Origin of the sequence: Enterobacter sp. CCUG 70166 (assembly GCF_020224095.1) — a bacterium.
GTDB classification, from domain to species: domain Bacteria; phylum Pseudomonadota; class Gammaproteobacteria; order Enterobacterales; family Enterobacteriaceae; genus Enterobacter; species Enterobacter intestinihominis.
Window position 1 is genome coordinate 1 of the sequence record NZ_NRIQ01000033.1, and the last position, 57222, is coordinate 57222.

At 55.0% G+C, this 57222-nt stretch carries 53 protein-coding genes and 2 pseudogenes (1 of these 55 only partly in view); 23 read left to right on the forward strand and 32 right to left on the reverse strand.

Annotated elements, in window-relative coordinates; genetic code table 11:
• From CKK19_RS13525 to CKK19_RS13555, 7 genes are all read left to right on the forward strand, one after another.
• A partial coding sequence (locus CKK19_RS13525) for a host specificity protein J (protein ID WP_225455155.1) occupies positions 1 to 3112 on the forward strand: 3112 nt, incomplete at its 5' end.
• 41 nt (positions 3113 to 3153) lie between these two features.
• Entirely contained in the window at positions 3154 to 3468 is a 315-nt protein-coding gene (locus CKK19_RS13530; RefSeq protein WP_017382568.1) for a hypothetical protein, read from the forward strand.
• Positions 3469 to 4140: a hypothetical protein gene (locus CKK19_RS13535; RefSeq protein WP_225455156.1), complete on the forward strand. Its 672-nt coding sequence runs from the start codon at positions 3469 to 3471 to the stop codon at positions 4138 to 4140.
• A 107-nt stretch (positions 4141 to 4247) separates the two neighbouring features.
• Positions 4248 to 4481: a hypothetical protein gene (locus CKK19_RS13540; RefSeq protein WP_017382566.1), complete on the forward strand. Its 234-nt coding sequence runs from the start codon at positions 4248 to 4250 to the stop codon at positions 4479 to 4481.
• Positions 4482 to 4539: 58 nt separating this feature from the next.
• On the forward strand, positions 4540 to 5853 hold the full coding sequence (locus CKK19_RS13545) for a phage tail protein (RefSeq protein WP_225455157.1): 1314 nt from the start codon (positions 4540 to 4542) through the stop codon (positions 5851 to 5853).
• Between the two features lie 76 nt (positions 5854 to 5929).
• On the forward strand, positions 5930 to 6169 hold the full coding sequence (locus CKK19_RS13550; protein ID WP_063854111.1) for a hypothetical protein: 240 nt from the start codon (positions 5930 to 5932) through the stop codon (positions 6167 to 6169).
• The gene (locus tag CKK19_RS13555; protein WP_045911179.1) at positions 6169 to 6486 is read left to right on the forward strand and encodes a hypothetical protein; all 318 of its coding nucleotides are present in this window, start codon (positions 6169 to 6171) and stop codon (positions 6484 to 6486) included. The genes CKK19_RS13550 and CKK19_RS13555 overlap by 1 nt, the downstream gene beginning before the upstream one ends.
• A 139-nt stretch (positions 6487 to 6625) precedes the next feature.
• Here CKK19_RS13555 and CKK19_RS13560 read toward each other — a convergent pair.
• Positions 6626 to 6820: pseudogene (locus CKK19_RS13560) on the reverse strand (PTS sugar transporter subunit IIBC); the annotation flags it as partial.
• Between the two features lie 179 nt (positions 6821 to 6999).
• On the opposite strand from CKK19_RS13560, the gene CKK19_RS13565 reads away from it, so the two are divergent.
• Positions 7000 to 8028 carry a Mal regulon transcriptional regulator MalI gene (locus CKK19_RS13565; protein ID WP_022647925.1) on the forward strand — a complete coding sequence of 343 codons (1029 nt, stop codon included), beginning with the start codon at positions 7000 to 7002 and terminating at the stop codon, positions 8026 to 8028.
• A gap of 56 nt (positions 8029 to 8084) precedes the next feature.
• On the opposite strand, the gene CKK19_RS13570 is transcribed toward CKK19_RS13565, so the two are convergent.
• Positions 8085 to 9611, reverse strand: coding sequence for a YdgA family protein (locus CKK19_RS13570; protein WP_022647926.1), 1527 nt, complete (start codon positions 9609 to 9611; stop codon positions 8085 to 8087).
• Between the two features lie 99 nt (positions 9612 to 9710).
• Positions 9711 to 10886, reverse strand: a complete 1176-nt coding sequence (manA, locus tag CKK19_RS13575) for a mannose-6-phosphate isomerase (RefSeq protein WP_048966442.1) — start codon at positions 10884 to 10886, stop codon at positions 9711 to 9713.
• A gap of 199 nt (positions 10887 to 11085) precedes the next feature.
• Here manA and fumA point away from each other — a divergent pair, with 199 nt between their 5' ends.
• Both fumA and fumC read left to right on the forward strand, forming a co-directional pair.
• Positions 11086 to 12732 carry a class I fumarate hydratase FumA gene (fumA, locus tag CKK19_RS13580; RefSeq protein WP_022647928.1) on the forward strand — a complete coding sequence of 549 codons (1647 nt, stop codon included), beginning with the start codon at positions 11086 to 11088 and terminating at the stop codon, positions 12730 to 12732.
• A gap of 182 nt (positions 12733 to 12914) precedes the next feature.
• Entirely contained in the window at positions 12915 to 14309 is a 1395-nt protein-coding gene (gene fumC, locus CKK19_RS13585; RefSeq protein ID WP_038415960.1) for a class II fumarate hydratase, read from the forward strand.
• On the opposite strand, the gene tus is transcribed toward fumC, so the two are convergent.
• The 4 genes from tus to rstA form a co-directional block, all read right to left on the reverse strand.
• Positions 14310 to 15239, reverse strand: a complete 930-nt coding sequence (gene tus, locus CKK19_RS13590; RefSeq protein ID WP_063854108.1) for a DNA replication terminus site-binding protein — start codon at positions 15237 to 15239, stop codon at positions 14310 to 14312.
• A gap of 74 nt (positions 15240 to 15313) precedes the next feature.
• On the reverse strand, positions 15314 to 16612 hold the full coding sequence (rstB, locus tag CKK19_RS13595; protein WP_038415962.1) for a two-component system sensor histidine kinase RstB: 1299 nt from the start codon (positions 16610 to 16612) through the stop codon (positions 15314 to 15316).
• A gap of 325 nt (positions 16613 to 16937) precedes the next feature.
• Positions 16938 to 17357: an anti-adapter protein IraM gene (gene iraM / locus CKK19_RS13600; RefSeq protein WP_048966459.1), complete on the reverse strand. Its 420-nt coding sequence runs from the start codon at positions 17355 to 17357 to the stop codon at positions 16938 to 16940.
• A 389-nt stretch (positions 17358 to 17746) separates the two neighbouring features.
• The gene (rstA, locus tag CKK19_RS13605) at positions 17747 to 18463 is read right to left on the reverse strand and encodes a two-component system response regulator RstA (protein WP_032671147.1); all 717 of its coding nucleotides are present in this window, start codon (positions 18461 to 18463) and stop codon (positions 17747 to 17749) included.
• A gap of 127 nt (positions 18464 to 18590) precedes the next feature.
• Here rstA and CKK19_RS13610 point away from each other — a divergent pair, with 127 nt between their 5' ends.
• Positions 18591 to 18926: a GlpM family protein gene (locus CKK19_RS13610; protein WP_022647934.1), complete on the forward strand. Its 336-nt coding sequence runs from the start codon at positions 18591 to 18593 to the stop codon at positions 18924 to 18926.
• Here CKK19_RS13610 and folM read toward each other — a convergent pair.
• The 3 genes from folM to ydgH all read right to left on the reverse strand — a co-directional run bounded on the left by folM (position 18923) and on the right by ydgH (position 22197).
• Complete coding sequence (gene folM, locus CKK19_RS13615) at positions 18923 to 19645, reverse strand: dihydromonapterin reductase (protein ID WP_023306085.1); 723 nt, start codon at positions 19643 to 19645, stop codon at positions 18923 to 18925. The two genes, CKK19_RS13610 and folM, sit on opposite strands and share 4 nt — an antisense overlap.
• 39 nt (positions 19646 to 19684) lie before the next feature.
• On the reverse strand, positions 19685 to 21067 hold the full coding sequence (locus CKK19_RS13620) for an amino acid permease (RefSeq protein WP_063150615.1): 1383 nt from the start codon (positions 21065 to 21067) through the stop codon (positions 19685 to 19687).
• A 185-nt stretch (positions 21068 to 21252) separates the two neighbouring features.
• On the reverse strand, positions 21253 to 22197 hold the full coding sequence (ydgH, locus tag CKK19_RS13625) for a DUF1471 family protein YdgH (protein WP_022647937.1): 945 nt from the start codon (positions 22195 to 22197) through the stop codon (positions 21253 to 21255).
• Between the two features lie 534 nt (positions 22198 to 22731).
• Here ydgH and pntA point away from each other — a divergent pair.
• The 3 genes from pntA (at position 22732) to CKK19_RS13640 (ending at position 26880) form a co-directional block, all read left to right on the forward strand.
• The gene (gene pntA / locus CKK19_RS13630) at positions 22732 to 24261 is read left to right on the forward strand and encodes a Re/Si-specific NAD(P)(+) transhydrogenase subunit alpha (RefSeq protein WP_017384575.1); all 1530 of its coding nucleotides are present in this window, start codon (positions 22732 to 22734) and stop codon (positions 24259 to 24261) included.
• Positions 24262 to 24271: 10 nt separating this feature from the next.
• Positions 24272 to 25660, forward strand: coding sequence for a Re/Si-specific NAD(P)(+) transhydrogenase subunit beta (gene pntB / locus CKK19_RS13635; RefSeq protein WP_022647939.1), 1389 nt, complete (start codon positions 24272 to 24274; stop codon positions 25658 to 25660).
• 107 nt (positions 25661 to 25767) lie between these two features.
• Positions 25768 to 26880 (forward strand): mechanosensitive ion channel family protein, encoded by a 1113-nt coding sequence (locus CKK19_RS13640; protein ID WP_045308488.1) that lies wholly within the window; start codon positions 25768 to 25770, stop codon positions 26878 to 26880.
• A gap of 38 nt (positions 26881 to 26918) precedes the next feature.
• Here the strand turns inward: CKK19_RS13640 and uspE are convergent, their stop codons facing one another.
• The 6 genes from uspE to CKK19_RS13670 form a co-directional block, all read right to left on the reverse strand.
• On the reverse strand, positions 26919 to 27869 hold the full coding sequence (uspE, locus tag CKK19_RS13645; protein ID WP_003857535.1) for a universal stress protein UspE: 951 nt from the start codon (positions 27867 to 27869) through the stop codon (positions 26919 to 26921).
• Positions 27870 to 28006: 137 nt separating this feature from the next.
• Positions 28007 to 28759: a fumarate/nitrate reduction transcriptional regulator Fnr gene (gene fnr, locus CKK19_RS13650; protein ID WP_000611906.1), complete on the reverse strand. Its 753-nt coding sequence runs from the start codon at positions 28757 to 28759 to the stop codon at positions 28007 to 28009.
• Between the two features lie 183 nt (positions 28760 to 28942).
• Positions 28943 to 29458 carry a methylated-DNA--[protein]-cysteine S-methyltransferase gene (gene ogt, locus CKK19_RS13655; RefSeq protein ID WP_063854107.1) on the reverse strand — a complete coding sequence of 172 codons (516 nt, stop codon included), beginning with the start codon at positions 29456 to 29458 and terminating at the stop codon, positions 28943 to 28945.
• Positions 29459 to 29467: 9 nt separating this feature from the next.
• Positions 29468 to 30994 (reverse strand): p-aminobenzoyl-glutamate transporter, encoded by a 1527-nt coding sequence (abgT, locus tag CKK19_RS13660; RefSeq protein WP_045622841.1) that lies wholly within the window; start codon positions 30992 to 30994, stop codon positions 29468 to 29470.
• Between the two features lie 46 nt (positions 30995 to 31040).
• Entirely contained in the window at positions 31041 to 32486 is a 1446-nt protein-coding gene (locus tag CKK19_RS13665; RefSeq protein ID WP_063854106.1) for a M20 family metallopeptidase, read from the reverse strand.
• Entirely contained in the window at positions 32486 to 33796 is a 1311-nt protein-coding gene (locus CKK19_RS13670; RefSeq protein ID WP_225455158.1) for a M20 family metallo-hydrolase, read from the reverse strand. Before CKK19_RS13670 ends, CKK19_RS13665 begins: the two co-directional genes overlap by 1 nt.
• Before the next feature lie 175 nt (positions 33797 to 33971).
• On the opposite strand from CKK19_RS13670, the pseudogene CKK19_RS13675 reads away from it, so the two are divergent.
• Positions 33972 to 34882, forward strand: a pseudogene (locus tag CKK19_RS13675) (LysR family transcriptional regulator).
• Positions 34883 to 35232: 350 nt separating this feature from the next.
• Complete coding sequence (gene smrA, locus CKK19_RS13680; RefSeq protein WP_022647946.1) at positions 35233 to 35796, forward strand: DNA endonuclease SmrA; 564 nt, start codon at positions 35233 to 35235, stop codon at positions 35794 to 35796.
• Between the two features lie 9 nt (positions 35797 to 35805).
• Here smrA and tcp read toward each other — a convergent pair whose 3' ends face one another.
• The gene (tcp, locus tag CKK19_RS13685; RefSeq protein WP_023299980.1) at positions 35806 to 37464 is read right to left on the reverse strand and encodes a methyl-accepting chemotaxis citrate transducer; all 1659 of its coding nucleotides are present in this window, start codon (positions 37462 to 37464) and stop codon (positions 35806 to 35808) included.
• A gap of 144 nt (positions 37465 to 37608) precedes the next feature.
• On the opposite strand from tcp, the gene CKK19_RS13690 reads away from it, so the two are divergent.
• Positions 37609 to 38475 carry an aldo/keto reductase family oxidoreductase gene (locus tag CKK19_RS13690; RefSeq protein ID WP_023299981.1) on the forward strand — a complete coding sequence of 289 codons (867 nt, stop codon included), beginning with the start codon at positions 37609 to 37611 and terminating at the stop codon, positions 38473 to 38475.
• A 46-nt stretch (positions 38476 to 38521) separates the two neighbouring features.
• Here CKK19_RS13690 and CKK19_RS13695 read toward each other — a convergent pair whose 3' ends face one another.
• Positions 38522 to 38722, reverse strand: coding sequence for a hypothetical protein (locus CKK19_RS13695; protein WP_225455159.1), 201 nt, complete (start codon positions 38720 to 38722; stop codon positions 38522 to 38524).
• Positions 38723 to 39356: 634 nt separating this feature from the next.
• On the opposite strand from CKK19_RS13695, the gene CKK19_RS13700 reads away from it, so the two are divergent.
• A complete protein-coding gene (locus tag CKK19_RS13700) occupies positions 39357 to 41786 on the forward strand; it encodes a glucose/quinate/shikimate family membrane-bound PQQ-dependent dehydrogenase (RefSeq protein WP_063854102.1) in 2430 nt (809 codons plus the stop codon).
• An 86-nt stretch (positions 41787 to 41872) separates the two neighbouring features.
• Here CKK19_RS13700 and pqqF read toward each other — a convergent pair whose 3' ends face one another.
• The 7 genes from pqqF to CKK19_RS13735 form a co-directional block, all read right to left on the reverse strand.
• Positions 41873 to 44149: a pyrroloquinoline quinone biosynthesis protein PqqF gene (pqqF, locus tag CKK19_RS13705; RefSeq protein WP_225455160.1), complete on the reverse strand. Its 2277-nt coding sequence runs from the start codon at positions 44147 to 44149 to the stop codon at positions 41873 to 41875.
• A gap of 5 nt (positions 44150 to 44154) precedes the next feature.
• Positions 44155 to 45297, reverse strand: a complete 1143-nt coding sequence (pqqE, locus tag CKK19_RS13710; protein WP_022647952.1) for a pyrroloquinoline quinone biosynthesis protein PqqE — start codon at positions 45295 to 45297, stop codon at positions 44155 to 44157.
• Positions 45284 to 45562: a pyrroloquinoline quinone biosynthesis peptide chaperone PqqD gene (pqqD, locus tag CKK19_RS13715; RefSeq protein ID WP_003857508.1), complete on the reverse strand. Its 279-nt coding sequence runs from the start codon at positions 45560 to 45562 to the stop codon at positions 45284 to 45286. The genes pqqE and pqqD overlap by 14 nt, the downstream gene beginning before the upstream one ends.
• A gap of 2 nt (positions 45563 to 45564) precedes the next feature.
• On the reverse strand, positions 45565 to 46320 hold the full coding sequence (pqqC, locus tag CKK19_RS13720; protein ID WP_023306095.1) for a pyrroloquinoline-quinone synthase PqqC: 756 nt from the start codon (positions 46318 to 46320) through the stop codon (positions 45565 to 45567).
• A 2-nt stretch (positions 46321 to 46322) separates the two neighbouring features.
• Positions 46323 to 47240 (reverse strand): pyrroloquinoline quinone biosynthesis protein PqqB, encoded by a 918-nt coding sequence (pqqB, locus tag CKK19_RS13725; RefSeq protein ID WP_023306096.1) that lies wholly within the window; start codon positions 47238 to 47240, stop codon positions 46323 to 46325.
• 55 nt (positions 47241 to 47295) lie between these two features.
• Positions 47296 to 47367: a pyrroloquinoline quinone precursor peptide PqqA gene (gene pqqA / locus CKK19_RS13730; RefSeq protein ID WP_002905689.1), complete on the reverse strand. Its 72-nt coding sequence runs from the start codon at positions 47365 to 47367 to the stop codon at positions 47296 to 47298.
• A gap of 138 nt (positions 47368 to 47505) precedes the next feature.
• Entirely contained in the window at positions 47506 to 48525 is a 1020-nt protein-coding gene (locus tag CKK19_RS13735) for a dipeptidase (RefSeq protein WP_048966594.1), read from the reverse strand.
• A 255-nt stretch (positions 48526 to 48780) separates the two neighbouring features.
• Between CKK19_RS13735 and CKK19_RS13740 the strand changes: the two genes are divergently transcribed.
• Positions 48781 to 49227: a hypothetical protein gene (locus CKK19_RS13740; RefSeq protein WP_032624342.1), complete on the forward strand. Its 447-nt coding sequence runs from the start codon at positions 48781 to 48783 to the stop codon at positions 49225 to 49227.
• 67 nt (positions 49228 to 49294) lie between these two features.
• On the opposite strand, the gene yajD is transcribed toward CKK19_RS13740, so the two are convergent.
• A complete protein-coding gene (gene yajD, locus CKK19_RS13745) occupies positions 49295 to 49642 on the reverse strand; it encodes an HNH nuclease YajD (RefSeq protein ID WP_006808895.1) in 348 nt (115 codons plus the stop codon).
• Positions 49643 to 49850: 208 nt separating this feature from the next.
• On the opposite strand from yajD, the gene CKK19_RS13750 reads away from it, so the two are divergent.
• Positions 49851 to 50885, forward strand: coding sequence for an LLM class flavin-dependent oxidoreductase (locus CKK19_RS13750; protein ID WP_063854100.1), 1035 nt, complete (start codon positions 49851 to 49853; stop codon positions 50883 to 50885).
• The gene (locus tag CKK19_RS13755) at positions 50878 to 51825 is read left to right on the forward strand and encodes a zinc-dependent alcohol dehydrogenase family protein (protein ID WP_063854099.1); all 948 of its coding nucleotides are present in this window, start codon (positions 50878 to 50880) and stop codon (positions 51823 to 51825) included. Before CKK19_RS13750 ends, CKK19_RS13755 begins: the two co-directional genes overlap by 8 nt.
• On the opposite strand, the gene CKK19_RS13760 is transcribed toward CKK19_RS13755, so the two are convergent.
• A complete protein-coding gene (locus tag CKK19_RS13760) occupies positions 51822 to 52862 on the reverse strand; it encodes an AI-2E family transporter (protein ID WP_003857467.1) in 1041 nt (346 codons plus the stop codon). The two genes, CKK19_RS13755 and CKK19_RS13760, sit on opposite strands and share 4 nt — an antisense overlap.
• 421 nt (positions 52863 to 53283) lie before the next feature.
• Here CKK19_RS13760 and mdtJ point away from each other — a divergent pair, with 421 nt between their 5' ends.
• On the forward strand, positions 53284 to 53646 hold the full coding sequence (mdtJ, locus tag CKK19_RS13765) for a multidrug/spermidine efflux SMR transporter subunit MdtJ (protein ID WP_032624865.1): 363 nt from the start codon (positions 53284 to 53286) through the stop codon (positions 53644 to 53646).
• Positions 53633 to 53962, forward strand: coding sequence for a multidrug/spermidine efflux SMR transporter subunit MdtI (gene mdtI, locus CKK19_RS13770; protein WP_022647960.1), 330 nt, complete (start codon positions 53633 to 53635; stop codon positions 53960 to 53962). The genes mdtJ and mdtI overlap by 14 nt, the downstream gene beginning before the upstream one ends.
• A gap of 5 nt (positions 53963 to 53967) precedes the next feature.
• On the opposite strand, the gene CKK19_RS13775 is transcribed toward mdtI, so the two are convergent.
• The 5 genes from CKK19_RS13775 to CKK19_RS13790 form a co-directional block, all read right to left on the reverse strand.
• Positions 53968 to 54789: a trypsin-like serine peptidase gene (locus CKK19_RS13775; protein ID WP_063854098.1), complete on the reverse strand. Its 822-nt coding sequence runs from the start codon at positions 54787 to 54789 to the stop codon at positions 53968 to 53970.
• A 102-nt stretch (positions 54790 to 54891) separates the two neighbouring features.
• Positions 54892 to 54975: a hypothetical protein gene (locus CKK19_RS25420; RefSeq protein ID WP_057979992.1), complete on the reverse strand. Its 84-nt coding sequence runs from the start codon at positions 54973 to 54975 to the stop codon at positions 54892 to 54894.
• 92 nt (positions 54976 to 55067) lie between these two features.
• Positions 55068 to 55373: an acid resistance repetitive basic protein Asr gene (asr, locus tag CKK19_RS13780; RefSeq protein WP_022647962.1), complete on the reverse strand. Its 306-nt coding sequence runs from the start codon at positions 55371 to 55373 to the stop codon at positions 55068 to 55070.
• 148 nt (positions 55374 to 55521) lie between these two features.
• The gene (locus CKK19_RS13785; RefSeq protein ID WP_063854097.1) at positions 55522 to 57006 is read right to left on the reverse strand and encodes a carboxypeptidase M32; all 1485 of its coding nucleotides are present in this window, start codon (positions 57004 to 57006) and stop codon (positions 55522 to 55524) included.
• Between the two features lie 74 nt (positions 57007 to 57080).
• Positions 57081 to 57222, reverse strand: the 3' portion of a protein-coding gene (locus tag CKK19_RS13790) for an MFS transporter (RefSeq protein ID WP_063854096.1). The gene runs 1112 nt beyond the window's last position; only the last 142 of its 1254 coding nucleotides appear in the window; its start codon lies beyond the right edge, outside the window; its stop codon occupies positions 57081 to 57083.

The following is a 57222-nucleotide window of genomic DNA, read 5'->3' on the forward strand; positions in this document are numbered from 1 at the left end:
AGTTTTAGTTGACCACAACACTCTGGTGTTGGAGAGCAGAACTGGCGCTTCAGGCTGGGTTATTGAAAAGACCGTGACCATCACCGGGAAGATATCAGGCGAATATCTTGAGGCCCATCTTATTGATGCTCCGGATATCAAGCCGTTTGATATTCGCGTTCGCCGCATTACACCGGACAGCAGCAGCGATTTGCTGTCCAACGGCACTACCTGGAATAGCTACAGTGAAATCACCGACGACAATCTGAGCTATCCATTTTCAGCCATCGCTGGCGCTGTTATCGACCGTGACCAGTACACTGACACTCCAAGCCGTACTTACCATCTCCGCGGGCTGATTGTGTCTGTACCAGACAACTATGACCCGATAACCCGTACTTACTCCGGTTTATGGCTGGGTGGATTTAAGCAGGCTTGGACCAATAACCCGGCATGGTTGTTCAGAGAGCTGGCGAAGAATACCCGTTTCGGACTGGCTAAACGTGCCGGCTACATCGATGTTGATGACGGTGCACTCTATGTTCTGTCTCAATATTGCGATCAGCTTGTTGATGATGGGTACGGCGGAAAAGAACCACGCATGACGCTAAACGCCTACATCACAGAGCAGGCTAGTGCGAGAGACATTCTCGACAAGATAGCGAGCATGTTCCGTGGAATTGCGCTGTGGGACGGCCTGCGCCTTTCTGTCATGCTGGATGCGCCACAAGATCCGATTGCGACAATCACGAACGCCAACGTTGTGAATGGCGAGTTCAAACGAAGCTCTGTAAAGCGTTCAGAGAAATACAATGCAGTTGTTGTGTCATGGACTGACCCGGATAACGGCTGGGAGCAGGTGAAAGAGTACGTTTCCGATGATGAGATGATTGCCAAAGGAAACTACAACGAGACCACTCTGGAGGCGTTTGGCTGTACCTCACGTGGTCAGGCATGGCGGGCTGGTAAATGGCTACTTGAAACAGCGAAACGTGAAAGCAGCAGGCTGTCCTTTCAGATGGCGCGTGACGCCATCCACTTCACCCCAGGAGACATCGTTGAAGTGATGGACAATGACTACGCCGGAACGCGACTCGGTGGGCGAATAATGTCTTACTCCGGGAGGTCCATAGTCGTTGATGCGGTCGACTCATCGGTGGTTACTGATGGATCCACCATGTCGATCATGGGGAGAGATGGTAAGTTTGTACGCTACGAAATTGATGGTGTTGCAGGGAATAGTGTTACCCTAAAAACAACCCCGGACTGGGTCAGGGCAGGCACCGTATTTGCCATTTCCACCGCGAGCGTGGCGATCCGCCTTTTCAGGATTCTGAGCGTTGCCGAAACAGAAAATAACTCTGTCTACAGCGTTAGCGCCTCCCAGCACGATCCAAATAAGCAGGCCATTGTTGATGAGGGGGCTGTTTTTGACATTCCCAGCGATACCCTTAATGGCTACCGTGTGCCAAACATTGAAAATCTGCGCATCATTAACACAAATTCTGAGACCATTCAGGTCACAGCAACCTGGGAAACAGCTACAACCACTAAAAAGCTGATGTTTGAACTGTACGTTTACAGTGCTGATGGGAAATTAGTTGCGCAGTATGAGACCGATCAGTTCCGATATGAGTTTTACGGCCTGAATGCAGGAAGTTACACGCTTGGGGTTCGTGGTCGAAACGAAAATGGAATGAAAGGCGCTGAGACTCAGGTAAGCCTGATTATCGGAGCGCCTAAGCCCCCGAACTCGGTTCAGTGGATACCTGGCCCACTTCAGGCCACTTTAGTTCCGGTCATGTCTGTTACTGCCACATCTGATACTTCTTTTGAATTTTGGTACGCAGGTGAGACTCCGATTCCATTGTCCGACGACATTGAGAATAAAGCTCAATTCCTTGGCCGTGGCAATCAGTGGACCATCCAAAAACTTAAGTTTGACCATGTTTATTACGTTTATGTTCGAACTCGTAATGCATTTGGCGTTTCAGGATTTGTAGAGGCTTCTGGAAAACCAACGGACGATTTCAGTGATATCACTGGTGCAATCCTGGAGGACATGAAAGGCTCCGATACGTTCAAAGACCTGATCGAGAACGCGGTAGACAGCAATGAAAAAATTGCTGGCATGGCTGACGACATCAAACAGGCCAACGACGAACTGGCGCAACAGGCGCAGGAAATCGCCAAAAACGCCCAGGATATCGGGAAGGTTCAGACCAGCGTTACAAACCTGTCGATCACGGTCGGAGATGTGTCTTCTTCTCTGAGCGAGCTTGAGCAGACCGTTGCGACCGCTGATACCGCGCTGGGCCAGCGAATCGATAACATCAGCGTGTCTGTGGACGGCATGGCGGGAGGAGTGAAGAACTCCGCCATCGCGATTATTCAGGGCAACCTGGCGCAGGTGGCTGCGCGCAAAACGCTGTCTGCATCGGTCGCCGGTAACAGCGCGCAGCTGGACCGCATTGATGAGGTGATCGTCAACGAGAAGGAGGCAACGGCGCGTTCGCTGCTGAGTTTGCAGACTGACGTGAACGGCAACAAGGCATCCATCAACAGCCTGAACCAGACCTTCTCCGATTACCAGCAGGCCACGGCCACGCAGATAAACGGCATCACGGCGACCATCAACGGGCATACTTCAGCGATCACCACCAACGCGCAGGCCATTGCGAACGTCAACGGCGACCTGAAGGCGATGTACAGCATCAAGGTCGGGTTATCCAGCAACGGTCAGTATTACGCGGCTGGGATGGGGATCGGCGTTGAGAATACGCCTTCTGGTATGCAGTCGCAGGTTATCTTCCTGGCTGACCGCTTCGCCGTAACGCACCAGGCCGGAGCTACGGTGACCCTTCCGTTCGTTATCCAGAATGGGCAGGTGTTCATCAGAGACGCGCTTATAGGTGATGGCACCATCAGCAACGCCAAGATCGGCAACTACATCCAGTCCAATAACTATGTCGCTGGCTCAGTCGGGTGGAGGCTGGATAAGGGCGGTACGTTTGAGAACTACGGTTCGACAGCTGGTGAGGGGGCCATGAAACAGACAAACCAGACAATCAGCGTGCGGGATTCCAACAATGTGTTGAGGGTGCAGATCGGGAGAATCACGGGAACATGGTAACGGGAGGCCTCTTACGGGGCCTCTTTTTTCAGGAGAAATGAATGGCGGAATATGGTGTTCAGACATGGGACGCATCAGGCAAGGTAAACAACTATGGCGTTAAGCCTGTCAGCGTTTGTGGCTATCTCCAGCTGGCCCAGAACCAGAAAACAGGCTCTTACACCGTAGCGCTTCCACCGGGTTGCAGGCTGACCTATTTTCAGAGCATGAACGGCGATCAGTTTGGTACGAGTCGGAGGAAGATCACCATTTCGGGGGGAACAGCAACAGTGTCAGCAGCAGGTGATACCGACTACTCAGCAGGGACTGAGCCTGCGGCAGCGGCTTATCTCATTTTCCAGATCGAGAGGGCATAAATGGCGGAGTATGGCGTTTTACTGACGACCACGAGCGGGGAAGTATGGGTGACCGCGAACAGCTCGCCAATCGCTCTTCAGGCGCGAAAGACAGCGGCACTTCAGGGAACATCGGGGTTCAATACCAAAGTGACGCACACATTCCCCGCAGGTCAGCCTGTTGTCGCCTTCGTTCATTGCACGGTTGAGGTCGAAATAACTCAGACGATAAGCGGGAACACCATCACGATTGATTTTCTCAGACCGAATGCAACCGGCACAGCGTACGTTTATTTTTTCTCTATTTTCCCGCAGACAAAGCCAGACTACGGGCTGGCTGTGTGGGATGCATCAGGGACGCTGATTTTAACAAACGAAACGCGCACGCTGAGTGATGTAGTCACCCTCGGTACCGCCGGGGTGGATGCCAGCTCAGGATACAACATCAATACAACTCTGGCGGGGAAGTGGGCCTGTATGCCTGCCATGCTGGGGCTAATTACCGGGGTTATATCGGCTGGCGGTCAGCAGCAGCCATACATGGCAATATATAAAAGCATGGCAAAACTTGAGGGAAGCAATACGCGGATATTCGCCAGGCCGCAGACAACCCCTGGCGGCAACCTTCAAAACGTCGCGTATTCAAATCTGAGGAACGTGATTATGGCCATCAACTGCGCCAACTATGATTGATCGTTTTGAACGATCAATTTTGAATAATTGATCTACCAAATCAATTATATCCCGTTGATTCATATTGTTATTGTGTAGCTTCATGAATGCCCTGGGATATAACCACTATGAAAAATATGATTCTTTGCCTGGCGGTAGCGGTATTGCTCTCCGGTTGCGCTGGCGTTATTGAGAAGCAGCAACCCGTATGCACCGGAACAGCCCTGGTCGGCGGACAGGAAAGCAGCGTCCAGATCTACGGAGTCCGCAAGCAAAACAATCAGACGCAGTACCGCGCCGGTTATCCCTTTAACTGGTCATGGGTGAGCGCCAACACGTTCACCAGCACCACCTGCCACTAACCCATTCAGTTTTGAACAAACCCCGCTCCGGCGGGGTTTTTTATTGCCTGGAGAAAATATGCTTTATAACACTGGCACCATCGACATTAACGGAAATACAGCCACCGGCACCGGTACGAACTGGACGGCACCCGCCAGCCAGATCCGGGTTGGCCAGACGTTGTTTGTTCTTTCTAACCCGGTACAGATGTTTCAGATCACCGCCATCAACAGTGCGACGTCACTGACGGTTACGCCTGCCGCGTCTCCGGCGTTGAGCGGCCAGAAGTACGGCATTCTTGTTACTGATAGTCTCTCGGTCGACGGCCTGGCGCAGAGCATGTCTCAGCTCATCAACGAGTACGACGAGAACATCGGCGCGTGGGAGACGTTCGCCACCACCTCAGCAAACCAGAACATCACCGTTACCATCAACGGCGCTCGTGTAACCATTCCGGCGATCGGCAAAATGGTCCAGAAAGGGAGCAATGGGGCGGTTGAAGTTTCTGACGGTGGGACCGGAGCAACGAATGCCGCTGACGCTCGCACAAACCTCGGTTTGGGAACATCTGCAACAAAGAACACGGGCGAAGGGGATAACGATGTATTGGCACCAGGTTCATTTGGTGTCGGTTCAAAAAATCTTCCTGTAATTTCAGACATCTGGGACAAAAGCCAGGGAACCCGCTTTTGCAATGTTAATCCCGCGACCTCTGGCGGTCCTGGAATGTATGGTTCTGGCATCCGGTTATCAGACCGTGATATTGGGAGTGGAAGCACTCCGGCAGCGCAACAATCATTTGCTGCGCTGATTCTTAGCGGGAAAATTATTCAGTTCATGAGTATGGCGGATGGCAATGATTCTGGCTGGATGCAGATTTACCACACCGGAAATACGACCCGTGCATCTGACGGTACGTTAAAAGCCGCTTCTCCGATTGTGCAGTTGTTCGGTGATGGTTCGTGTCAGCTTAACGATGAATCTGAAGGATGCACTGTAACCCGCCAGGCTATCGGTGAGTATCTGATTGAGGGGTGTATGGGGCTGAACGCTGACGCTGCATGGGGTGGGATAGATGGCGGGTTTGATATACCTAAAGATCGCAATGGGCAAGCCCTTGTCTGGCTGGATTATGAGGTAAATGCAGACGGATCGGTGCTGGTAAAAACATTCCACCGGGAATACCCTACAGCGCCGTCATTTGCGAGGAACGTATTGAAGGGTGTGGCGGATGGCGAACCGGTCGATATTCCCGCCGACCAGTTCGTAAGTGTTCGCGTGGAAATGCCCGTGGACAGCCTCTGGAACCAGCGACGCAAAGATGCATTTACAGTGTCGACGCAAGAGCAAAATCCCCGTTTGGACAGTAATCTGCACACCAACGAAAATTGATAGCCAATATCTGCATTGACCGATAGCCCTGTCAATATGATACTGTGTTTATGTACAGTATTTTTGTGAGGTAATGATGCCACGCACAGCAGATATACACACCGCCTTCGTCGCGGCAATAGAGGTTAACCCTAAAGGCTACCGTTATCTGAGAACAGACAACTTCATCAAAAAGTTGCGGGGGTTTAACTGGCATTTCAGCCGCGCAGAAGCGAACACATGGATAGAACGCTATCAACCCGGTTTTGCAGATAAGACAACTGACGGCAGTGATAACAGATACTGGATCCTTCGCAACATGGGGAGGGTGCACTGATGGGATTTCCTTCACCGGCGGCTGATTTCGTAGCACCGCGTTTATCTCCGGAAATTATCTGCGGGATCGGCATGGACAGCCGCATCCTCGAAACCTCGTCTGGCTTTGCGGTTATCGAGCCGTGCACCAGACTGGCACAGAATCAGGTTCTGCTAATCCTCAGCGGCGGACGGACTCAGTTTGCCAGGGTCATGGGCAGGGCGCTGATTTGTGATGATGGTGAAGCGATAGAGGGGGAGGCTGCGGAAGAGGTTGAGGTGATGGGGCGGGTGACGTTCTTCATCAACAGCGTGATGCAGGATGACAGGGTGGTGTGATGGGGCATGGGTGGGGCATAAAGTTACCGCGAAACGACGTTAGTTCATTGCACATGACAAATCGTATCGCGGCAACATAGCAGAAGTTACCGCACATCAATCCAACATCAAGCCACTTCGTTAAAAGACTTAATAGTCTCCAGATGAAGATAGCCTGAAGTACCGGATTTCCGATGAAAGGGATTAGAGTAATGACGTCATGGCTGCTTAACGAGCTGCCGATCCCCAGCATGATCCCGCAAAAAGAGAGAAGCGCCACGGGCAGCATAAAGGTTTTGCCCAGTTGCTGGAAAAACTCCCACAGCGATATTTTTTGTGCTGCTTTCGTCGTCATAAAACGACTCCTTAAATGGTAGAAAGAGATTTAACGACCGCGATGGGGCGAAAAGATAAAACGTTTTATCAAACTTTAGTGCGCGCTAAATCACATTCTCAGGCTTTTACTGGTAGTATAAAGATAACGTATTGATAAAACGTTTTAGCGATCTCATTATCAAGGAGTCACGCCACCACATGGCTGTAGCGAAAAAGATCACCATCAACGATGTCGCGCTGGCGGCGGGGGTTTCCGTTAGCACCGTTTCGCTGGTATTGAGCGGGAAGGGGCGTATCTCTCCTGCTACGGGTCAGCGCGTCAACGAGGCCGTTGAGCAACTGGGCTTTGTGCGTAATCGCCAGGCGTCGGCGCTGCGCGGTGGGCAAAGCGGGGTGATAGGGCTGATTGTTCGCGACCTCGCGTCGCCGTTTTATGCAGAACTGACCGCCGGGCTTACCGAGGCGCTTGAAGCGCAGGGGCGAATGGTTTTCCTGCTCCACGGTGGGCGCGAACCGGAGCAGCTGCTCTCCAGGCTGGATATGCTGCTGACGCAAGGGGTGGATGGGGTGATCGTGGCCGGCGCGTCCGGTGTGGGCAGTGAATTGTGTGAGCGCGCGGCGCAGAAAGGCGTACCGCTGGTGTTTGCGTCGCGCGCCAGCTATCTCGACGAAGCCGATACCCTTCGGCCGGATAACATGCAGGCCGCGCAAATGCTGACCGAGCATCTTATTCATCGCGGCCATCAGCGCATCGCCTGGCTCGGCGGTAAAAGCTCGTCCCTGACGCGTGCGGAGCGGGTGGGCGGTTACTGCTCCACGCTCATCAAATACGGCCTGCCGTTTCACAGCGAATGGGTGGTGGAGTGTGAGTCCAGCCAGAAAAAAGCCGCCGAAGCCATCGGCACGTTGCTTCGCAACAGCCCGACAATCAGCGCGGTGATTTGCTATAACGATGTGATTGCGATGGGGGCGTGGTTCGGCTTGATCCGCGCCGGACGCCAGAGCGGTGAGGGCGGGGTAGAAACGTTCTTCGGCCATCAGGTGGCGCTGGGGGCATTTGCGGATGTCGGTGAAAATGCGCTAGACGATCTCCCCATCGTCTGGGCGACGACGCCGGCTCGTGAAATGGGATACACCCTGGCAGACCGAATTATGCAGCGTATTGAAAATACGGACGTGCAGGCCGGGCATCAGATTGTGGCGGCGCGGTTAGTGACGGTGAAGTAATCTTCGCTGCACATCGCCTGGCAATAAAAAAACCCCTCATGCGAGGGGTTTTTCGTTTACTGCTGCGGTACTGCTGGCGGCGCTGCCGGTTCAGCCGGTGCCGGAATGCCCAGCGTCGGCATACCAAACATGCCGACAAAATCTTCCAGCGGCATTTTGTCGCCGTTGAGCGTTACCTGGCCATTAGCATATTGCAGGCTGGTGGAAATGGTGTTGTCTTCCACCTTCGTGATGCGGAACATCTGGCCCATCGCCGCCAGGCCTTTCACCTGTTGGTTTGCCAGTTTACCTGCATCTTCTTCACCATACCCTTCGAGTTTCGCAATCTGCGTCATGAACTCGGTTGCCATATCCATCGGGATGGTCAGCTTGCTGTCGAGCGATTTCACGCTGCGGTCAACTTCCTGCGCCAGGGTCTGCGGCTCGCCGGTCGCGGCCGCCGGATCCTTCAGGAACAGCGACAGGTTGAAGTTGGTTTCGCCTTTGTCGTTTTTCCAGCTCAGTGGCGCAACGGTAATTACCGGCTCGCCTTTCAGCAGGATCGGCAGGTTATTAAACAGCACGGCCATCGCCTGCTGCTGGTACGCCTGCGGGTTCTGTTGCAGGGCGGCATCGGTCAGCAGAGCCTGACTCTCTTTGCTGTATTTCTGGCTAAATTCGTGCCATGCCTGGCCGTCAATGTTGCCAATTTTCAGTGACAGCTTGCCGGTACCCAGGTCCTGATTCTGTACTTTCAGGCTTTTCAGGCTGTAATCCAGCTGGGTGTTGATGCTTTTACCGTCTTTGGAAACGTCAGACTTGCCGTCCAGATCCATGCCTTCCAGCACTGCCATCTCTTTACCTTCAATCGCAATGGCGATCTTATCGAGGCTCAGCTTCTGATCGCCAATACGCTCGTCAAAATCGGTCATACGGCTATTGCCGCTGGCTTTCAGGTTGTTGAAGGTAAGCTGGACCTTCTGGTTATATTCATTGACTGAATTCACCAGGCCGCTGGCGGCATCGCCGGTCAGAGAGACATTCTTGCCGTCGCGATCGGCATCAAGCTGGAAATTACCGCCGCTGAAGGCGACTTTATCGGTGCCTTGTTCGTAATTCAGCGCTTTCAGGTCGATGTCGGAACGCGTATCACCGGCATAGCTGATGCGGGTATTGATCTCGAACGGCGACTCATTTTTCGCCATATCGAAAATTGGCTTCGTCACCTCGTTATTTACCAGTACGGTTCTGGCGGATGCCATAGAGGGGATCAGGTTAAACTTTTTCAACTGTGCCAGCGGGAACGGACCGTGGCTGACCACTTCATCCAGTACCACGCTCTGGCCCGGTTTCAGCCAGGCGTTCTGATTGCCCGCTACCGGCTTCACCACCACCTGCATATGGCTGGTAAAGACGCCACGCTGGTAGTTCTGGTAGCTCAGCTCCAGACCTGCTTCAGGCGCGCTGCGCTTAATTTCGCTGTTTGCCTGTGCCATCATCTCTGCCAGACGGCTTTCCAGCTGTTTCCCGGTATACCAGGAAGCACCCGTCCAGATCACGCCTAAAGCAACAATCACTCCTACCGCTACGACCGATTTTTTCATTGCGATTATCCCTAAAATGAAACCAGGCGGTTAAAACCGCCTGGTGTTACAACGCCTGTTACTAGCTTAGCAAGAGTTGTTAAAAAATTCAGTAAGTCCCTAAAGCTTATTAAAAACGCGCGCCAGGCGACCAGTGCCGCTCACGAAGACAGGCGACTCGTTTGCCGGGACAAAAGCGGACTCCCCCGGTTTAAGCAGCAGACGCTCGCTACCGTTATGCAACGTCGCTTCGCCTTCCACACAGAACAGGATCGCGGCGCTCTCCTGTGCAATGGCGGTTTCGTCTGCGCTGAGGTCATGCAGGGAGAAGGCAAAATCGTCAACCGGAATCGGGAAGTCCAGCTCTGCGCCGTTTTTCACCGGCTGAGTAAGCAGCTCCGCAGCAGGTTTCGCCACGAACTTCACGTTGGCAACCAGCTCAGGGATGTCGATGTATTTTGGCGTCAGGCCCGCGCGCAGTACGTTATCGGAGTTAGCCATCACCTCCAGCGCCACGCCGTTCAGGTAGGCGTGCGGGGTTTCAGCGAACAGGAACATTGCTTCGCCCGGGTTGAGCTTCACCACGTTCAGCAGCAGCGGAGAGAAGAGGCCGCTGTCGTCCGGATAAAACGCGGAAATTATGCGAATGGTGTCCCATGGCTCACCCTGCTGGCCGTTCAGCGCGGCTTTCAGCACCGCCAGCGCGTGGGATTTTTCCTCGCCCTGCATATTCAACAGGCTGGCAAACAGCGCGCTCAGGGCTTCTGCGTTCGGGTTTTCCAGGAAGTGGGCGATCGCGTTGTGAGCCCCAGCGACCGGTTGCAGCAGGGAGATGATCTCGGAAAACTCGCGGAAGGCATTCATCGCCAGGAAAGGGGTAAGGGCGAAAACCAGTTCCGGCTTGTGGTTAGGATCTTTGTAGTTACGCTCTGCGGCGTCTAACGGAATACCGGCGGCATTTTCTTTGGCAAAGCCCAGCTCAGAGGCTTTTTTGTTCGGGTGAACCTGAATGGAGAGCGGCTGGTCGGCGCACAATACCTTGAACAGAAAAGGCAGCTCACCAAAACGATTCGCCACTTTATCGCCGAGCAGCGCGGCTTTGTCGGCATCGATGACATCACGCAGGCTGCGCACCTGGCCGCTGGCATCTTCAATTTTTGAGCTGCTCTTCGGGTGCGCGCCCATCCACAGCTCTGCCATCGGCAGGTTGTCCGGGTTGGCGATACCGTAGAGATCCGTTAACGCAGTTTTACTTCCCCAGGCGTAGTTTTGCACTGAGTTGATGAGTTTTTGCATTATCAAGCCCTGATTCATATGTGGAATTAACTTCGCGTATTAAAGCAATAAACCGAATGGAAGTAACCTGCGGATGTAAAAAGTCGTACTAGTCTCAGTTTTTGTTAAAAAATTGTGTAGGATAAGCTGACTCGCTTTTAAGCCGGGCAGCGGAACATCTGCCCTGAATAAACAGACCGAAGCAGTAAGTGAGAGAACAATGTCGAATAAACCCTTCCATTATCAGGATCCTTTCCCCCTCAGTCAGGATCGGACCGAGTATTACCTGTTAACCCGCGATTACGTTTCTGTCTCTGAGTTTGAAGGGCAGGAGATCCTCAAAGTTGACCCGCAGGCGCTGACGCTGCTGGCGCAGCAAGCCTTCCACGATGCTTCCTTTATGCTCCGTCCGGCGCATCAGCAGCAGGTTGCCGATATTTTGAGCGACCCGGAAGCCAGCGAGAACGACAAGTACGTTGCCCTGCAATTCCTGCGTAACTCTGATATCGCGGCGAAAGGCATTCTGCCAACCTGCCAGGACACCGGCACGGCGATTATCACCGGTAAAAAAGGCCAGCGCGTCTGGACCGGCGGCGGTGACGAAGCGGCGCTGGCGCGCGGCGTTTACAATACCTACACCGAAGATAACCTGCGCTATTCGCAAAACGCGGCGCTGGATATGTACAAAGAGGTGAACACCGGCACCAACCTGCCTGCGCAGATTGACCTCTACAGCGTCGACGGTGACGAGTACAAATTCCTCTGCATTGCCAAAGGCGGCGGTTCAGCCAACAAAACCTATCTTTACCAGGAAACCAAAGCGCTGCTTACCCCGGGCAAGCTGAAGAACTATCTGGTTGAGAAGATGCGCACCCTTGGCACTGCGGCCTGCCCGCCGTACCATATCGCGTTTGTGATTGGCGGTACGTCTGCTGAAAGCACCCTGAAAACCGTTAAGCTGGCCTCAACCAAATACTACGATGGCCTGCCAACGGAAGGTAACGAACATGGTCAGGCGTTCCGCGACGTGCAGCTTGAGCAGGAACTGCTGGCCGAAGCGCAGAATCTGGGGCTGGGCGCGCAGTTTGGCGGCAAATACTTCGCGCATGACATTCGCGTGATCCGCCTCCCGCGCCACGGTGCATCCTGTCCAGTGGGGATGGGCGTGTCGTGCTCTGCGGATCGTAACATCAAAGCGAAGATCAACCGCGACGGCATCTGGATCGAAAAGCTGGAGAACAACCCGGGCAAATACATCCCTGAAGAACTGCGTAAAGCGGGTGAGGGCGAAGCGGTACGCGTTGACCTGAATCGTCCGATGAAGGAGATCCTGGCGCAGCTTTCGCAGTATCCGGTTTCAACGCGCCTTTCTCTGAACGGGACGATTATTGTTGGCCGCGACATCGCCCATGCGAAGCTGAAAGAGCGCCTGGACAACGGTGAAGGGCTGCCGCAGTACATTAAAGATCACCCGATCTACTACGCAGGCCCGGCAAAAACGCCTGATGGGTATGCTTCCGGCTCGTTAGGCCCAACCACGGCGGGCCGTATGGACTCCTACGTCGACCAGTTGCAGGCCAACGGTGGCAGCATGATCATGCTGGCGAAAGGCAACCGCAGCCAGCAGGTGACGGACGCGTGCCACAAGCACGGCGGCTTCTACCTCGGCAGCATCGGCGGCCCGGCAGCGGTGCTGGCACAGGGCAGTATCAAGAGCCTGGAGTGCGTGGAGTACCCGGAACTGGGTATGGAAGCGATCTGGAAAATTGAAGTGGAAGACTTCCCGGCGTTTATCCTCGTGGATGACAAAGGTAACGACTTCTTCAAACAGATCCAGTCTTCCCAGTGTTCGGCGTGTGTGAAGTAATTCTGTAAATTGCCGGGTGGCGCTGACGCTTACCCGGCCTACATCCTCGTAGGTCGGGTAAGGCGCAGCCGCCACCCGACATCAAAAAGAGCGCACAAAGCGCCATAACGTTTCTCAGAAGTCATCAATACTTATCTCTTAAGCATGTGAGCAATCCCATCTTTGTTATCAAGGAGTAAGTAATGACAATGCATCGCCGCGAGAAAGACTCCATGGGCGCCATCGACGTCCCGGCCGACAAGCTATGGGGCGCGCAAACCCAGCGTTCGCTGGAGCATTTCCGCATTTCGACAGAGAAAATGCCCGTCTCGCTAATCCAGGCGCTGGCGTTGACCAAACGCGCTGCCGCCAAAGTTAATCAGGATCTGGGCCTGCTGGATGCCGATAAAGCCTCGGCCATCATCAATGCCGCCGACGAAGTGCTGGCGGGCAAACATCCCGACGAATTCCCCCTTGCCATCTGGCAGACCGGCTCAGGCACCCAGAGCAACATGAACATGAACGAGGTGCTGGCGAACCGCGCAAGCGAGCTGCTTGGCGGCGTGCGAGGCATGGAGCGGAAAGTTCACCCGAACGATGACGTGAATAAAAGCCAGAGTTCCAACGACGTGTTCCCGACGGCCATGCACGTGGCGGCCGTCATCGCTATCCGCGAGCAGCTTATCCCGCAGCTCAACGCGCTCAAATCTACGCTTAACGAGAAAGCGCAGGCTTTCGGCGACATTGTAAAAATTGGTCGTACGCACCTGCAGGACGCCACGCCGCTGACGCTTGGCCAGGAGATCTCCGGCTGGGTGGCGATGCTGGAGCACAATCTTAAGCATATAGACAACAGCCTGCCGCATCTGGCGGAGCTGGCGCTCGGCGGAACGGCGGTTGGCACCGGGTTAAACACCCATCCCGAGTACGCGGTGCGCGTGGCCGAAGAGCTGGCGAAGATCACCGGGCAGCCGTTTGTTACCGCCCCGAATAAATTCGAAGCGCTGGCGACCTGTGATGCGCTGGTCCATACCCATGGCGCGCTGAAAGGGCTGGCAGCCTCGCTGATGAAAATCGCCAACGACGTGCGCTGGCTGGCCTCCGGCCCGCGCTGCGGCATCGGCGAAATCAGCATTCCGGAAAACGAGCCGGGCAGCTCCATTATGCCGGGTAAAGTAAACCCGACGCAGTGCGAAGCCATGACCATGCTGTGCTGTCAGGTGATGGGTAATGACGTTGCGGTCAACATGGGCGGCGCGTCGGGTAACTTCGAGCTTAACGTCTATCGCCCGATGGTGATCCACAACGTACTGCAATCGATTCGTCTGCTGGCCGATGGCATGGAGAGCTTTAACGAGCACTGCGCGGTGGGCATTGAGCCTAATCGCGAGCGAATCAGCCAGCTGCTGAATGAGTCCCTGATGCTGGTCACGGCGCTAAACACCCATATTGGTTATGATAAAGCGGCCGAAATCGCTAAAAAAGCGCACAAAGAGGGGCTTACCCTGAAAGCCTCTGCGCTGGCGCTGGGCTACCTGACGGACGCTGAGTTTGATGCCTGGGTCCGCCCGGAAGCGATGGTGGGCAGCATCAGGTAATCACTGCGCCACATACAGGTGCAGCCGCGGGATAATCAGCTGTAGCGGCTGTGCCTGGGGTTTATAGCGATGCTGAACGTTTTCAGCATCGTAGTTCAGCAGTTCTCCTATATCCGGCACCACCGCACCCTGATCGGCATCGTAGAGCGCAATCAGCGGTGTCGGGCAGGCGTATTGCACCTGCTTTTGCTGTCCGGCATACCAGACACGAGCGATAGGCTGCACCTTGACCGGACGCTTTATTTTAAGACGGGTATCAGCCGGCAGGGAGGCAATGCTGTGGTACTCCTGCTCCAGCCGTTCAATCCACTGTTCCCGCGACCACGGGGCGACCGTTCGCGGCGATTTCAGGCTTTTCTCCAGCTGAGCCAGGATCTCGTCGCGCGTGAAGTTTTTAATGATGTGCTTGTTGGCCCAGCCGAAGCGCAGCGTGGCGGGGTGGTGCAGTACCGTCAGCGTGCGGTAAGCATTCAGGGTGATCAGCCCCGGAAGCTGGCGATGCACCCATTCAAAACGGGCAGCCGGTGCCAGCCCGGACTCAACGGTCACGATTTTCTCGAAGGCGGCTTTCAGCGTATTAATATGCGTAATTTGCGCCTCAATGGCTTCACGCGTTGCGGTATCCGTTTGCAGACAGATGACGCCGGGCAGGCGAACGGCGGCCTTACTGCTGCGATTTTCGGACTGCTGCTGGATGAAAAGGCGGCGATAGTGCTGCAACGTCAGTTCCAGCGCCACTTTACCGATATGCTGCGTTACCTCAATGGTGTTCAGCGGGTCGTGTTCCGCGCCTTTCGCCACCTCGGGCAGGGAAAAGACGCGGGCGGCCAGCAGGCGGCAGCCCTGTACTTGCGCCGTCAGGGTCAGTAACGCCTGCTCTATTTCCCGAAATGTGGTGTTAAGCCTTTCGATGAGATCGTAAGTCGCCATAATAGCCCTTAATTAGTTACAACATACTACTGATATAGCACAACACGCCGGGTCAGGCCAGCGTGCGGTTTAGTTCAGGCAGGTACGGGAAGAGGAATGTTGTGATAGATCGGCCAGCTAAAGACGAACCGGGCCCCGCCCAGCTCGCTCGCTTCGCAGCGAACCGAACCGCCCATCGCCTGGGCAATAGAACGGACAATAGCCAGCCCCAGACCACAGCCGCCGGTAGCACGGTCGCGGCTGGGGTCGAGGCGCACAAACGGCTCGAAAACTTTTTCACGCTCCGCTGGCTCAATACCGGGGCCATCGTCTTCCACACACAGAATTGCCTGGCTCCCCTGCAAATCTAAACCTATGCGCAGCGTGGTTTCGCTGTAGCGCATGGCGTTGTTCATCAGATTATCCAGCACGCGTTCCATCAGGCGCATGTCCAGCGCGCCGTACGCGCCGGGGGTAATGGCTGTCAGCAGTTTTCGCTGAGGGTTAACGCTCTGCACATCGTTAATATGCGTCTGTAGCCAGACGGGAAGATCCGGCGTACTGAGGTGCAACTCCGTCTGAGGCCGATCGAGGCGGGCATAGGTCAGCAGCTCTTCAATCAGCGCTTCAAGCTGGCCAATATCCCGATTGAGGGCCTGAGATTCCGCGGCGGTGAGGTTCTCGCTCATCTCCAGGCGATAACGCAGGCGTACCAGCGGAGTGCGCAGTTCATGCGCAATGCCGTCGATAAGCTGCTTCTTGCTGGCAATCAGGGCGTTGATGTTATCGGCCATCTGGTTAAAGGCAATACCGAGACGGTCAAAACTGGAACCACTGTCGAAATGTATGCGTTCAGTTAAATGACCCTCCCCAAAACGCTGTGCGGCGGATTCCAGTTTCAGCATGTCCTGCCAGTGCGGTCGCATCCAGATGAATACAGGGAAAGCGAGCGAGATGGCAATAAAGCCCAGCAGGGCGAGATCCAGCAGGCGCATCTGGTGCAGGTAATAGAGATAGGGCACTGGCCCGACGGCCAGGACATAGTGGCTGCGCGGAATACGCTGAATGAAGGTATATTTCTCGTCCAGGGCGACGATGTCTCCATCGCGCAAACGCTGCATCGCCGGCGGCGCTAAATCAAAATCCTTCAGGGGTTCGATACGCAGATCAAACGACAGATTCAGATCCAGCTCTTTTAACGTACGTGCCCAGTCATGCGGAGGAATTTCGCGCAGCTCGCTACGCATCAGGTAGAGCGAGCTTTTCATCAGATCGTCCAGGGATTGTCTGCCCGCACGCTCTGCGGTGAACTTATAGACCAGCCCGACCAGCATGGTCATCACCAGAAAGCAGACAAACAGCAGTAAATAAAACTGAACAAACAGCTTCTTCATTAATTTCACCGAAACAGGGGCTTCACTACACGTCTTTTACCAGCAGGGTCGCTATGGGCGCAAGTCAGGCATGATGCGTTGAAAAGGGGTATTCGTCGAAAGGTAATAAAACACGGCATCGCTTTATTCCATCAATGCCCGGGTAATCCGTTTACGCTTCGCTATACGAGTTTATTTACGATTAAGAGTATTTGTGAATCAGAATAACAATGACAAAGGCCACCTGCGGGTGGCTTTATTTATGGCGTTTACCAGTGAGAGGTATCCGGCGCAAACGGTGCGACAAAGAGACTTATCTTTGTAACCTGAACATTACCAACATTCGTTAATGTCTGGATTTGACTGTGCTGACAATCAGTGGATTCGTGGCAAACCCATGCGGACACTTACGCGCGTTGCAATGCACCGCGTAGGTACATATCTCCTCTTCCTGGTTTCGATTGTATGGGCAGGCCATCTTGTTTTTAATTTCACTCCATAACATCTCGTTGTAAGGGGAGATGTTGTATATCGATATTGGCTTGAAAACACCATTAATGAAGACGCCATTCTTTGTCGGATATATCCTATCGCCGGGGTACAAATAGACATCGCTTTCATACCAAATGATGAGTTTCAAGAACTTGAGTCCCAAGATGCTTGAATAAACGATCCCCGTGTTAGGACAAATTACCGAGCTAATGACTCTCCATGACATTGCTATACCTCGTTCATTAAATAATTGAGAGAGTATAAGGTTTAGCATGAGAATTAGATTTCTGCAAACGCGTAAGCTATTGAAAAAGATCGATATTATTTATATGCTAACTATATCCCCTTTGTTTTCATAAGGATAAGATAATAATTTAGTCAATTGTAAAGTTCATTTTTAACACAATGTGCATTTAAGTGACGGATTTTTGATCGATGATGGTTCCTGAACTGCTGAATATATATTGTACTATAGCAATGAAATACATTAGAGCTACTTTTGTTTACGCGAAAAATGCACATCGAAATTGAACAGGTAAGAGGAATGTGATCAAGGGATATTTCATGACTAACGATGCATATAATCGAAAACTTACGACGTATACCGATAACATTCCTGATGCATCGCAAGTTATTTTTCGAAATTTACTGTGTAGTTTTTTTTCAGGTTTCCCATGCGTGCGGGGCAAACAGGTAGCCCTTATTACGTACGGTTTTAATGCGGTAGGGCTCGGTGGCGCTGTCCTGCAGTTTTTTTCGCAGGCGAGAAATCGCCACATCAACGCTACGATCCATTCCGTCGTAACTTACGCCGCGCAGATTTTTCAGCAATGCATCCCGGTCCATAATTTGCCCGGCATGAGTTGCCAGCTCCCACAGCAGGTCAAAATCTGCGGTTGAGAGCGCAATCAGCTCCCCGGAAAGCATAACCTGTCGGTTGACCGGGTCGATAGAAAGCGTGCCGAACCGCATCGCCTTATGCGGCGTTAAAGAGGGCGCAGGCGCTTCACGCTCAGCGCTGGCACGCTGACGCAGATGAAGGCGCAAACGGGCAAGCAGGACCGCCGGCGGCGTGGTTTTCAGGATGTAGTCATTCGCGCCCATCTCAAGGGACAGAATATGATTCATATCGCTGTCGAGAGAGGTCAGCAGCACGATCGGGCCGTCCCACTTCGCGCGTAGATCCCGGCAAAGCGTCATGCCATCTTTTCCGGGCAGCATAATGTCCAGCAACACCAGGTCCGGATTTTCGCGGGTGACGACGTCTTCAGCGCGATCGCCACGAGGTTCGACAACCACTTCAATATCATGTTTACCCAGATAAGCGGCGATCAATTGTCCCACTTCGGGTTCATCTTCAACATAAACAATCTTATTCATACTACGTCTGTCATCGCGAAAAACGTCAACATACACCGCACAACCTTAACCTTCCATTAATCTTTCATAATTAGCCGGAGTTCCGTTATCCTGCACGGGAATGTTATTTGATTGTTAAGGGAAAAGAATGGGGCTGTTGATCAAAGCCGCGCTGGGTGCGCTGGTCGTGCTGCTGATTGGGGTGCTGGCTAAAACGAAGAACTACTACATTGCCGGGCTTATCCCGCTGTTTCCCACATTTGCGTTAATCGCGCACTATATTGTGGCCTCTGAGCGGGGTATAGAGGCGCTGCGGGCCACCATTGTATTCGGGATGTGGTCAATCATCCCGTATTTCATCTATCTGCTGTCGCTGTGGTACTTCACCGGTTTTCTGCGTCTGCCCCTGGCGCTGGGCGGGGCGGTGGTCTGCTGGAGCCTCAGCGCCTGGGTGCTCATCTTCTTCTGGAGCCGCTTTCACTAGCGCAGCGGGCGGCCACCGTCCACGGCAAACGTCCTTCCCGTGACGTAACAGCTGGTCAGCAGATAATCGATCAGGTCGATCACCTCTTTCTCGCCGGGCGCAATTTTCATCAACGACTTGTTAAGCGCCTGCTGACGATACTCGGCATCATCGCCCTCGTTAAATAAAATCATCGCCGGGGCAATCGCGTTGACTTTTACCTCGGGGGCCAGCTTGCGCGCGAACGAGCGAGTCATATTATCCAGCGCGGCTTTGCTGGCCGCGTAGGCGATGTGTTTATCGCTGCCTCGCTCCACCACGTAATCGGTGAAATGGATAATGTCGCCTGCGGCATGGCCGTGTCCGCGTAGCAGATCCTGTAGGGCATGGTTGAGCAGATAAGGCGCATTAACGTGGATCTGCATCATGCAGGCGAGCGTTTCGCTGAGCGAATGTCCTGCTTTTTCAGGAAGCCAGGTACTGGCGTTGTGAATAACCGCCCGCAGCCCGCGGGTGGTCGATTTCACTTTTTCCGCGAAAGCAAGAATACCTTCATCCGTGGAGAAATCCGCCTGAATGCAGACGGCTCCGGCATGTCGTAGCCCTTCAATGGAGGGATATTCCGTGCGGTAACTGACGATAACCGGATGGCGAAGATTGAGAAAGTGATGGGCGAGGGCGAGGCCGATGCGACGGCCTGCGCCAGTGATCAATATTGGGCGTTGCTGCGTGTGTCCCATCGTAATCTCCTTTTCAGTTCAACAATGGGACAGGCGGCGCTATCCCATTAACATCCACGTTGCCGGTACGGCAGCGACTAACAGCAAACCTATCAACGCCATTTCGCGGCGCTTAAGGGCATTATCAAGCTGATGCGTACGGCGAGCGTAGATAAACACCAGCAGGCCTGGCGCGTAGAGCACCACGGACAGCAGCAGATGCATCGGGCCGGAAGCATACAATAACCATAGACCGTAAATACAGGCACCTACGCCTACCGCATAGTGTGCCGGGCGGGTCGCAATTTTTAACAGATATGCGCCCACTAAGAAATAGGGTACCAGAATCATCTCGGAGGCGATGGTCAGCAGCGTGTTATAGTCCGAACCTGTGAGCCAGATCAGCACCAGACAGACCTGCACGCTGACGTTGGTGAGCCACAGAGAGGCCGATGGCGCACTGTTTTTATTCTGACGGGCAAACAGGCGCGGGAACGCTTTGTGCGTGGCGGCCAGGAACGGAACTTCCGCCGCCATAATGGTCCAGCTCAGGTACGCGCCGCAGACGGAGACAATCAAACCTGCCGCGATAACCACATCACCCCAGGGACCGAGCATTTTCACCATCAGCCCGGCCATGGACGGATTACGCATCTCCGCCAGTTCAGGGCGGGCCACCACACCGAGCGACAGCAGCGTCACCAGCAGATAAACGCCCAGCGCCGCCAGGACGGCCAGCAGCGTGGCGCGTCCCACGTCGCGTTTGTTACGCGCGCGGGCAGAGACCACGACGGCACCTTCAACACCGATGAACACCCACAGGGTAATCAGCATGGTATTTTTCACCTGCTCCCAGACGGGAACGCCCAACGCAATACCGCTGAAATCGAGCGTAAAGACATCGAGACGGAAGGCGAGGAAGGCCAGCACGACGAACAGGCCAAGCGGCACCAGCTTGGCCAGCGTCGCCACCAGGTTAATGCTGGCCGCGGTCTGAACACCGCGCAAAATCAACCAGTGAACAATCCACAGCAGCACCGAGGCGCCGACGATGGACTGCCAGGTATTGCCGTCACCAAACAGGCGCAGTTCGGGCGTATCGGTAAAGAAACTGAGCGCCGAGAAGACGATAACCAGATAGGAGACGTTGGCGATCACCGCGCACAGCCAGTAGCCCCAGGCGGAGCAGAAGCCAATCAGCTCGCCAAAACCTTCACGGGCGTATGTGAATATTCCGCCGTCCAGATCCGGTCGGATACGGGTCAGCAGCAGCATGGCGAACGCCAGCAACAAAATCCCGACGCCGGTGATGCCCCAGCCAATCAGTAATGCGGCCGGGCTGGCGACGGCCGCCATGTTCTGCGGCAAACTGAATACGCCCGCGCCCAGCATTGAGCTCAATACAAGTGCAGTTAACGCACTCAGGCCAAGTTTCTTTTCCATTGGCTTCCTGTTATGAAAAGTCCAAATCCAGAATAATTATTTCGCTAAGGCGCATAAAAATGGTGGATCACGCTAAGGCGCGGGATTTTACGGAGTGTGACGGATGCATGCAATGACATGGGGCAGAAATCAGAAAAAAAGTAACAAAAAAGGCGGCACTGCGCCGCCTTTATGAAACCGTTTTGTTACTTGTACAGATCGGCACTGATGGTCAGGTTGTTGCCACGTTCCTGCCACTGGCGGGTGATGTGGTAATACTTCGCGCCTTTCTTCGCAGCACGCTTCGCCACCTGATAGGAGATTTCTGTCATGTTGCCATAGTTGCCCGTAAACTTGATGCTGTCGAACGGCACCATCTGCGCGGCAGTGGCTTTGTTCAGCTCTTCAATTTTCGTGCCGTCTGGTAACGTAACGGTATAACGACCGCCTTTGGTGGATTGGGTTTCAAAGAAACGACCCACTTCAGCGCTTGGTGCCGCAGACGTTGCTACGCCCGGAATTTCAACTTTCTTCGCTTCTTCACCGCCTTTTGCTAACGCAGCACGACCGGCTTCTGAATCCGCTGGAATCGCATCCGGGCTTTGCACTACGCGTTTTTTCGCATCTTGCTTATAGATGAAGGCGGTAATGCGCTGGTTTCCGCCCTGGTTGGCATCAACCTGACGCACGATATAAAACGCGTAAGCGCCTTTTTCTCTCGCGGCTTTGGTGATGGCATCGTTAACTTCAGGCTGGCTGCGGTAGAAGCCCTGAACGGTCACGGTGTCATACGGTTCCAGCTGAACAGCCTGATCTTTCGGCAGTTCAACAATGCCGTTAATCACGCGGTTTTTCTGTTCATCTGCCTTTGGGGCATTCTCTTTGTACAGCGCAACAGTCACGCGCTGGTTACCGCTGTTGCCCTGATCGGACTGGTCAACAACGTAAAACGAGGCAGCGCCGTTTTTATCGGCGGCTTTTGATGCGGCGGCGACGGCATCGCCAATGGAATTATACCGACCCACAATGACCGTATGGTCAAAAGGTTTTAACGCTGCCGCTTGCTCCGGCGTCAACTCTGTCGCAGCATTCGCTGACAGGGCGGTCGCGGAAAGAAGTGCGGACGCCAGGAGTGTGTTCTTAAGCTTCATAAAAATAATCCTTCGCCTTGCGCAAACCATGTACTGGTGTTGTTGTTAATTTGAGACGGTCCCGATTATGGCATTTAACACCCGTCGCTGTCTGCGGCATTTTTCACAGCCTGTGCTCAGTAAAGGACCTGATTCGATAACATTTTGTGATATGTGGAAAAAACAGGCGTTTCACAAGAAAAACTGATTAAGCATATGACTTTTACAAGTTAATTTAATGTTAATGAGTTGTTCTTTTATGGCGCTATATCATGTTTTTACCGCTTCGCTGCGCGATTTATCGGTCCTGAAGGCGAATTTAAGGTAAATATCTCTGTCAGTGACCCCGATCGCTTATTTTTCACAGATAAAATAAGAAATAGTGTTTTCTGGCGGTAGATCACGGGCGCTATTTTCAGTAGGTTATAGAAAGTTTGTTACTGTTTTATTTTCCGGGGTTAATCATTCTCCGTCGTTATCGCGATGGTGAAAATTGATACGAACCGCGGGCAATTATCGACAAACCATCATCACAAACCGATGGAAGGGAAAACTATGCGTATTGGGGTACCAAAAGAACGGTTAGCCAATGAAACCCGCGTAGCGGCAACACCAAAAACGGTGGAGCAACTGCTTAAACTGGGTTTTACCGTCGCGATTGAAAGCGGCGCGGGCAAACTGGCGAGTTTCGATGACGAGGCCTTTACTCAGGCTGGCGCGGACGTAGTGGACGGTGCTGAGGTCTGGCAATCACCCATTATTCTGAAGGTAAACGCACCGGAAGAGAGTGAAATTGAACTGCTGAACGCGGGCACGACGCTTGTGAGCTTTGTCTGGCCAGCCCAAAACCCGGAGCTGATGGAGAAGCTGGCGGCACGCGGTGTCACCGTGATGGCGATGGATTCCGTGCCGCGTATTTCGCGCGCGCAGTCTCTGGATGCGCTGAGTTCTATGGCAAACATTGCCGGCTATCGCGCCATTGTCGAAGCTGCGCATGAGTTTGGTCGCTTCTTTACCGGTCAAATTACGGCCGCAGGCAAAGTACCACCCGCGAAGGTGATGGTAATTGGTGCCGGTGTGGCAGGTCTTGCCGCTATTGGGGCCGCAAACAGCCTGGGCGCTATTGTTCGTGCGTTTGATACCCGGCCGGAAGTGAAGGAGCAGGTGCAGAGTATGGGCGCCGAATTCCTTGAGCTGGACTTCAAGGAAGAAGCGGGCAGCGGTGATGGTTACGCGAAGGTCATGTCTGAAGCCTTTATTAAGGCGGAAATGGCGCTCTTTGCGGCGCAGGCAAAAGAGGTGGACATCATTGTCACCACCGCGCTTATTCCGGGTAAACCGGCACCGAAGCTGATCACCCGTGAGATGGTGGATTCCATGCAGCCGGGCAGCGTGATTGTCGATCTGGCGGCGCAAAACGGCGGTAACTGTGAGTATACCGTGCCAAATCAGGTCACGACGACCGCGAACGGCGTGAAGGTGATCGGTTATACCGACCTGCCAGGACGTCTGCCAACCCAGTCCTCTCAGCTGTACGGCACGAACCTCGTTAATCTGCTGAAGCTGCTCTGCAAAGAGAAAGACGGCAACATCACCGTTGATTTTGATGATGTGGTGGTGCGCGGCGTGACCGTGGTGCGTGAAGGGGAAATCACCTGGCCTGCACCGCCGATACAGGTTTCCGCTCAGCCTCAGGCTGCGCCGAAAGCGGCGCCTGAGCCTGCAGAACCAGCGAAACCTGCGTCGCCGTGGCGCAAATACGCCATCATGGCGCTGGTCATTATCCTGTTTGGCTGGCTGGCGGACGTCGCGCCAAAAGAGTTCCTTGGCCACTTCACCGTCTTCGCGCTCTCCTGCGTGGTGGGTTACTACGTCGTGTGGAACGTTTCCCATGCGCTGCATACCCCGCTGATGTCGGTTACCAATGCCATCTCCGGGATTATCGTGGTTGGGGCATTGCTGCAAATTGGTCATGGCGGCTGGATCAGCTTCCTGAGCTTCATTGCAGTGCTGATCGCCAGTATCAATATTTTCGGTGGTTTCACCGTGACTCAGCGCATGCTGAAAATGTTTCGTAAAGGCTAAGGGGTAGCATATGTCTGGAGGATTAGTTACAGCCGCATACATTGTTGCTGCAATCCTGTTTATTTTCAGTCTGGCGGGGCTTTCCAAACACGAAACGTCTCAGCAGGGAAATAACTTTGGTATCGCCGGGATGGCGATTGCGCTGATTGCCACCATCTTTGGGCCGGACACCGGCAACGTGGCGTGGATCCTGGTGGCGATGATCATCGGTGGTGCGATTGGTATTCGTCTGGCGAAACGCGTTGAAATGACCGAGATGCCGGAGCTGGTTGCTATTCTGCACAGCTTCGTGGGTCTGGCCGCGGTGCTGGTGGGCTTCAACAGCTATCTGTACCACGAACCGGGTCTGGAACCGATTCTGGTGAACATCCACCTGACCGAAGTGTTCCTCGGCATCTTCATTGGTGCGGTGACCTTCACCGGCTCAATTGTGGCGTTCGGCAAACTGCGCGGGAAGATCTCTTCCAAACCGCTGATGCTGCCTAACCGCCACAAGCTGAATCTGGCGGCGCTGGTCGTTTCCTTTGTGCTGCTGGTGGTCTTCGTGCGTACCGAAAGCGTAGGCTTGCAGGTGCTGGCGTTACTGGTGATGACCATCATCGCGCTAGCCTTCGGCTGGCATCTGGTGGCGTCTATCGGCGGGGCAGATATGCCGGTAGTCGTCTCCATGCTGAACTCCTACTCCGGTTGGGCAGCGGCAGCAGCAGGCTTTATGCTGAGCAACGACCTGCTGATTGTCACCGGTGCGCTGGTCGGTTCTTCCGGTGCGATCCTGTCTTACATCATGTGTAAGGCGATGAACCGCTCGTTTATCAGCGTCATCGCGGGTGGCTTCGGTTCTGACGGTTCATCAACCGGTTCTGATGAGGAAGTGGGTGAACACCGTGAAATCAGTGCGGAAGACACCGCAGAGATGCTGAAAAACTCGCATTCCGTTATCATCACCCCGGGCTATGGCATGGCGGTGGCGCAGGCGCAGTATCCGGTGGCGGAAATCACCGAGAAACTGCGCGCGCGCGGTATCAAGGTTCGCTTTGGTATTCACCCGGTGGCGGGGCGTCTGCCAGGCCACATGAACGTGCTGCTGGCGGAAGCGAAGGTGCCTTACGACATCGTGCTGGAAATGGACGAGATCAACGATGATTTCGCCGACACCGACACCGTGCTGGTGATTGGCGCCAACGACACCGTTAACCCGGCGGCGCAGGACGATCCGCGCAGCCCGATTGCGGGTATGCCTGTTCTCGAAGTGTGGAAGGCGCAGAACGTCATTGTCTTCAAACGCTCTATGAACACCGGCTATGCTGGCGTGCAGAACCCGCTGTTCTTTAAAGATAACACCCACATGCTGTTTGGCGACGCCAAAGCCAGCGTGGATGCGATTCTGAAATCTCTTTAATTCCGCTTCATCCTGACAAACCGCCCCCGGGGGCGGTTTTCTTATTTCTGCGGTCAGCCATTCTCCTCTGTCTATACTTTACCCTTTGTGTAATACGAGGAGGTGTAATGCAATTTCTGTCCCGCTTTGACATCATCGCGCTGATGATGACGCCATCATTCTGGATTGGCGTCGCCACGGTAGTCTTTGTAACTCTGCTGGTGTACTGGCTGCTGACGCGCCTGATCGCCTTTGTTAAGAGAGGGATCACCACCTGGGGCGACAAGCATCCCACCACCAACCGGATGCGCTTTATCCTGACGGATATGCTTAACCGCACCAGCCGCTTCCTGCTTTTTGTCGTGGCGCTGCTGTTCAGCCTGCGTTTCGTCGACTTACCGGATCATCTCTTTGGTACCGTGAGCCACGCCTGGTTCCTGGTCTTCGCTATCCAGGTGGCGCTGTGGATGGATCAGGGGGTGGTATCGTGGCTTCGTCACGTCATGCTGGCGCCGGGAAGCCATAAAAACCCGGTGACGCTGGTGATCACGGGGCTTATCCTCCGTGCCATTGTCTGGTCAGTGATGCTGCTGTCTATTCTTGCTAACGCGGGCGTCAACATCACTGCTCTGGTTGCCAGCCTTGGGGTAGGGGGTATTGCTATCGCCCTCGCGGTGCAAACGATCCTGAGCGACGTGTTTGCATCGCTCTCCATCGGTTTTGATAAGCCGTTCGAAATCGGCGATTTTGTGGTGTTTAACGATGTCGCCGGGACGGTAGAGCACATCGGCCTGAAAACCACCCGTATCCGTAGCCTGAGCGGGGAGCAGATTGTTTGCGGGAACGCCATCCTGCTGCAACAGACGCTGCATAACTACAAGCGGATGCAAACGCGCCGGATCGTCTTTACCTTCGGGGTCGCCAGCGACACGGCGCCGGAAAAACTGCGTTCAGTGGGTGATATGGTCAAACAGATCATTACCGACGTCGGGGAAACGAAGTTTGACCGCGCCCATTTCCTGGGCTTCGATCGCGATCGCCTGACCTTCGAGGTGGTCCATATTGTTAATACGGCTGATTACAACAAGTACATGGATATTCAGCAGGAGATCAATATTCGTATTCTGGAGGGGCTGAACCAGCAAGAGATCAAGCTGGCGCTGCCGAGCATGGTTCTGCACGCGCCCTGGATGAATGCTGGCGACGAGGCACCGGCGCAACGGTTGAGCGAAGCGCAATAAAAAAAGCCCGCCGTTACCGGCGGGCTTTCATTTTGGGGTCAATCGTCTTCCTCATCGTCCAGTTCAACCGGCGTCTGATACTGATCCGGTTTGATAACCAGAAGGTCGCAGCGAAGATGGTCGATCACCTGCTCGGCGGTATTACCCAGGAACGCGGCAGAAATACCGGTCCGGCCAATGGTGCCCAGCACCACAATCCCGGCCTGCAAATGCTCCGCCAGATCCGGAATAACCTCTTCCGGTAACCCTTTTTCTACGTGGGTCATGTTCTCATCGATACTGAATTTCTGGCGCAGCGCTTTCATGGCCAGCAGATGCTGACCGCGAATCGCGTCGTTATACACGCTCGGGTCAAATTCAGGCAGTTCGATGGCGATATTGATTGGCGTAACCGGATAGGCACCCACCAGATGGACTTCAGTGTGGTTAACCTGGTCGGCAAGCTGAAGGGTCTCCTTCACCAGCTTCTCGTTCAGCGAATTGTGATAATCCTCTTCGCTGGCCAGATTGACCGCCACGACGGCTTTCCCGCCCTCAGGCCACGGCTGATCTTTCACCATCCATACCGGACAAGGGCATTTGCGCAGCAGGTGCCAGTCGGTCGGGGTGAAAATCACGGATTCCAGTTTGTCATGCTGGTGCGCCATTTTCAGCAGCAGGTCATGCCCACCGGCCACCACTTCCTGAATAATGGCTTCAAAAGGACGGTTGTGCCAGACCACCTTGATATCGATAGGTACGCCCGCTTCCAGATAATACTTCGCCTGCTCGCGGATCCACGCGGTACGCTGGCTGATCACTCCCTGACGCATAGCGGTGCGCTCGTCAGGCGACAGAAGGGTGGTCATCTCGTATGAGAAGTCATAAATCGGCAAAAAGGCTTTAATTTTGCCACCAATCCGTTGATGTAAATACACAGCACGTCGTAATGCTGGCTGATCGTCCTGATTCGGATCGATAGCCACCAGCATATTTTGATACTTTGCCATACAGGTCTCCTTACTACTGTCACCACAGTCTGTAAGTAAAAGAGTAACCTATATATCTTGAATGAAACAGGGGGGAAGTTTTTGCCAGATCAATAATTATGAAAATTTATCGACCTGGCATAAGATATCCGGGAGAGTTATGCCACGTTACGTGAGTGACCCGCCAGAATGGCCAGCGCTTCACCGTTTTCAATGGTGATGTACTTACCTTTAACCGCCAGCATTCCGCTCTTCTGGAAACGACCCAGCAGACGGCTGATGGTTTCCACGGTCAGGCCCAGATAGTTACCAATATCGCCACGCGTCATGGTCAGACGGAATTCGCGTGGGGAGAAGCCACGTTCCGCGAAACGGCGGGAGAGGTTATAGATAAAGGCGGCCAGACGCTCTTCGGCATTCTTTTTGGAAAGCAGCAGGATCATATCCTGATCGCCTTTGATCTCACCGCTCATCAGACGCATCATCTGCTGACGCAGGTTCGGCATCTTACCGGACAGATCGTCCAGCGTTTCAAACGGGATTTCACAAACCATAGAGGTTTCCAGGGCCTGAGCAAAGCTCGGGTGATGGCCACTGCCGATGGCGTCAAAGCCGACTAAATCGCCCGCCAGATGGAAGCCAGTGATCTGCTCGTCGCCCTGTTCGGTAATGGTGTAGCTTTTGATGGTGCCAGAACGGATAGCATAGAGCGATTTCAGTTCGTCTCCCGCTTTAAACAGCGTCTGCCCTTTCTGAATAGGCTTTTTGCGCTCGATGATATTGTCAAGCTGATCGAGTTCATGCTCATTCAGAGTAAACGGGATACAGAGCTGGCTGATGCTGCAATCCTGGCAATGGATAGCACAACCGCCAGACTGAATGCGTCGTATAATTCGCTTTTCCGGGATCATAGGTTTGCTCAAGCCTTAATTGATATTGGTCAATTTTAACATCTTTTTGGTAAGGACGTAAGTCTGGCAAACCCCCAATAAAGACAAGAGACGGCAGCGAGTTGCCATCTCCTTGAAATTCCACAGAATGATTAAGGATTATTAGCCTAACAGGAAGAAAATTAAGCACAAAAAGCCTGGGAATTACAGCAGAAAATACCCTTCGTGACGCAGCAGCCACTCTTTACGCTGTACGCCCCCGGCATAGCCGATGAGGGTGCCGTTGCGCCCGATCACGCGATGGCAAGGCACCACAATGCTGACGGGATTTGAGCCATTCGCCGCACCGACTGCGCGCGCCGCGCCGGTACGGCCAAGCTGCTCTGCCAGCTGACCGTAGTGCATTACCTGTCCGCAGGGAATATTACGCAGCGCCTGCCACACCTCGCGCTGGAAAGGGGTACCCGCCGTGGCGGTTGGCAGGGTATTAATAATGCTGAGATCGCCCTCGAAGTAGGCCGTCAGTTTATCGCTCAGCCCGCCAGGATTATGGGCAGTAATACGCTCGTAACCCTCGGCGCGATAATGGATGTTGAGCAGCTCAACCATCCGGTCGCTGTGCTCTTCCCACTCAACCGCGCGCAGATTGAACGCTTCATCCGCGATAACCCACAGCGGCCCCAGCGGCGTCGCAATCTTATCTTCGAGTAATCTCAGCATCAGTACTCCTTAGTTCAGCCTCGGGTAAACACCCGGTCCAATCGGCAGGCCGACAAGATACCACGCCACCAGCATCACCAGCCATACCCCTAAGAAAATAAGCGGATAGGGCAGAACCAGCGAATAGTAGGTACCCAGCTTAGCCTCCGGTCTGTAGCGTTGCAGGAAGCCTAAAAACAGCGGAACGAAGGGTGACACGGGCGCCAGCGGGATCACTGAGGAATCGGCGACACGGAACAGGATCTGGGCGAATGCCGGATGAAAGCCGAGCATCATAAACATGGGGACAAAAATGGGGGCCAGAATCGACCAGATGGCCGACCCGCTGGCAATAAACATGCACAGCAGGGACGACAGCAGCGCCAGGCCGACAAACGCCGGAACCCCGCTCAACCCCGCCGCCTCCAGCGCGTCCGTCAGGCTCACGGCCATAAACTTGCCCATGTTGCTCCAGTTAAACATGGCCACAAACTGCGCCAGCGGGAACACCATCACGATAAAACCCGCCATCTCCTTCATCGGCTCGATCATCAGGTGCGGCAGATCTCCCTGACGGCGGATTTTACCGGTAGCGATGCCGTAGGCGAGCGAAACGACGAAGAAGAAGAGAATTATCAGCGGCACAATACCCTGAATAAACGGCGAGGGAAGTACGGTGTGTTTGATCGGATCGCGCAACACGCCATTCTCCGGCACCACCATCAGCGCCACAGCCGCAATGAACGCCAGCGAGACGATCCCGGCGACGCGCAGGCCGAACTGCTGCTCTTTGCTCAGCGTCTCCAGCTTTTCATCGCTCCGGCCTTCCCATTTACCCAGGCGCGGCTCAACGATCTTATCGGTAATCAGCCCCCCGACAATCGTCAGGACAATCACCGAACTGGCCATAAAGTACCAGTTGTCGATCACGCTGACGTGCATGGCCGCATCGATGGTGCTGGCTGCCTCCGTGCTGATGCCGGAGAGCAGCACATCGGTGGTCACAATAAGCAGGTTAGCGGTAAACCCACAGCCGACGCCCGCGATCGCTGACAGCAGGCCCGCAACAGGATGACGGCCAACGGCGAGGAAAATCAGCGCCCCCATCGGCGGCATGATCACCAGCGCCGCGTCGGACGAGATATGGCTGAAGAAGGCAATAAACAGCACCATATAGCTGGCATAACGCGCGCTGACGTGCGAGGCCATTTTCACCATCAGCGCGGGCAGCAGACCCACGCGTTCGGCCAGACCAGCGCCTAACACCAGCGCCAGGATGGCGCCCAGCGGCGCAAAACCGCTGAAGTTTTTAATCACGTTCGGCAAAAACCAGTGCAACCCCTCCACGCTGAGCAGATTTTTTACGGCCACCATGCTGCCGTCGGCCGGACTGCGCACGCTCACATCAAAGGCGGACAGCACGGCTGTCGCGACCATCAGGATGACAATTAAATAGATAAAAAGCAGGAAAGGGTGCGGCACTTTATTACCGATCCTTTCAACCCAGCCATAGAGCTTACCGGATGGGGAATGCGAAGGTATGGATGACATACTCATGGGCGTTCCTCGGGACTGTTGTTGTGTTGTGTTGTGTTGTGTTTTTTTATTTTAAAGGTGACGGTGTCACGTCCTGCGGGATCGGACACTCGTACGGTTTTTCTGTTATGTGTTGTTCGAATTCTTCCCGACATTTTCGCAGCAGGTCGGCATCCTGAAGCAGATGCAGCGCGGTCGCGCCCATCACTTTTCCGGCCAGCAGCATGCCTTTATGGGCAATAGAGGTACGCCCCTGCGCCACCAATTGCCAGGTGTGCAGCGGGGTGCCGACGGTAAAACAGGGGCTAAAGCACTGTGCGACAGGCATCTTCCAGCTGACATCCCCCACGTCGGTGGAGCCAGCCAGCACGTTATCGGTGATGGCGTAAGGGGCAACTTCATCCACCAGCAGCGTCTCCTGATGGCGTCGGGCAAAGGCTTTTCCCTCTTCGGCTCCCGTTGCGGCAATGTTTTTCAGGCTGTTTTGCAGGTCGTTTGCCGTGAGCGTGGCGCGGATTTCACGGGCAAATTCGCGTTCTTCTTCCGTCCAGTCCGGCGTGCCGTAATGCTGCAATGCGCGGTACATGGCCGCTTCGAGCGTACGGTTCGGCAGATAGCTGGAGCAGGCTTTATCAAAGCGACACTCGACTGTGGTTTCGGTCATCATCGCCGCGCCCTTGGCGATTTTCTCGATGCGCGCGTAGATCTGCTGCGCATCGGCCATCTCCGGGGCGCGGATCAGGTACAGCACTTCTGCCTGGGCCTGCACCACGTTAGGCGAAATTCCGCCGGTATCGGTGATGGCGTAATGAACGCGCGCTTTTTCAATGATGTGTTCGTTGAGGAAGTTTGTGCCGGTGGTCATCAACGTCACGGCATCCAGCGCGCTACGTCCCAGATGTGGGGAGTTTGCGGCGTGGGCGGCGATCCCCTTAAACCGCCAGGCGGCCTGAATATTGGCCAGCGTGCTGACGTTAAACATCCCGGCAAAGGCTTCCGGATGCCAGGTCACGGCAGCGTCCACATCGTCAAATAATCCTTCACGCACCATAAAGGTTTTACCGGAGCCGCCTTCCTCGCCGGGGCAGCCGTAAAATCGTACCGTTCCGCTGCCGCCGTGCTGTTCCAGCCAGCTTTTCACCGCCACCGCACCGGCAAAGGCAGCAGTACCCAACAGGTTATGCCCGCAGCCATGGCCGTTAGCCCCCGGGGTGGCGGATTGCGCCGTCGCGCAGTGCGCCTGCTGGCTCAACCCGGCCAGGGCGTCGTATTCGCCCAGAAGGGCGATAACGGGCTTGCCGCTGCCGTAGCTGGCAATAAAGGCGTTGGGAATGCCTCCGGCTTCCCGCATCAGGGTAAAGCCCTCGGCTTCCAGCGCGCTGGCAAGCCGTTCGGCGGACCAGAACTCTTCAAAGCGCGTTTCGGGATGATCCCAGATGTCGTCGGCAATATCGGTAAACGTCTGACATCGCGTGTCGATGGCATCAGCGATAAAAGCGTAGTTCTCCTGCATTACACACCTCGCGTCCACGGGAAATTAAGCGCAGTTCGCGCCAGTGTTTCGATGGCAACGTTCATCACCTGCTCATCAAAATCGAATTTTTCGTTGTGATGTCCGGCGCTCAGTTCGGTGCCGAAGACCATATACGAGGCCATGCCGCCGTTCTGCTGCACGCGGGCCATCATTAGCGTGGCATCTTCGGAGCCCGCAGGCGCTTTGACCTTATTAATGGCATGAGTCACGCCGGGCACCTGGATTGCCTGTTCGCGCAGAAAATCGACCCAGGCCGGGGAGGGGGCACTGGAGGTCGCCGCCCCCATCAGGTTTATCCCGGCTGTTACGCCGTAGAGCGCCGCCGCGCCGGTAATCACCGCCTGCGCGCGCTCAAAGACATAATGATTAATCGCCTCGCTTTCGCCGCGGGTTTCAACCTTAAGCAACGCATCAGCCGGAACCACGTTGCGTCCGCTGCCCGCCTGCATGACTCCGACGTTAACCCGGGACGCGCCTTCGCTGTGTGGCGCGATGCCATGCAGCGCGATAGCGGCCTGGGCCGCCGCGAGCAGGGCGTTACGGCCCTCTTCCGGTTTACCGCCAGCGTGTGCGGCAACGCCGGTAAAGCGCACGTCAAATTTGGTGGTCGCCATGAAGTTATCGCTGCCGCAGATCACCGTCCCTTCCGGAACGCCGGTTCCAATATGAATGGCGGTAAAGTAGTCCACGTCGTCCAGCGCCCCTGCAGCGACCATAGCGCGGGCGCCGCGCGTACCCTCTTCGGCAGGCTGGAAGATCAGTTTGATGGTGCCGTTGAGCTGGGCTTCATGCTGCTTAAGCACCTGCGCCAGCCCCAGACCAATGGTGGTGTGGCCGTCGTGCGCGCAGGCGTGCATCATGCCCGGGTTGCAGGAGGCAAAACCGTCGCGGTACGGCCGGTGGCTGTCGTCATGCGCTTCGCTCAGATCAAGCGCATCCATGTCCACGCGAAAGGCCAGCGTCGGGCCGGGGCGACCGGTATTCAGGGTCGCGACAACGCCGGTGAACCCGCCTTCGAACGGCGCGAGCCATTTTTCCGGTGCGCCTTGCGCGCGGGCGCGGGCAAATTCCCGCGCCAGGGTTGCGTCATCGGGCAACCCCATCCGGCTTTCGGCATCCACGACATCGCGACCCATCGCCAGCTCGTAACCCAGCGAGTCCAGGATCTCCGAGACTTTCGCGGCAGTGCGAAACTCCACCCAGCCGGATTCCGCGAAATGGTGAAAATCGCGACGCCATGCGCTCAGTTGGGGGGCTAATGTGTGGATGTACTGCGCCAGTGCGTTCATATCTTTTCCTGTCATCATTAAAATATGTGAACTGCTTCACGCTGTGATAGTTTTTACTTATCACTAAGCGATTTTTCACAGTTTTAACCGTTCAGGAATTACCCTCGCACATCCGATTCCATTAAAGTAGATGACAGTTTCTTTACTCTGATAAACAACGGTTATCGGTCGGGTTATGTCATTTCAGATTAAATTTCATCAAATTCGGGCTTTTGTCGAAGTGGCGCGTCAGGGCAGTATTCGCGGAGCCAGCCGGGTGCTGAATCTTTCGCAGCCCGCGCTGACTAAATCCATTAAAGAGCTGGAAGAGGGCATGGCGGCACAACTGTTTGTGCGCCGGAGTAAAGGTGTCGCCCTGACCGAGTGCGGGGAAGGGTTTTATCACCGCGCTAATTTGATTCTGGAAGAGCTTCGCGCAGCGCAGGATGATATCCGTCAGCGTCAGGGGGAGCTGACCGGGCAGATCAATATTGGGATGGGTGCCAGCGTGGCGCGCAGCCTGATGCCCGCCGTTATCTCCCGTTTTCATGCGCAGCATCCTCAGATCAAGGTGCGGATTATGGAAGGTCAGCTGGTATCAATGATCAATGAATTACGCCAGGGTGAGCTGGACTTTACCATCAATACCTATTATCAGGGGCCTTACGATCACGAATTTACGTTTGAAAAACTCTTTGAGAAACCTTTTGCGGTATTTTGTCGGGAAGGACATCCGGCGTTGGGGGCTACCTCTATTAATGAACTTCTTCATTATAACTGGACAATGCCAACGCCGCGGGGAAGTTATTATAAGCAGCTTGAGGATATATTTCATCATCGCTCGCAGATACCGCGTATTGGCGTCGTTTGCGAAACCTTTTCGTCCTGTATTAGCCTTGTCGCACAAAGTGACTTCCTGAGGTGCTGCCGCAGGAGTTGGGCTGCGACCCGCTGCTGGCGCACCGGCTGGTCATCCTGCCGGTTGTGGAAACACTTCCCAGAGCGGCCTATTATTTAATTCAGCGCCGTGATGCACGCCAAACGCCCCTGGCTGAATCATTAATTACACAATTCAGAAGGGAAGCGAGAAAAATAGTTTTATCGTGAAATTGCCAAAGAAAAAATAGAGCCTGTCCGACATCAGACAGACCCTACAGTACACACAGCAGTGCGTCCTTTCGCAAATCCTGGGTATTATATCCATGAGGCAGGTATATTTAGGTATAACATCTTTCCTGAAAAAAGAAAGGCGGCACGTCATTGGTTTTACAAAATTTCAACGCAAATCACTTATTTTAACTCTGCTGTAGTTTTAGTTAAGTAATATTTAAATAACTTTAATGGTAGCTATATATATTCATCAGATTAATATTTATCTTGCCCCTTGCGGTAAGGGTTATTGAGGCCCATGCCCGGTGCAGGTATAGTACAAGCCCCGATGTGCCCGGAGGATTTCCATGAACCCTGACGACAAATCACTTTTTCTTGACGCCATGGAGGATGTCCAGCCCCTGAAACGCTGCACCGATATCCACTGGCAGCAAAGCCGTAATACCCGGGTTCGCCAGGAGATCGATACCGAGCAGCTCGACAACTTTCTCACACTGGGTTTCCTGGAACTCTTGCCGCTTGAAGAGCCGCTGATGTTCCAGCGCGAGGGCGTTCAGCAGGGCGTTATTGACAAGCTGCGCTCGGGTAAATACGCCCGACAGGCCAGCTTAAATCTGTTGCGTCAGCCCGCCGAACGCTGCCGCCAGATGCTGTACGCCTTCATTCGCCAGGCCAGCCGCGACGGTTTACGTAACCTGATTATCATTCACGGGAAGGGCCGCGAGCAGAATTCGCACCCGAACGTGGTGCGCAGTTATCTTGCCCGCTGGTTAACCGAGTTCGAGGACGTGCAGGCTTTCTGCGTGGCGCTGCCGCATCACGGCGGCAGCGGGGCATGTTATGTTTCACTCCGAAAATCCGATGAGGCGAAACAGGAGAACTGGGAACGTCACGCCAAGCACAGCCGTTAACGGTAAGGCCTAGAACGTCTCCCAGTTTGTGTCACCTGAGGCACTGACCGTGGCGGGACGCAACAGTTGCGGTGCTTTTGTATTTTTTGGCCGCGGAGCGGTGTTTTCCTGCATGTTCAGCCGGAATGCCGCCACGGCCTGGCGCAGCTGTTCAGACTGATCTTCCAGCGCCGCCGCCGCCGTTGCCGACTCCTGTACCAGCGCGGCGTTTTGCTGCGTTACGCTGTCCATCTGCGAGACCGCCAGGCTGACCTGTTCAATACCGCGGCTTTGCTCGTCAGACGCCGACGAGATTTCAGCCATAATATCGGTTACGCGTGTCACGGCCGCGACGATCTCTTTCATGGTCGCACCCGCCTCGCTCACCTGTTCCGAGCCGGTATTCACCCGGCTGACGGAGTTTTCAATAAGCCCTTTGATCTCTTTTGCCGCCTGCGCGCTGCGGCTGGCCAGCGTCCGTACTTCGCCTGCCACCACCGCAAAGCCGCGGCCTTGTTCGCCGGCACGGGCGGCTTCAACCGCCGCGTTGAGCGCCAGAATGTTGGTCTGGAAGGCAATGCTATCGATAACGCCGGTGATATGCGCAATTTGCTGAGAACTGTCGGCAATGTCATTCATGGTACGCACTACATTATTCACCACCTGGCCGCCGCGTGCGGCGGTTTCAGACGCATTCTTTGCCAGCAGCGTCGCCTGACGAGCGTTATCCGAGTTCTGTTTCACCGTGGCCGTCAGCTCTTCCATGCTGGCGGCGGTCTCTTCCAGCGAGGCTGCCTGCTGCTCGGTTCGGGCGGAAAGGTCGTTACTCCCGGCGGCAATTTCTCCTGCGCCCGTGTAGATAGAGTCTGTGCTGCCGCGCACGGCGCTGACGGTGCTGACCAGCGACTGTTGCATCTCATGCAGACCGGCGGCCAGCTGGCCCATTTCGTTGCGCCCGGTAATCGCGACGTTTTGCGTCAGATCGCCGCTCGCGATGGTGCGAATATGGTTCATGATGGCGTTGAGCGGTCTCAGGAGCAGGTGCTGTAAACCCTGCCAGATCACCACCAGCACGGCGATAACGGTCAGGAAGATCGCTGCCAGCGTCCACTGCATCTGGGTAAAGCTGTTCTGGTTCTCTTCGGCGGCGGCTTTCAGCAGGACGTTGTTTTCCGCGCGCCAGCGGGTATAGACCGCCTCCATCTCATCCTGCGCCTGCTGGGCGTCCAGGTCGCCATAGGCCTGATAGTTATCGGCGCGCAAGTACGCAATGGACAAGCGCATTACCTCGTGCATGTTCTTCCAGGCTTTCTGCATCTCTTCGGTGAGCGCGGCATTTTGCCCCTTCACCTGCGGAATCGCCTGCCAGTTTTTGTAATAGTCTTCGGCTTTGGCCAGCGAACCATTGGCGGTGCCCAGCAGCGTGTTGATCGCTGCGAGAGAGGCCGGGTCGCGCTGGTTTTTCAGGTAGCGGATCGCCACGCGGGTGACGGTAACGCGCGTTTTCACCAGGGTGTTCACACTGTCGCTCAGGCTCTCCTGCTGGGCATTGAGCAACCCGGAGTTCTGAAAGTTGTGACGATCGTTGTTAACGGCAGAGTAGAACAACCCTCCCGTGACAACTTGCAGCAGACAGAATATGGTGAGGGCAAAGATAATACCGGTAATCACGTGCAGATTTTTCAGCATGGCGGTCATCCGTAATAGAAGAGGCAGGGTTACATCAATACTATCGTCGTAGCGAATTTAAACTTTAATTTTACTATTGCTTAACTAATGGTTTCGTTGCGGAACCTGTTGTAACCCCGGATCATTTTAATGAGGAAGGTCAGCATGAGCAGCATAGATAAATGCGGAACATTCACGCTCGGAACGCGTACGGTGAAACGGTTTGGCTATGGCGCGATGCAGCTTGCCGGACCTGGCGTTTTTGGTCCGCCAAAAGACAAAAATGCGGCGCTGGCGGTGTTGCGTGAAGCGGTAGAGTCGGGGGTAAATCACATTGATACCAGCGATTTTTACGGCCCCCATGTGACCAACCAGCTTATCTGCGAGGCGCTTCATCCGTACCGGGATGACCTTACGATTGTGACCAAGATCGGAGCCCGACGCGGCGAGGACGCCTCCTGGCTGCCGGCGTTTTCCGCCCAGGAGCTGACGCAGGCGGTGCATGACAACCTGCGCAACCTGAAGCGAGATGTGCTGGACGTGGTTAACCTGCGGATCATGTTTAGCGCCCACGGACCAGCGGAAGGCTCGATTGCCGCGCCGCTAAGCACCCTCGCGGAGCTGCAACAACAGGGGCTGGTTCGCCATATTGGGCTGAGCAACGTCACTGCTTCGCAGGTGGCTGAAGCGCAGAAGATGGTTTCCGTGGTATGCGTACAGAACATGTACAACGTGGTGAATCGCGGTGACGATGCGCTGGTAGATTCGCTGGCGCAGCAGGGGATTGCCTGGGTGCCGTTCTTCCCACTGGGTGGTTTCACGCCACTGCAATCTTCCGGACTACAGGCGGTGGCAGATTCACTGGATGCGACGCCTATGCAGGTGGCGCTGGCATGGCTGCTGCAACGCTCGCCAAATATCCTCTTGATCCCGGGTACTTCTTCGGTGGCGCATCTGCGTGAAAACCTGGCGGCAGCCGATCTGGTATTGCCGCCTGAGGCGCTGGAGACGTTAAATACGCTGGTGGAGTAATCCAGACAGCAGCAAAAGCCCGGGGGATTTTTCGGGCTTTTGGTGTTTATGACACAATCTGATTCCTTTGGCGGTGAAGTACTAACGCTTCCGCCACGATTTCCTGCTTACTTTTCCGTGTTTCATACGCAGTAATGCGGATGTACTCCATCAGCGCTGGATCGATGCGCGCACTTAACATCCTGAGATCGGCCTCCTTTGCTACACCGCGAGCAACACGCTTGTCGGGATAATCACGGGCTGGCATAGAAAACGTCCTCCAAAAATTGTCTTGTTAATTTGTGCTGTAAAATATGCGCTAGTCTTGGTGTAAAGTCAACGTGTAGTGAAAGCACAGTGAATTATTGTTTGGCTTTTCTGCGATTCAAGACTTCATTAAGTGATTTGATAGTGTTTGTATTGTCACGCTGTGAGTCCGCTTTGATGCGGAAGGTCACATTTTCAGTGCTGATAATGACGGAATGTTCAACGCACCAGACGCTCTAAAATTATTGATAATTTCTTCCTGAAACTGAACTCAGGTTTATCCCTGTGCTTATTCATGGTTATTGCTTAATTAAAACTTCTGTTTGAAGGCTCAGCTGTAAAAATCTGACGCTATAAGACCGGCCTTGGGGGAATCCTGATATTAATCCTTTAAGCAACTTTCGGCTGGTCATATATTCCAGCATCGGTGACGTAGTTAGCGATATTCGCTATTTTAACCCTGTTAAACCCATGCAATTGCGCTGGTTTTCATTTCTTCCGACATAATAGATTTTGTCTACGTTCTCTTTTTAATTTATGCTTCGCATACGAACAATTAGCGTTGTGCAGGGTTTTAACATCGTGGCAGTTAATAAAACCCTGCTTTATATAAAGTAATCAGGAGATTCATTTTTATGTCAGACAATAATCCCCGCCCATTGGGCTGGTTAGGCCCGTGGTGCCTGCTGGTGGGTGTGGTACTTCTTGTGACGGGGCTGTTTTTTGCCATCGGCGGTTTTAAACTGGTTTCCCTGGGGGGGAGTTGGTACTTTCTCATTGCCGGGGTTTTCACGCTGCTCTCTGCAATTCAGTTTTTCCGCCGCAAATCCTCTGCCGTAGGGCTGTTTGCTCTGGTGTTTCTTGGCACCCTGATTTGGGCATTTTTCGATGCCGGACTCGACTTCTGGCCCCTGGTTTCCCGATTAATGGTACCCGCCGGGCTGATGGTGCTGGCAGCAGCCACCTGGCCTGCATTGCGTAATCGTGAAGGAAAACCGTCCTCCACGAAAGGGGCGATGGCGGTCTGCGCGGTCCTTATTATCGGCATGGGCGTCACCTTTGTTCAGATGTTTCAACCCCATCCGACCGTGCCGTTTAGCGGCGAAAAGCGCCCGCTGGTGCCGGTAAAGGAAGAGGCGAAACAGCAGAACTGGGATCACTACGGTAATACGGCTGGCGGTAGTCGCTTTGTGGCGCTGGACCAGATAACCCGTGACAACGTGAAAAACCTGAAACCGGTCTGGACCTACCATACCGGTGATATTCCGCAAAGTCCGGATGGCAATGGCGCAGAAGATCAGCAAACGCCGCTACAGGTAGGCGATCGTGTCTTCCTCTGTACGCCGCATAACAACGTGATCGCCGTGGATGCCGATAGCGGGAAAGAGATCTGGAAAGCGGAAATCAACGCTAAGTCTGCCATCTGGATGCGCTGCCGTGGCCTGGCGTACTTTGATGCCACCAAACCGCTGGCACAGCCAACGGTAGCCGGCTCCACACCGGTTCTGCCAGCGCAGGTCGCACCGGGCGCGGCATGCCAGCGCCGTATCCTGATGAATACCATTGAGGGTAAGCTGATCGCGTTAGACGCCGATAACGGCAAATTCTGCCCGGACTTCGGTACTAACGGCAGCGTTAACCTGCATGAAGGAATGGGCGACGCGTCAGATCCCACCTACGTGCTGACGTCGGCCCCGACGCTGGCGGGTACCACGGTCGTGGTTGGCGGCCGCGTTGCGGATAACGTCAGCACCGATATGCCGGGCGGCGTTATACGTGGTTATGACGTGATCACCGGCCTGCTGCGCTGGGCGTTCGATCCGCGTAATCCGGATCCGAACTACGTTCTGAAGCCGGGCGAACACTACAAACGCAGCTCCGCAAACTCCTGGGCCCCTATGTCCTGGGATGCGTCGATGAATACCGTGTTTATCCCGATGGGAAGTTCCTCTGTTGACCTGTGGGGCGCTGACCGTATTCCGGAAGACCACAAGTACGCCACCTCAATCCTGGCGCTGGATGCGACAACCGGGAAAGAGAAGTGGGTATACCAGACCGTGCATAACGACCTCTGGGATTTCGATATCCCGATGCAGCCGAGCCTGGTTGATTTCCCGACGAAAGAGGGCAACAAGCCCGCGGTGGTGGTGGGCACCAAAGCGGGGCAAATTTACGTTCTTGATCGCCTGACGGGTAAACCGCTCACTGAAGTGAAAGAGGTTCCGGTAAAACCAGCGGATATTCCACGTGAACAGTACCCGGCAACGCAGCCGCGCTCTGTGGGAATGCCGCAGATTGGCGCGGAAACCCTGAAAGAATCGGATATGTGGGGGGCGACGCCGTTTGACCAGCTGGCCTGCCGTATCAGCTTCAAATCAATGCGTTATGACGGTCTGTACACGATGCCGGGAACCGATATTTCCCTGAGCTTCCCGGGCTCGCTGGGGGGAATGAACTGGGGTAGTCTGTCCACGGATCCGAACAACCAGTACATCTTTGTCAACGACATGCGTCTGGGTCTGTGGGTCCAGCTGATTAAACAAGATCCGCAGAGCGCGGTGGCAAATACGGGCGGTGAAGCCGTGAACGCCGGGATGGGTGCTGTTCCGATGAAAGGAACGCCGTATTCGGTCAACAAAAACCGTTTCATGTCACCGCTGGGCATTCCGTGTCAGAAACCACCGTTTGGCTCTCTCTCCGCCATTGACCTGAAAACGCAGAAAATCGTCTGGCAGGTGCCGGTCGGTACCGTACAGGATACCGGTCCGTTTGGGGTAAAAATGCGTATGCCAATGCCTGTCGGTATGCCGACGCTGGGCGGTACGCTGGCCACGCAGGGCGGTCTGGTCTTCATTGCGGGAACCCAGGATTACTACCTGCGCGCCTTTGATTCCTCTACGGGGGAAGAAGTGTGGAAAGCGCGTCTTCCGGTGGGTAGCCAGGGCGGACCTATCAGCTATGTATCACCGAAAACCGGCAAACAGTACATTCTGATCTCTGCTGGCGGTGCACGCCAGTCGCCGGATCGTGGTGACTACGTGATTGCCTACGCGCTGGATAAATAACAGCGAAATAAGCAACCTGGCCCCGTCGTAGTACGGGGCTTTTTTTTGACTAAAAACCACGGATATGAAGAAAGCGGCGGGTCCGGTCAGCCCGTGAAAAGCGCCCGCCAGCGACGGCGATGGCGAGTCATCTCGCGCCATAGTGCGATTATCTCGTCATGTTGCAGGGCATCAACAGCCTGCGGCGTTAACACCGGTAAACCATAGCGCTGGCGCAGGGCGGCTACTGCCGTGGCGCTGGCATTCATCGGTGACCGGATTTGCATCGCCAGCTGCTGTCGCAATACGCTGAACGCCGTCACATCGCACAGCGTCAGCTCACGCAAAAATTGTTTGCAGCAACCCAACAGGTTCACGGGAGAGCGGTCAGGCGACTGTAACGCCAGCAGCAGGCCATCGCGATCGGCAATACGCTGATAACGACAGCTGACCACGTAGCCAATCTGCTGTTCCACGCGCAGGCGCTGGAAAAATTGCGGTTCGCAGCATAACGCCAGCAGCCGCAGCGCGGCGAGCGACGCGCCCGGCGGCAGGGGAATAAACACCAGCAGCGCCGAATCCGCGCTGGCGTGCGGAATGTGTTCGATCCCGCCGGGACAACCGCTTAATGGCGTCGGCTTAGCGTTAACCGGCGCCCGGAGCAGGCCAAGCTGCCGGGCTAACCCGTGCGCGTGTGCGACGCTGCCGCCAACTAGCGCCGCCAGCCAGCCGTCCCGTGGCGGATCCGATGCCAGACGTTCAGGCAATTGCTGAAGCAGCTCACGGATGGCAATGCCTTCTGGCACTGGCGTAAGAGCCGGGGCGGGGTGGGAGAGGCGATCGATTATCGCCCCGATGATGTGTTCCGCCGTAGCTACGGCGTCAGGAAGCCGCAGGGTGAGCTGCCAGCTACCGTCAACCGTTTGCCACTCGCCGCTGCCGTCAATATGGCGCAGTTCAGCAAGAAGAGGGCGTAACTGTTTGCCCATCGCCACCCCCTGCGCCCGTTCCAGGCACGAATAAAAAGGCCTGCGCAGGATCAGCGTTGGCGGTTGTGTCTGCGCCGACAAATGCAGCAGCGGAGCGGCTTCTGACGTCGGGGCTGGCGTAACATACCTGGCAGTCTGCGGGTAGAAGGAAAACGCGATGGGGCTATCATCTGCAACCGGCTGGCGACGCCAATGGCTAAGCGGCAGAGCAAACCCCTGGCTGGCGATAATTTCAGCGGTTTCAATTTTTTTGCAGGCCAGATACGAGGTGGGCGCCGCCAGTAAATCGGCACAAAAGGCGGAAAAACTTACGGGCGCCGCACCGGGCGCAAAACCGAACGCCCGCTGGCGCAGCTGCTCCAGCGTCGGCAGGGCGCTAAAACGCTGCTGTGCCAGCCGATAATAATGCCGCTGCTGCTCATCCGTCGTTTGCTGTAGCGCCCGTAGCCAGTGGGTAATATGCGGGTCAATCTCCTCGGGTCGTTCGCTATCAACCGTTAGCGCCAGCCAGCCGTTATCGTTATCCTGATAAAGCCAGTTCAGGGCGACATCTTCTGCCAGCCCTCGCGCCCGCAGCCCGGCAATCAGGCTTCCGGGGGCGTCGTCCAGTAAAAACTCCCGAAATAAGGTGACGCTGTCACTTTTTCGAATTAACGGACAACGCCACAGTGCGGGTCGCTCTGTCACTGCCAGCTGAAAATCTCCCTCAGCGCTAAGACGCAACGGGGGAGCGGTTTCAGGCATGCCACCAGAAGCAAAACCGGACGCAAACGTATGGGCAAGCTCGGCCAGCGCATCCAGCGTTTGCGGCCCTTGCAGCCACAATTGCAGGTGTCCGGCCACATAATAGCGCCGATGAAAGTCGCGCAACGCGGTTTGCAGCGATCCCGTGTCCTGCCCCAGAGAATCCTGGCTACCTACCTGAAAACGGCGAAAAACTGTGGGTTCTTCCATCGCGTGGCGTGCCGCCGCTTCGCGCCTGGCGGAATCATGCTGCTGGATGAGCCGGTTTTCCGCATCAATGACCGCCACTTCGCGCTGTATGTCATCGCATGAAAGCAGCGGCGCCTGCAACATATCCCGCAGTCGTGCGACGCCGTCGGACAGGTTATCGGCGGCCACATCGAAGAAAAATGCGCTGTGGCGAGCCAGCGTGGTGGCATTGACGCTACCGCCCTGACGCTGGACCCAGGCCATGAGTCGATCGTCGCCCTGATAGCGCTGGCTACCGCGGAACAGCAGGTGCTCAAGTAAATGCGCAAGACCGGCGAAGCGCGGTGGCTCGTGATGGCTTCCGGCACTCACGCGCGCCAGCGCCGCCGCGCGTGTCGCCTGCGACTGATGCACCAGCGTTGCGCGTAAACCGCCTGCCAGCTCCACGATGCGGGTGGTCATTATCGCTACAGTTCCCGGGTTTTATAGATAAGCTGCGAACGGGTACGGTTGCGGAACTGAAGCTGGCCGATTTTCATGTCGCTACAGGCTGCTTCGCGTCGCGCGTCCAGAATTTTATGATGATGCGGCGATTTGCTGCACACCGGATCGGCGTTATCAGCATTCCCCGTGAGCATAAAGGCCTGGCAGCGGCAGCCGCCGAAGTCCTTCTCCTTTTCATCGCAGGAGCGGCACGGCTCCGGCATCCAGTCAAACCCGCGATAGCGGTTGAAGCCGAAAGAGTCATACCAGATGGATTCCAGACTCTGATCAAGCACCGAGGGGAACTCCACCGGTAGCTGGCGCGCGCTGTGGCAGGGCAGCGCCGTGCCTTCCGGGGTCACGCTGAGGAAAATCGACCCCCAGCCGCCCATACAGCCTTTTGGTCGCTCTTCGTAATAATCAGGGGTGACGAACAGCAGGTTGGTCAGATTGCCGCTGGCGGCCATTTTTTGCCGATAGTCGGCAACCACGCGTTCCGCTCGGGCAATCTGTTCCCGCGTCGGCAGAAGCCCCTGACGATTAAGGAACGCCCAACCGTAGAACTGGCAGGTGGCAAGTTCGACGTCGTCGGCGTCCAGTTCGATGCACAGCTCGATGATTTTATCGATCTGGTCGATGTTGTGCCGGTGCAGGACGAAATTCAGCACCATCGGGTAATCGCGCGCTTTGACCGCTTTGGCCATCGCCAGCTTCTGCTGGAAGGCTTTTTTATTCCCCGCCAGCGCGGCGTTGAGCACTTCATCGCTGGCCTGGAAGCTAATCTGGATATGGTCCAGACCGGCCTCGCTGAACGCGTCGAGCTTGCTTTCCGTCAGGCCAATTCCCGAGGTGATCAGGTTGGTATAAAAACCGAGATCGCGGGCGGCGCGGATCAGCTCCGGCAGATCTTTACGCGTCAACGGTTCGCCGCCGGAAAAACCTATCTGCACGCTGCCCATCGCCCGCGCCTGGCGGAAAACCTCAATCCACTGTTCAGTGGTCAGCTCCTGATCCTGCCGGGCAAAGTCCAGCGGGTTAGAGCAGTAAGGACACTGTAGCGGACAGCGATAGGTCAGCTCCGCCAGCAGCCACAGCGGTGGATTGACGGCGGGTTTATTCTGGCTCACGGAAAATAATCCACTTCTGTTGATAAGCGATTTGCAGGAATTCTACGACGTCGTCATCCACGCCGCCGGCTTCCGGGAACCGTTCGTTGAGTATGGCAATGATGGCCGCCGCGTCGCGTTGGCCATCGACCAGTTCGAGGATTGCGGCGGCGGTCTCATTGAGTTTAGCCATGCCTTCAGGATAAAGGATGACATGGCTGTCCTGAGCGGCTTCCCATTGCAGGCGATAGCCGCGACGAAAGGCGACGATGGAGTTTTTTTGCATGCTTATACCAGTCGGGTTGTGTGCCAGGCCGCTTTGTCGGTGACCGTGTGATAAGGCGGACGCTGTAGCGCGTAGGCCATGGTCATCGCGTCGAGCATCGACCACAGGATATCGAGTTTGAACTGAAGGATCTCCAGCATCCGATTCTGCTTTTCTGCGCTATCGCAGTAACTCTTCGCCAGCTCCAGACCGTGTTCAACGTCGCGGCTGGCCTGGCTGAGGCGGCTACGAAAATAAAAATAGCCTTCCTCTTTGATCCACGGATAGTGCTGCGGCCAGCTGTCGAGACGCGACTGATGAATTTGCGGGGCAAACAGTTCGGTGAGCGAACTGCATGCCGCCTCCTGCCAGTTGGCGCGGCGGGCGAAGTTAACGTAAGCGTCCACGGCAAAACGAACGCCGGGCAGCACGTGGCGTTCGCTGATTAAGTCGTCGCGGCTAAGCCCTACGGCTTCGCCCAGCTGTAGCCAGGCTTCGATCCCGCCGTCATGACCGTTGCTGCCGTCGTGATCGAGGATCCGCTGCACCCATTTGCGACGCGTGTGCGGATCCGGGCAGTTCGCCATAATGGCCGCGTCTTTCAGCGGGATCGTCGTCTGGTAGTAAAACCGGTTCGCCACCCAGCCCTGGATCTGCTCGCGGCTGGCCTCGCCGTTATGCATCGCGATATGGTACGGATGGTGAATATGATAGTAGGCGCCTTTCGCCCGGAGGGCGTGTTCAAACTCTTGCGGCGAGAGCGTTTCACGAATGTGCATAGTTAGTCCTGAAGCGTGATGGTCATCCCGTCCCAGCTCACTTCAATTCCCTGCTGCGTGAGGGCGTGACGCTGCGGCGACTGCTCGTTAAGGATCGGGTTAGTGTTATTAATGTGAATCAGAATCTTGCGCTTTGCCGGCAGCGAGGCCAGCAGCGCCATCATGCCGTGTTCATCGCCGAGCGCCAGATGGCCCATATCGCGGCCGGTATTGCGCCCGACGCCAGCGGCCTGCAGTTCATCGTCCTGCCAGACGGTGCCGTCAATCAGCAGACAGTCCGCTTTTTTAAGCCACGGCAGGATGTCGTCATCGGGTTCACCGAGACCCGGCGCGTAGAACAGCGTCTGACCGTTGCGGCGGTTTTCGATAAACAGCGCCACGTTATGCCCCGGTAGCGGGCGGTCGCGCCACGGCGAATAGGGCGGTGCGTTACTGGCGATGGGGACAGCGGTAAACTGCAAATCAGGGCAGGCTTCCACGCTAAAGGCGGTGAGCGGTGCGATCGGATGATGAATCAGGCCGCCGTTCCAGTGCCGGAGCATGGTAAAAATCGGGAATCCGCTGGAAAGATCTTCATGCACCTCCGGCGTACACCATACCTGATGCGGACACCCCTCGCGCAGGCTGAGCAGCCCGGTGGTGTGGTCAATCTGGCTGTCGGTGAGAATAATGCCGCCAATATGCGTGCCGCGCAGAACCTCTTTCTTATTCAGTTCTGGCGTATGGGCAATCTGCTGGCTGATATCGGGCGAGGCGTTACACAGTATCCACTCTTCGCCGTTATCGCTGACGATGATCGACGACTGGGTGCGGGGGGTCGCCTGAAGGGTACCGTTGCGCAAACCCTGACAGTTGGCGCAATTACAGTTCCACTGAGGGAAACCGCCGCCGGCGGCGGAACCGAGGACTTTAATAAACATGAAGATAGGCCAGGTAGTAAAACAGAAATGCCCGCACGGATGGCGGGCTGAGCGATTAGCGGTTGGAAATGTACAGCGTCACTTCCAGGCCAAGACGTAAATCAATAAAAGCAGGTTTCTTCCACATCGTTTTTTCCTCTTTAAAAATGCAGCACCAACACCATTGTTTGTGCCAGTTTTGTGATGGTCATCAAATAATGCGTCACAGTGGGGCAAAGCTCAACCCGAAAGATGTAAGGAATTAACGTAATGTTTACAACGTAACCTATTGTTGCCAAACATTTTGCAATACCTTTTGCCAGTTGCCCCACAGCAGCTTATTCAGCACAAATTGATCATAGCCGCTGTCACGCAACGCGCTGATTAGCCGCGGTAAACCACTCACATCATGCAAATCATCAGGTAACGTGATGCCGTCAAAATCGGAGCCCAGCGCAACATGATCTTCGCCCATGATGTTAATAAGATAGTCGATATGGCGAACGATTGTGCTCAGCGGGGTATCGCTATCGCGTTTACCGTCGGCGCGCAGAAAGGCGTTGCCGAAATTGACCCCTGCCACGCCGCCGCTGTCGCGGATAGCCAGCAGTTGCCGATCGGTCAGATTACGCGGTTGCGGGCACAGCGTATGGGCGTTGGAATGGGTGGCGACAAGCGGTGAAGAGGAATGACGAGCAGTATCCCAGAACGCCTTTTCATTCATATGAGAAACGTCAATCAGCATGTTCAGGGCGTTAGCGTGCTTAATGAGGGCGATACCCTCTGCGGTAAGCCCTGGGCCGCTGTCCGGGCTGCCGGGAAACGCCCCGTTAACGCCGGTGCCAAAACGGTTAGCAATGTTCCAGAAAGGCCCAATGCTGCGCACGCCAGCGGCATAGAAAGCCTGTAGATCGCCACCCTCGCCGTCAAAACCGCCCGCACCCTCAATATGCGCCACCATCGCCAGCACCTTATCCTGACGGCAGCGTTCGATATCTGCCGCGCTCAGGCACAATCGCGCCCGTCCATCGGAGTGTGCGACAAGCTGCTTGAGGATCGTCAACTGTTGCCAGAGAATGTCGATCGGTTGCCACGGCTCGCTGGCGTAGTTCGGCGCCATGCGGGCGATATACTCCTGCGGCGGCACGAACAGCGCGAACAGCCCGCCGGAAAATCCGCCTTGCTGCATGCGCGGATAATCGAGGTGTCCGTTCTCAATGCCGGAAAAGAAGGCCGTTACCGGATCCTGGCGATGATGAAGCCATAAATTAAGCAACAGGTCATTGTGACCATCAAAAATCGCCATAGCGCATCCCACTGTTTTTTATTGCTGCGAAAGTTGCCTGGCACGATAACCGATTTGCCCGGTCCGGCAAGGAGAAACTTACAACTTAGCAGCAATTGTTAATAACGCTTAACCCTGAGGAGATCCGCACATCATATTGCGTGGCGAGATAAGAGCATTTCCCGTTCCATCTGCGATTGCATCGCATACGTTCCCTGAGCTACAGGGCTACGCTATACTTCGCCACTTTGAGTTATGCGTGGCAGGTAACGAAATATGCGGGAGAGCATTAATTTTATTTTCGTGGTGCTGTCTTTCACGGCACTGATTATGCTGATGCGCTTTTTCATCAGGCGTATTCGGCATCCAAAGCGCATCGTTGCCGACAGCCGGGGAATGAAAAAAATCTCTACCCATCCTTCCTGGTTTGGCGGATCGTCAGGTAAAACCTACTTTTATGATGAGCAGTATTTATACGAGGTCATAAATAGCGTCACCCGTAAAATTGAGCTGGCGGCTATCGTAAAAATTAAGCCGGGCTCGACAGTGGTAAATAACAGGCGGATCTGGTCTGTGAGCTATCTTGAGGGAACCCGTGAAAAACAGGTGCAATTTTATAATAATCTGACGGTGTTTAATCAAAACTTTGCTGCGTTTTTAGAGGCTGTAAAACGCGTGAATCCTGAAGCCGATATTAAGGCCGTCTCCTTGTTCAATCTGTGACTGGAATACATTACCTTTATCTTTCTGACTGCCCATACGGCAGGTATGGGCAGTAAAGCCGCCGATATTACTTCTTCTTGTTCATCATCGCCTTGAGATCGGCAAAGGGGTTAAACGTGGCGACACCCACGTCTTTTTGCGCATCCTCACCTGCGACAACGGTGGTGCCATACTGATCCGCTTCGGTGTACTTTGAGTGTTCGTGGTCATGGCAAAACAGGCACAACAACTCCCAGTTACTGCCATCTTCCGGATTATTGGTGTGATCGTGGTCGATATGGTGGACCGTGAGTTCACGAAGATTCGAATACACAAACTCCCGCGAGCAGCGTCCACAGACCCACGGGTAAATTTTTAGCGCTTTTTCACGGTAGCCGCTTTCCAGCCGTGCGTAGTTTTTGGGGATCAGAGCCATTGCTGATGTTACCTGTTAAAAAAGAGAATAGTTCACACTATATCCCATTTTGAGATGCCAGGAGAATGCCTCCTCTGCGGGAAGGCAGCGTGCGATTTGCGTATTTCTGTCAGTTTATTTGAAGCATTCCGTTAAATAATCACCATTTATTCTCATCGGTTAATGCGTAGAGTAGGGATAACGCAATGCTTTATCAGGATACTCCACTATGAAAAAGATCGGATTTTTGTCGTTTGGTCACTGGACGCCGTCTTCCCAGTCCGGCACGCAAACCGCAGCTGACACGCTGCTACAGTCCATCGATCTGGCTGTCGCCGCTGAAGAGCTGGGCGCGGACGGGGCTTATTTCCGCGTGCACCACTTTGCCCGCCAGCTCAGTTCGCCATTCCCCTTGCTGGCTGCGATAGGCGCGAAAACCAAACGCATCGAAATCGGTACGGGCGTGATCGACATGCGGTACGAGAATCCGCTGTATATGGCGGAAGATGCTGGCGCGGCAGATCTCATCTCCGGCGGGCGATTACAGCTTGGTATCAGCCGGGGCTCCCCGGAGCAGGTGATTGATGGTTGGCGTTATTTTGGTTACGTGCCGCAGGACGGGGAAAACGAATCTGATATGGCGCGCCGTCACACTGAGGTACTGCTTGATGTATTACGCGGTGAAGGGTTTGCGAAGCCTAACCCACAGCCGATGTTCCCAAACCCGCCGGGATTGTTGCGTCTGGAGCCGCATTCAGAGGGCTTACGCGATCGTATCTGGTGGGGGGCTGGCTCCAATGCAACGGCAGTATGGGCGGCAAAACTGGGGATGAACCTGCAAAGCTCAACGCTGAAAGATGATGAAACCGGCGAGCCGTTCCATATTCAGCAGGCAAAACAGATCCGTGCCTACCGACAGACCTGGGCCGAGGCAGGGCATACCCGTCAGCCACGCGTTTCGGTCAGCCGCAGTATTTTTGCCCTGATGGACGATCGCGACCGGATGTATTTCGGTTCAAGCCGCAATGAGAGCGACAGCGTTGGCTATCTGGATGAGAAAACGCGGGCCATTTTCGGACGCAGCTATGCCGCAGAGCCAGACAAGCTGATTGAACAGTTGAAAAAGGATGAAGCGATCGCGGAAGCGGATACGCTGTTGCTTACCGTGCCGAATCAGCTGGGCGTGGAATACAACGCACATGTGATCGAGTCCATCCTGAAACATGTCGCACCGGAAATGGGATGGCGCGATCGCAATGCGTAATCTGGCCCTCTGGTATCGCCGGTTTGGTGAGCCTGAATCGGTACTGCAAGCGGAAACCACACCATTGTCACCGCGACAGCCGGGAGAGATACGTGTGCGCATGCTTTTTTCTCCGGTGAACGCCTCCGATCTCATCCCCATCACCGGGGCATATCGCCATCGCACGCCGCTGCCCGCAATAGCCGGTTATGAAGGGGTCGGAATAGTGACCGAAACGCCCGCCGCTTACCCGGCGCTGCTGGGCAAGCGGGTTCTGCCGTTACGGGGGCAGGGTACCTGGCAGCGCTATGTCGACTGCCCGGTGGCGTATGCGGTTCCCGTCCCGGACGACGTCGACTCGCTTCTTGCCGCGCGGGCGTATATCAACCCGCTTGCCGCTCAGATGATGCTGGACCGCTATCCTCCGATCGGGAAAACGGTGCTGCTCACCGCTGCCGGTTCTGACTGCGCCGTTCTGCTCGGGCAATGGGCACGCCAGGCGGGTGCAGAGGCGGTTTACGGGATCCATCGCTCGCCCGTGCACGCTCAACGTCTGGCTGAAATGGGGATCGTCCCGATTGCGCAAGATGATACGGCCGCCGTCAACGCTGCCGCCGCGCAAGCGGAGGTGGTGTACGACGCCACGGGCGGCAGCCTGGCGGAGGCGATCCTGAGCGTGATGCCCGAAACCGGTACCTTTGTCTGCTACGGGCTACTCTCCGGGCAGACCTTCCGGCAGCAGCGGCCGTTGCCGCGCGTGGTGTGGTTTCACATTCGTAACTATCTGGACGCGCTGAGCGCTGAGGCGTGGCAGGCGGAGTTTCGGCGCATCTGGCCTAAACTGCGCGCCAGCCAGTGCAGCGATGCTACCCTCTACCCGCTGTCGGAATGGCAGCGGGCAGTGGGCAACTACCGCGAAGCGGGAAGAACGGGCAAGCCTATGCTGTCGATGGACAATTAATCGGCCTTATGACTCATGTCGCTCAGCAGTACAGCGATACTTTGTCCACCGGCGGTCTGCTCCAGGCCAATTTTGACAATAATTGTCAGCGGAACGGAGAGCAGCATGCCGACAGGCCCGAGCAGCCAGCCCCAGAAAATCAGGGACAGGAACACAACAAGAGTTGAAAGCCCCAGCCCGCGTCCCATTATCCGTGGTTCGAGAATGTTCCCGAAGACAAGGTTAATCACCAGATAGCCTGCCAGCAGAATCAGGGCATCATACAAACCGCTGAAAACCAGCACCTGAAGGATAGGGGGGATCGCCGCCAGCACGGAGCCAATGTTAGGAATATAGTTGAGCGCAAAGGCCAGCAGCCCCCAGACGAAGGCAAAACGCACATCCAGCGCGGCGAGCATCCCCCAGACCACTAATCCCGTCACCAGGCTGATGGCCGTTTTCAGCACCAGATAGCGTGAAACGCTGTCGAGCGCGCGCTGAATGGCACCCATTCCCTCAACCGGACGCACCATGATGTGCTGGAGTTTTGCAGGCAGCTGTGGAACTTCCAGCAGCATAAACACAACCGTCAGGAACAGCAGGAAAATCGAGGTCATGGCGTTGGAGAGCTGTGCCAGCAGGCTGGTGACAATCGTCATGGCGGCATTCGGATCGATGTATTTAAGCAGTTCCTCAACCGAGACTTCGATACCCGCGCGTTGCAGCCAGGGTTCAATTTGCAGCAGCGGGGTCGCCAGGGAAGAGCGGTATGTCGGCAGCGTCCGCGCCAGCTCGTTCAGGGAGGTTCCCAGATAGGCGACTAACAGCACCATCGCAACGATAATAATACTGATAAGCAGGCTTATCGCCAGCACACGCGGGATGCGCAGCCGCACCATTCGCTGCACCAGTGGATTGAGGATCACCGCGATAAAAAGCGCCAGGATAAAGGGCACGATGATATCGGCCGCAAAACGAACGCCGGTCAGAATGATCACCAGCATGCCCAGCATGATGACGATCTTAAGCCCGTTGAGGGTGATAATGGGTTTGGCCATGGACGTTCCTGAACAGTTTTTTATTTATAATAGAGGGGAAAGCGGATTAAAAAAACTAACCAAAATCAAACAGACTGGGTAAAGAAATGAAAAGGCTTTGAGTAAATTCCTGGCTTATGATACAAATCAGGCGTGTTCAACTACTGAGGACAATTTTCATCCGCAAAGACGAGAAGCAACACCGCGGATAATTGTAATTTTATGGACAATTTGTTCAGGACGTATTTTTCAAACAACTCTGCTCTGTTTTCTACCTCCCTCTGCACGCTTTCCGGTGAACAACACTGGCGTTCCGCGCTATAGTCACGTCTTCTGCCTGAGCTGGCGCTATGCGCTTAGCTAACTGATTTAATTCCCACTTTTTTGGTTTGCTGTTCGCAGCGAGCCTCGATGGATTATATTCTCAAGCAGGAGAAAAAACATGTTTTACTGGATTTTATTAGCTCTGGCTATCGTTGCTGAAATTACCGGCACCTTGTCGATGAAATGGGCGAGCGTGAGTGACGGCAGCACCGGATTTATTTTGATGCTGGTCATGATTACGCTTTCCTATATTTTCCTCTCTTTTGCGGTTAAAAAAATCGCGCTGGGCGTGGCATACGCTTTGTGGGAAGGTGTTGGTATTTTATTGATCACGCTGTTCAGCGTCATGATATTTGATGAAACCCTGACGACAATGAAAATTGCCGGGCTGACGACCCTGGTCGCAGGTATCGTGCTGATTAAATCGGGTACGCGCAAACCAGCCAAACAGCAGAAGGAGCAGACCCATGCAGCAGTTTGAATGGATCCACGCGGCCTGGCTGGCTTTCGCCATCGTTCTGGAAATTATTGCGAACGTCTTTTTGAAGTTCTCCGACGGCTTTCGTCGCAAAGCCTACGGCCTGTTATCGATTGCCGCGGTTCTTGGGGCGTTTAGCGCTCTGTCACAGGCAGTGAAAGGCATCGATCTTTCCGTGGCCTACGCGCTGTGGGGCGGCTTCGGTATTGCCGCCACCCTGGCGGCAGGCTGGATTATGTTCGGGCAGCGTTTAAACCATAAAGGCTGGATAGGGCTGGTATTACTGCTCGCTGGCATGATCATGATTAAACTGGCCTGAGTGACCTACTGCTGCGCCAGGGCTTCCAGCCGGTCGCGAAAACCGGTCACCGCTAACGCTCGGTTATCGGCGCGCCAGCGGTCTTTCGCTGCCGGAGCAGAACTCTGAACGCCAATCAGTTGCCAGCCGTTAACGGTTTTTAACATCAGGGGCGATCCGCTATCACCCGGTAGCGTATCGCACTGATGCGAAAGCACGCTGTTTTGCGCCCAGCCCGTCACCACGCAGTCCGTATGGGTGTACAGCGAATCGAGGTGATCAACAGGGTAGCCTGACTGCGTCACTTTTCGATCGGCGGCTTTCAGGGCGGCGGTGAGCGCGTCTTTGTCACCATCAAAGAGCGGTAGCGGAGCGATCCCGGACGGCGGATAACGTAAAACGATCAGCCCGAAATCCCAGGATGCCGCCCCGGGCGGCACAATCCATCCATCGCCATCCGGTTTCAGGCGTTTCCCGAGCGACGGATCCACCCGCCCCTCAATACCGTGAATTTCGTAGCGCCAAATCCCTTTCTGCGAGACAAAGCGCAGGGCGATCGCTTTATCCGGTTTGCCTTCGGGCGGCATTAACAGGCAATGACCCGCCGTCAGCGCAAGGTGTGGCGTTATGAGAGTTGCGGTACATAGATTGCCGCTGGCGGTTTCCAGTTGCCCGATGGCATCCCAGGGCGCTTCGGTAGGATCGGTGACACGCGTACGATCGTCATGACCAAAAAACAGCGTCTTTACCTCTTTGGCGCTGATGGCGTCATCGTCGCCCTCATCCGCATGTGAAAAGCCTGCAAAAAGGCTAAACGTTCCCAGTAACAACACAACAGATTTACGCATATCACACTCTGGTGGGGGTAATTATGATTATTAAAAGTGAACCCTATGAAAATACTATAGACGCGACGGCGAGAAAGTGGGAGTAAAATCAGCGTGCTACATTCAGGAAAGATAAAAGTGGCTGGCGATGAGCGCGCATAAAATTAGCAGGATAAGAATGAACTCAAACCGATAGCGCCGCAGCATACGCCCTCCGGATAAAAAAACGGCGCTGACCGCAATCCCGTTCAGCGCCGGTTTACCAACGTGCCCCGAAGGGCACGGTTAAGCTTGTACTCTTACGCTGCTGGCTGTGCAGCAGGTTTAGCCGCTTCGTGTTTTGCCGCTTTTTTGTGATGCTTTTTAGCCGCCTGGGCTTTCTGCTCTACCGCAGGTTTTGCCGCTTTTTTGTGGTGCTTTTTCGCGGCCTGCGCTTTCTGTGCTGCCGCTGGTTTAGCCGCTTTGTGATGTTTTTTATGGTGAACCGTTTTGGCCGGAGCAGCGGTGGATGCAGCAGGCGCTGCGGTGGCGGTAGTTTCAGCCGCGAATGCAGCGGAAGAAAGACCCATAGCAGCGGCAACAACCAGAGCTAATACTTTTTTCATTTTCATACCCTCGAATTTGGTTTTTCATTTAACCCCACTGCGGGGCCGTTGAAATAACTATATCCCTGTAAATTCGGGGTTTCCGTGAGTGATTGGTATCGGCTTGTAACCATATGTACAACGCCGGGGTGGCCCCCGGCGCGTTCGTTTACAGGTAGCGGGACGTCAGGTGTTCGCGGAAGTAGCGGATATTCAGATCTTCACCTGTGGCCTGGGTGATGAGCTGCGATGTGCTGAAACGGCTGCCGTGCTGCCAGATATTCTGACGCAGCCAGTCAAACAGCGCCGAGAAATCGCCTCCGGCGATGGATGCCTGCAACCCGGGCAGCGCAGTTTTGGCGGCATGAAACAGCTGTGCCGCATACATTGCCCCCAGCGTGTAAGACGGGAAGTAGCCAAAACCGCCGTCGGTCCAGTGGATATCCTGCATACAGCCGTTGCGGTAGTTATCTTTGGTGGATAACCCAAGCCAGGCCTGCATTTTCTCATCCCATAACGCGGGAATATCATCGACTTCAATTTCGCCATTGATTAGCGCGCGCTCGATCTCATAGCGCAGCACCACATGCGCCGGATAGCTCACTTCATCCGCGTCAACGCGGATGTAGCCCGGCTTCACGCGCTGGTTCCAGGCAATAAAATTCTCTTCACCGAATGCCGCCTGGCTGCCGAAACGGGCATGGACCGCCGGAAGCAGATGCTTCAGGAAAGCGTCGCTGCGGCCAAGCTGCATTTCAAAGAACAAGCTCTGGGATTCATGGATCGCCGTAGAGCGCGCCAGCGCAACGGGCTGGCCGGCCCACGCTCGCGGAAGGTTTTGCTCGTAGCGGGCATGTCCGGTTTCGTGGATCACGCCGAAAAGCGCGCTGAGCAGTTCATCTTCATCGTAACGCGTGGTGATACGCACATCTTCCGGAACGCCGCCGCAGAACGGGTGGGCGCTAACGTCCAGACGACCGCCGTTAAAATCGAAGCCAAGCATTTTCATCGCTTCCAGGCCCAGCTCGCGCTGGGTGGCGGTGGGGAAGGGACCCTGTGGCGGAACGAACGATCGTTGAGCCTGTTTTTCCACAACCTTTGCCAGCAGCTCCGGCAGCCAGGACTTCAGATCGCCGAACAGCACATCCAGGCGAGCGCTTGTCATGTCGGGTTCAAAGATATCCAGCAGCGCGTCGTAAGGCGTGCAGCCTTTAGCCTCAGCGCGCAGGCGGGCTTCTTCACGACTGAGTTTCACCACCTCTTTCAGGTTGGCTGAAAAGCCCTGCCAGTCGTTGGCCGGACGCTGAGTACGCCAGGCGTGTTCACACCTGCTGCCCGCCAGCGATTTGGCCTCCACCAGCGATTCCGGCAGTAAAGTGGCCTGCTGGTAGTGGCGCGTCATTTCACGCAGGTTGGCCTGCTCAACGTCGTTCAGATCTTCTTCTGCCGCCGCCGCCAGCCATTCACCCACTTTTTTATCGGTCAGGATCTGATGTTGCAGGACGCTCATCTCCGCCAGCGCTTCACCGCGCGCGGCGCTGCCGCCGGGCGGCATCATAGTAAACATGTCCCAGCTGGCGATGGAGGAGAGGTGAGAGAAGCGGGAGAGACGCTGGAAGGTGCGGGTGAGTTGTTGATAGTTATTGTTTTTCATGAAGTCCTCGTGTCTGAATCAGCCGATGACAAAAATTAGCATCGGCTCGATTTAAACACGAAGAGGGCTGAATGTTAATGCAGTCGTTTATGCAGGCTCGCGCCCACCAGCAGTGCCGCGCACAGCATCAGCGCGATAAATCCGCCCACGCCGTTCCAGCCGTAGTTATGCCAGAACACCCCGCCGAGAGTCCCGGCAATGCTGGAACCGAGATAG

Coding starts and splice junctions, on each gene's coding strand:
- CKK19_RS13530 (WP_017382568.1), top strand. CDS start 3,154: ATGGCGGAATATGGTGTTCAGACATGGGACGCATCAGGCAAGGTAAAC.
- CKK19_RS13535 (WP_225455156.1), top strand. CDS start 3,469: ATGGCGGAGTATGGCGTTTTACTGACGACCACGAGCGGGGAAGTATGG.
- CKK19_RS13540 (WP_017382566.1), top strand. CDS start 4,248: ATGAAAAATATGATTCTTTGCCTGGCGGTAGCGGTATTGCTCTCCGGT.
- CKK19_RS13545 (WP_225455157.1), top strand. CDS start 4,540: ATGCTTTATAACACTGGCACCATCGACATTAACGGAAATACAGCCACC.
- CKK19_RS13550 (WP_063854111.1), top strand. CDS start 5,930: ATGCCACGCACAGCAGATATACACACCGCCTTCGTCGCGGCAATAGAG.
- CKK19_RS13555 (WP_045911179.1), top strand. CDS start 6,169: ATGGGATTTCCTTCACCGGCGGCTGATTTCGTAGCACCGCGTTTATCT.
- CKK19_RS13565 (WP_022647925.1), top strand. CDS start 7,000: ATGGCTGTAGCGAAAAAGATCACCATCAACGATGTCGCGCTGGCGGCG.
- CKK19_RS13570 (WP_022647926.1), bottom strand. CDS start 9,611: ATGAAAAAATCGGTCGTAGCGGTAGGAGTGATTGTTGCTTTAGGCGTG.
- manA (WP_048966442.1), bottom strand. CDS start 10,886: ATGCAAAAACTCATCAACTCAGTGCAAAACTACGCCTGGGGAAGTAAA.
- fumA (WP_022647928.1), top strand. CDS start 11,086: ATGTCGAATAAACCCTTCCATTATCAGGATCCTTTCCCCCTCAGTCAG.
- fumC (WP_038415960.1), top strand. CDS start 12,915: ATGACAATGCATCGCCGCGAGAAAGACTCCATGGGCGCCATCGACGTC.
- tus (WP_063854108.1), bottom strand. CDS start 15,239: ATGGCGACTTACGATCTCATCGAAAGGCTTAACACCACATTTCGGGAA.
- rstB (WP_038415962.1), bottom strand. CDS start 16,612: ATGAAGAAGCTGTTTGTTCAGTTTTATTTACTGCTGTTTGTCTGCTTT.
- iraM (WP_048966459.1), bottom strand. CDS start 17,357: ATGCTAAACCTTATACTCTCTCAATTATTTAATGAACGAGGTATAGCA.
- rstA (WP_032671147.1), bottom strand. CDS start 18,463: ATGAATAAGATTGTTTATGTTGAAGATGAACCCGAAGTGGGACAATTG.
- CKK19_RS13610 (WP_022647934.1), top strand. CDS start 18,591: ATGGGGCTGTTGATCAAAGCCGCGCTGGGTGCGCTGGTCGTGCTGCTG.
- folM (WP_023306085.1), bottom strand. CDS start 19,645: ATGGGACACACGCAGCAACGCCCAATATTGATCACTGGCGCAGGCCGT.
- CKK19_RS13620 (WP_063150615.1), bottom strand. CDS start 21,067: ATGGAAAAGAAACTTGGCCTGAGTGCGTTAACTGCACTTGTATTGAGC.
- ydgH (WP_022647937.1), bottom strand. CDS start 22,197: ATGAAGCTTAAGAACACACTCCTGGCGTCCGCACTTCTTTCCGCGACC.
- pntA (WP_017384575.1), top strand. CDS start 22,732: ATGCGTATTGGGGTACCAAAAGAACGGTTAGCCAATGAAACCCGCGTA.
- pntB (WP_022647939.1), top strand. CDS start 24,272: ATGTCTGGAGGATTAGTTACAGCCGCATACATTGTTGCTGCAATCCTG.
- CKK19_RS13640 (WP_045308488.1), top strand. CDS start 25,768: ATGCAATTTCTGTCCCGCTTTGACATCATCGCGCTGATGATGACGCCA.
- uspE (WP_003857535.1), bottom strand. CDS start 27,869: ATGGCAAAGTATCAAAATATGCTGGTGGCTATCGATCCGAATCAGGAC.
- fnr (WP_000611906.1), bottom strand. CDS start 28,759: ATGATCCCGGAAAAGCGAATTATACGACGCATTCAGTCTGGCGGTTGT.
- ogt (WP_063854107.1), bottom strand. CDS start 29,458: ATGCTGAGATTACTCGAAGATAAGATTGCGACGCCGCTGGGGCCGCTG.
- abgT (WP_045622841.1), bottom strand. CDS start 30,994: ATGAGTATGTCATCCATACCTTCGCATTCCCCATCCGGTAAGCTCTAT.
- CKK19_RS13665 (WP_063854106.1), bottom strand. CDS start 32,486: ATGCAGGAGAACTACGCTTTTATCGCTGATGCCATCGACACGCGATGT.
- CKK19_RS13670 (WP_225455158.1), bottom strand. CDS start 33,796: ATGAACGCACTGGCGCAGTACATCCACACATTAGCCCCCCAACTGAGC.
- smrA (WP_022647946.1), top strand. CDS start 35,233: ATGAACCCTGACGACAAATCACTTTTTCTTGACGCCATGGAGGATGTC.
- tcp (WP_023299980.1), bottom strand. CDS start 37,464: ATGCTGAAAAATCTGCACGTGATTACCGGTATTATCTTTGCCCTCACC.
- CKK19_RS13690 (WP_023299981.1), top strand. CDS start 37,609: ATGAGCAGCATAGATAAATGCGGAACATTCACGCTCGGAACGCGTACG.
- CKK19_RS13695 (WP_225455159.1), bottom strand. CDS start 38,722: ATGCCAGCCCGTGATTATCCCGACAAGCGTGTTGCTCGCGGTGTAGCA.
- CKK19_RS13700 (WP_063854102.1), top strand. CDS start 39,357: ATGTCAGACAATAATCCCCGCCCATTGGGCTGGTTAGGCCCGTGGTGC.
- pqqF (WP_225455160.1), bottom strand. CDS start 44,149: ATGACCACCCGCATCGTGGAGCTGGCAGGCGGTTTACGCGCAACGCTG.
- pqqD (WP_003857508.1), bottom strand. CDS start 45,562: ATGCAAAAAAACTCCATCGTCGCCTTTCGTCGCGGCTATCGCCTGCAA.
- pqqC (WP_023306095.1), bottom strand. CDS start 46,320: ATGCACATTCGTGAAACGCTCTCGCCGCAAGAGTTTGAACACGCCCTC.
- pqqB (WP_023306096.1), bottom strand. CDS start 47,240: ATGTTTATTAAAGTCCTCGGTTCCGCCGCCGGCGGCGGTTTCCCTCAG.
- CKK19_RS13735 (WP_048966594.1), bottom strand. CDS start 48,525: ATGGCGATTTTTGATGGTCACAATGACCTGTTGCTTAATTTATGGCTT.
- CKK19_RS13740 (WP_032624342.1), top strand. CDS start 48,781: ATGCGGGAGAGCATTAATTTTATTTTCGTGGTGCTGTCTTTCACGGCA.
- yajD (WP_006808895.1), bottom strand. CDS start 49,642: ATGGCTCTGATCCCCAAAAACTACGCACGGCTGGAAAGCGGCTACCGT.
- CKK19_RS13750 (WP_063854100.1), top strand. CDS start 49,851: ATGAAAAAGATCGGATTTTTGTCGTTTGGTCACTGGACGCCGTCTTCC.
- CKK19_RS13755 (WP_063854099.1), top strand. CDS start 50,878: ATGCGTAATCTGGCCCTCTGGTATCGCCGGTTTGGTGAGCCTGAATCG.
- CKK19_RS13760 (WP_003857467.1), bottom strand. CDS start 52,862: ATGGCCAAACCCATTATCACCCTCAACGGGCTTAAGATCGTCATCATG.
- mdtJ (WP_032624865.1), top strand. CDS start 53,284: ATGTTTTACTGGATTTTATTAGCTCTGGCTATCGTTGCTGAAATTACC.
- mdtI (WP_022647960.1), top strand. CDS start 53,633: ATGCAGCAGTTTGAATGGATCCACGCGGCCTGGCTGGCTTTCGCCATC.
- CKK19_RS13775 (WP_063854098.1), bottom strand. CDS start 54,789: ATGCGTAAATCTGTTGTGTTGTTACTGGGAACGTTTAGCCTTTTTGCA.
- CKK19_RS25420 (WP_057979992.1), bottom strand. CDS start 54,975: ATGCTGCGGCGCTATCGGTTTGAGTTCATTCTTATCCTGCTAATTTTA.
- asr (WP_022647962.1), bottom strand. CDS start 55,373: ATGAAAAAAGTATTAGCTCTGGTTGTTGCCGCTGCTATGGGTCTTTCT.
- CKK19_RS13785 (WP_063854097.1), bottom strand. CDS start 57,006: ATGAAAAACAATAACTATCAACAACTCACCCGCACCTTCCAGCGTCTC.